The organism is Pseudomonas sp. BLCC-B112 (assembly GCF_028550695.1).
Lineage (GTDB): Bacteria > Pseudomonadota > Gammaproteobacteria > Pseudomonadales > Pseudomonadaceae > Aquipseudomonas > Aquipseudomonas danubii.
In genome coordinates this window covers 1-56,981 of the sequence record NZ_JAQQGK010000009.1, presented here as the reverse complement: position 1 = coordinate 56,981, position 56,981 = coordinate 1, and the positions used below count along the sequence as shown (strand labels likewise).

The following is a 56,981-nucleotide window of genomic DNA, read 5'->3' as shown; positions in this document are numbered from 1 at the left end:
TTATTCCCACACCTCTGGGGCCATCTCTATCGCACTTTCTGGAATCACCAATCATCACCACACTCCCTTTTTCAGCGTCGCTGTGACCGATCTTCACGCCCATGTTCCGGCACACGGCCAAGTAGATTCCAGGGTCAGGTTTCATGACCCCAAGCTCGTAACTGAAAGCGTGGCACTGCACATGCGGGAAGGCCTTTCTGATGACAGGGCCGAAGGGCTGGGCAAGGTTCGAACAGATGCCAATGACCATCCCCGCTTCCTGCAACAGGGCAATCGCCTCCAAAGTATCAGGGTATGGCTCGATAGAGGCCAACTCCTTCCCCAACGCATCGTTCAACTCGGCTCGCCTGGAGGGAGAAAGCTCAATCCTCAGTTGATCAGCTACCTGGTCAAAAGAGAGGTTTCCCGTCATCACTAAATGAGTGCTTTCGGGCGTGAACACCAAACCCTGGCGACGGCCTTCTCTTAGCAAAGCACTGTAAGGGTTGGTTCGTTGACCAATGCGAACAACGGTACCGAATGCGTCGAATACGACTGCTGAAGTCATGGTGCCCTTCTCCCCTGTCCGACCTGATTCAAACGCCAAGACTGTCCGGAGCAAACAGTCGTAAGGCGGTACTGAGCCCGACGTAGCCCTCGGCAAAATTGGACTGTAAATCGGTTTTTTGACCTGTAAACTGAGGCGGTTTACAGGTCAAAAAATAGGTTTACATCTTTCTGAGATGCCTGTTTTCAGGGTCGCTTCAGCAAACAAGCAGCGGCGATCATGAGCCTAAAACATGCACCCCATAACTGGAGAACAGAACGTTTTCCCCTATACGCTCGTCAAGATGCTGTACACGTCGTTGAGCGGTGACGACATCACGCCTGCCGGTTCGTCTGACTACATACCCCTGCGTCTCAGTGTCCACACAACCACACAGCCAAAACCGGCTTTGTTAGCGAGAGCCTGGTAACGCGGTAGGCGCTAGGACACAAGAACGAACTCTTGGCTTGATTGCTACGCTGCGGCAAATGCACCGCAGAGACCATAAGCTTGATCCTGTCAGTCCTGAGCAATGGGTACGGTGTGCGTGCCTCAACCACGTACTGGTGCGCCTGCCGACACAGCAGGCGAATGAAATTGCAGAGCTGCTACCGCACAGGTCTCTGTCGGCCTAGTTGCACCAGACGGTTTGCCCGCACGCTTACTATTTGGTAAACCAAAGAAAAGCCACCGTTTTTTCGACGCTGTACTTCAAAATAGGAGCACCAATGCACAAGGTTTTGCTTGCCGTCAGAGTCATCCAGAAGAACGAGTTGGTTGGTTATTATAGCCATGAGCTTACCCTTCCGTTCATCCCGTTCCCTGGTCTCCATTTGGAGCAAGGAACCAGCTGCACGCTGTGGGAAACGATGACCGGCTCGGAGCTCGCACCTGCTATTGAGCGGGTTATTTACGATCTGGACGAGGAACAATTTGTCTGTCTGTTCAATGTAGGTATCCCGCTGAAGGCCTCCTTTTGGACTGACGATGTAGTTCTGAAGCCCGGATCTGTCAGCGCTATCGGCGAGTACTTCCGACACCTGCCCATCCAGAGATAATCCAAAACCCAGCTTGGCAACGAGATAAAATAAGGAATGATCTATGAGCGACGAAATTACCAGTGACGAGCTTGGCCTGCTACTTGACAACATCCGCCTGGAAATCCGTGCTGACCACCAGGCAGGTAGCGAAGTAACCTCTATGAAACTCAAACCTAACGAGGTGAGTGTCGTAGATCTTATTGAAGAAAATCTAGCTGTGGAAGGTCGCACATTCCGCTTCGATGCTGACTCCTCGAAGCTGACCATCGATTCGAGCAACTGCCCGCCTCCGGAGCATTGATCCCTACGACTGCCCGTATACACCCGGCCCCCATTCTATAGGTATTAGAATGGGAGCTCATGTATCTCGCCCTAACAACATGATCGGATTCCGCAGCGCCTGAGCCCATCCTCACCCTCAAATGCCTCGGCCACACGAAGCTGGACGACAATTTAATCAGCCACTACCTCGACCACTAACTGGGCTTGGAAAGCTAACCCACCAAGTCTCACACACCTATCACACTGATAGCTTTATGCCACAATGCCGACAGCCCCGCGAGAGTTGATAGGTGGTATTGCCATCCAGCTTGTGATGACCTCCCGAAGGCTATGAAGCGCCATGGGTCAAGTGAGCGAGGTACGACTTGGCTATCCAGTGATGATGGCCAGATGGATAAACAGTAAAGCCTCCCGCTCAGCAAGCTGGGAGTCAGCACATTCGTCGACGCCAGTGAGCGACCACCAAGGATTTCGGAAGAACATGAGTTCGTATGAGCTGATCAAGGATCTGGAGAGAAAGCTGGGGCTCTACAACGACACGCACCCTTGGCGTGTTGCTACTCCAAACCCCCTTCACGAGCGGATCGCTCAGTACGTTCTCTCTGCGCAAATCTACCCAAGCCCCCTGAATCGAGAAAACGTAACAGCTCTGCTGGAGGGGCGAGATTCTTGGCCAACAGTGGAAGGTGCAGAATTCTGTCTGGCCTATCCAGTTGACGTCTCGGAGCTTGAGCAGGCCCGTGTTATCGCATTCCCGGATGACTACCTGGCAGTGCAAGCGAGGGAGCCCTCAACTCCCGGCATGCCGACCAAGCTCCGACATCAGCTGGATGCACATTCCCTCCTGTACGCTCTGAGGCACCTCAAGGATGACTGGGAACCGCCTCAGCTAAGACTTGGGCAAGAAGACGTTGTCCCGATCGACCTAGCCTTCCTGTCCGATACCTTGGAATCTCGCGGCGGAGGCTATCGGCTTAAGGTGAAGCGTGAGGACGTAAAAGGCGTAGGCACCTATCTCTGGAAACGACTGATAGACGACTCTAATGATCCAGACGCAGCTTTTGCCGAGTACATCACCAGGATGCGATTGGCCACTGGCACTATTGCTATATTCCAAATCGATTTCGACCTGGGCATCAACGTCAAACAATTCCTTGAATGCGCCTTAAACTATATCACTGCAGATAGTACTATCTATGATAGCTGGGAAGATTGCGCAGCCAATATCGCTATCAGCCATAGCGGTGTCAGAGGCATCATCAGGAAACCATCTCCTCAAATAATACGGAAAAGGCCGGGACAACCTGATGAGGTAAGCCAAGACACGGAGTCCTATTGTGAAGCACTTGACTTCTCTCAGCTTCACAGCATGATTTACAATTTGTCGAGCACCCGTCCTTCCACGCTTATGGAAGGCGCGAAATGGTGGAATGACGCAACGCATTATCGATTTCAAGGGATTGGAGGGATCAGTGAACACTTAGTTCACCTGATACTCCAGCACGAGCGCAACGGCTATTCCCCTAGAGACAACTTCCCACTCACTCGAAAGCTAATCGACCTAGCCCACTGCTCTCCAAAGTTGACCGGAGCCCTATTCAGCGAAATATATCACCCTCCCTATCTTTGCTTCTTGCTCTCCAACCCGGAGACGAATCTATTTGGTTTGATTAGCGTCTATAAAAATATCTCTCGAAATATACGCCCCATATCAGATCATGCTTCGTATGAGAGTGTCTGGACTGATCTGGTATGGGCACAAGCTCTTGAAGTATTCCACAACAGTTACGAGCAATATTTTCGTACACCCGACCTACCTGAGGTCGTAGATCGACTTTGCGAAATGGTCGCCTGGTTTGCCACCCACGAAATCTGCTACAACTCCCGTGACAAGCTAATTGCAGACACCCGACTGCCGAGTCTCCAAAATGCGATAAACACCGTCAGGTATCTGAGTGATTCGGGCCAAGTTAGATATCTTGTAGAAGACCATTGCCAAATACTCATAAGTCGGACGGAACAACACCTCAAGAAAGTTCGTGTTGGCGATCAATATATGCCTCTCGGCGGGTGGCTGATTTTATTCTGGCATCTTGACTGGATTTTGTCTTCACCGAAGTTAAACCCTGCTCCAAGCAGCCATGCGCCAAATGCATGCAGAGTCTTGATCGAAAGCTATTTGGGGCTCCTGCATGACCGTCTGAATGGCGACACGAACGCGGTTGATGACCCACTCGCCTTTGATGAACTCGAATGGTTGAAGGTCTATACAAACGCACTACCCAAGCAGCGCGAAATCTGGATCAGTGCCCTTGATGATCAACCCGTGATGGTGCCATCAGAAACCATCAAAGAAAAACGAGACACCGTATTTGCTGCTCGCATGCACATCCGCTTGCTATTGAAACTTTTCACGCAAATTGATGAAGCAGTAGAGCACGCAACTGAAAAGCGCATTTTTGCACGCAAAATCATGGGGATTATCGAGCGCTTTGGCTTCCTCCCAGAGTACCAATCTGGGATTTTTGATTACTTGCATGATGACTCAGACTACAGCCCCGTCAGATTATGGCCAGCGGTCTGCAACGCAGCTAACGAATTCACTCCGAAAGAATATCAAGAGCTGATTGACATTCTGCAGCGGAGAGAGGCGCCTTTAAGAGCACTATTTATCATGCTCGAACGTACCGTTGCCTATGAGAACAAGAAACTCGTGCTGGGGCTGGTAGCCGAGCGCAACCTAGAGGAAGCAGCAACAAACTGGACTCCAGAAGCCTTCGATATTATTCTGAAAGCCGCCAACAATGGTCAGATGAAGATCGCCAGGGAATACCTAGACTATGTTAGGAAATACTCTCACAAAACCTTCAAAAACAAAACTGTCGAAATATCGTCAAAACTTGACTTGAAAGAGATATTTGACAACAAAAAAACTACAGATCAAGAAAAAATAAACAAACTAAGTCTCTACGAACCACAATCAGACGAGCAGCAAGTAATCAATGAAGTCCAAAGCTTCAAACGATACCTTATCGCGTCTCTTACTATATTTGTGGATCACGCAAAAGCACTTGATTTGTTCAGCAGTGTACTTGACGTTGAACCGACGCTGCAAAATGCGACAGGCCTAATCAAAGCTGCGCTATCCTGGCCCACCGACACCGCTCGACCCAAACCGCTGGAGTTTTACTTAGATCGCTGGCTGGACACCTATGACGAAACGTTCAAGACGGATCTCCAAGCCAAGCTCACCGAAGTTGATCTAAATTATATTCTGCAGCTCTGCCTGGCCACAGAGCATTTCGACGACTTCAAGCGTTTCTGGGGAATAGCATCGAGTCAACAGCAAAAAGCCTATGAGCTGGCCCCGCTGAGAGCAGAGTTCCTCAAGCGCACGATAGGCCCCACGGAGGCCCTGTCTTACCTCCATCAAGTACGAATTACTCATCGATCGTTACCAAAGGACGCGGAAGACACAATCGTCGACCTTGAGAAGAGCCTGAAAAGCACTGGCACCATTGAACTCCCTAGGCCGCTGCCAGCTTTGAGCATTGAGATCGACTCCTCTATTGACAAGCTCCGTCTTGCATGGCTCACCATTAAACAAATGAGTGCGCACGATCAAAGTCAAATTTTTATGAATGCCAAGACCGGCATTGATGAATACCTATTCGAGATCATGGAGCATATTGGCCTGGAGTTACTTAAACGAAACGGAAATCTCCAGCGCAAAAAATCAGCACCCGCATCTACGAGCACGATCATGCTGGATGAGGAAGACATGATTAATGACTGGCTTGTATCACTCGTATGCCAACGAATGAGCTTCCTGAACTGGACGATGCTTGATCAGTCGCGCACTGGACGCTCAGGTAGCGGCAAGGGTGTTGGCGAGATTGACGGCTGGGTACGGGATAGCAGGGGCAAACCGATTTTCCTACTCGAAAGCTTTAGACTTGGAAATTCCATTGACACTACAAAAATCGATGAGCACTTGAACAAGATAGGCAGATACAACTCGATGGGAATGAGCCCTATATTCGTAGTAGTCTATGCTGCCACACACGCTTTCCCACACCTATGCGAATCCTACGTCAAACACATCGAGAAAAGTAACTATAGCGACTTTGACGACGACTACAAAAGCGGCTTAGATCTTATAACCACTCAGGGAAATAGCTTTAACGCTAGATATTACAAAGAAACACGTAGAATCAATAGATCCGACGTAACTATTTATCATCACTTATTAAATCTCAAACCTCCTACTGATAGAACCGAGGGATGATTTGAAAGACTCAGAAGCAGGGCCACATCACAACCGTGTTTTGCGAGAAATTTAGCTCGGAGACCATGTCACGGCGCAGAAGCCGGAGAACGAGCTTGCCGCACTGGACGCCAAAAACTCACAAAACGACACCTGTTACTTTCTGCTAGCCTCCAGTGTCCTCATGGCAGTTACCAGCGCAGCAACTACTAGACTTTGGCTCGGCCACAACTGGATAATGGTTCAACACCCTGTTAGGAGCGAAAAAATGTCCCGCCTAGCAGAATTCCGTGCTTTGGAGCAGCAATTGGCTGCCCAGTTGGCCGAGCTTGAATCTCTCAAAAATGATGATGGCCTGAAGCGCGAAATTGAATTCGAAAAGAAGCTTCGTGACCTACTGGCTGAGTACGGCTACAGCCTGCGCAACATCATCGCGATCCTCGACCCGCATTCTGCAACTCGCCGTAGTACCCCAGGTGCCGTTGCCGAGAAAGGCATTCGCAAACCACGTCAGCTAAAGGTCTACAAAAACCCGCATTCCGGTGAAGTCGTTGAGACCAAGGGCGGCAACCACAAAACACTAAAAGACTGGAAAGCCCAGTACGGCGCACATGAAGTCGAGAGCTGGCTGGCTCAGTAAGACCTTGGAGTGCGAACGAAGGGCTCCTCGCGGGGCCCTTTTTTATGCAACGTTGACAGCAGGAAGCTGGAAGTCGAAATGACACACAAAGTTTTGGATTGGCGCAACCGACGCGCCTGGTTACAACACGTCCGGTCATACGCAAAGCCTTTGCTGACGCCGAGCCTGGTAGAACTATTGGAGCAGCGCAAGCCTCAATGCTGGTCGGACGTCATGGACTGGCTCCCGAATCACGATGACCTAGTACCAGAGTTCTGCGATCGGATGTCCTCGTTCTATACCCATTTCAAAGCCTTTCACGGCTGCCGCCCTGAGTCGCTTTCGAGCTACTACGAGCATGGGCTTAGGGGGCAGAACGCCGACTCGATCATCAAGAAATTTCGACAGCTTTTTGCGGATCTACCACCGACCAGTCTCGACCAGGCCATCGAGAAGATGAAGCACCGTGAGTCAAGTGAACGGGGCAAGATTTGGCTGTCTGTGGATGACCGCGAGATGGTTAGGGAATTCGGTCACTACATCATTAACGGCAGCGAGTACCTCTTGGCACTAGCAGCGAAGCTGGGCGGGGGACGTTACGACGAGGATTACAGGCTCCGGCTGCGGACAATTGGCATTCCGACCGTACTGGAAGTGGACATCCCGATCGAGCTCATTACACCTGCACAGAAGCTAGATGTAGCGAAAATTATCCTGTCGGAATGGGGGCAGCTTCGGACAAAACGCCCTTTGGGCATATCGTCGTCGCCGAGCTACGTGGTTCGCTCAGACATTCCTGCAGAGTGCATCAAAGCGCACTACCATCCGGCAAAAATTCGGGACTTCCATCACGACATCCCTACCTACATCAACAAGGCTGTGCGATGTGATCACTGCCCGCCAGCCCCCGAGCATGCCTAGACCGGATCCCGAACCCAAAGCGATATTTGCGATGGAAGCGCCAGGTTCGGAGTACTCTGAATAACCTGGGCCTTAAAAAACTTGCTGTAGGTGCGGCACTGAGGGTGCATTAGAAATCCGCTTGATGGGCCAGAAATGGTGTCCACTTAAATTAGGTGGACACCATGGCCTTCAGCAGTACTGTGAGGAAGATGTTTTTACCGGGCGGTTACGCTTCTGGCCCTTAAGGAGACTCCCTAAGCATTCGGCGAGATCAGGCAGCCGCAGTGAGTCCGGCAATAAGCTCCTCTGGAGTAACGATCTTTACGTTGTATTTTTGGTTGTAAAGCGTTCGATTTGAGGGGTGCAAGATCGAGCTAGTACCCGCCCCTACACCTGCGTCGTTTGTGCAGAAGTACTCGAAACCGTAACCGTAAGTAGCAGCCAGTGCATCACCATCCATCCATTCGGCAACTCCTTTTGCGAGTTTCTTTTCAGCAATCGGATCGTCTTGGAGCGCGGGTACTAAGCCGTTCTGTGGATCATCAAGCATCGCCATCAGTGCCTCCTTCCCGCAACCAAGGGATTCGATGTACTTCACGCACTCGAAGCTCCTGTCAAGACGGTCTTGAAGCTCCAGGATCTCTGATGCCTTGTGTTGGTTTGCCAATGGATGCCTTGGGGCTCCAATACGAGGGAGGTGAACGAAGCGAAAGCCAAGCGCGGCTGCCTTCTCAACTGTCGCATCAAGATACTCCGGGATATCTGAAGGAGGAGTACCCCGAGATTGGCTTTCTACCTCCTCGTCGACGGTCATCGTAATAGATGGCCGGTAACCCTGAAGGTAGGCTTTCCGCGCCCTCTTTGGAATTGCCTCCAAGTTCACGATCCCCTCGAAGAAAAAAGGCGTGATCGCTTGGGTGGTGATCTGAGTGTAGAGGGCCTGGACAGCCGGGGACGCGACTGCTCGCTTGGCTTCGTCCGCGATCTGTTCCCAGACATTGGAGTCAAAGACAACGGGTTTGCTCATGACGCTTCATTCCTTGGGGCGGGAGGGCGAGAGCTTTCTATGCGGGCATCACATCAACTATCAACATTGCGTCAGCTGTGTTTTTTGAAGCAGCAGGCAGATGCCTCGCCGGTTGTGCATCGCCCTCCTGGGCACATATCCGCGAACACGGCGCAGCCTCAGCGCTCGCCGCCCATACAGAAAATCTGACCAAGGTTGTCTTCAACAATTCGGGTAGCGAAGCGGTGCACCTGGCATGCCGCATTACCCGCGCCTACACCGGCAAAGGCAAGAACGCCAAGGTGGCGGTTGGCTTCGATGGCTGGCTCGACGACGTCGCGTTCGGCGACGTTTCGGCGCACGAAGCAGCCTTCAAAGACGGTGAGCGTCCAACCACCCCACGTAGACCATTGCGAAGAGCTTTAAATGGCCCGGCGCATCATACCGCAAGATTAAACCCGCTTCAGAAATGGCCATAGTGGCCGAAAAATCGCTATCCACTGTAACTCCGTACAATCGGGGGCCTGGGAAATGATATTAAACCGGAGAGAAAACATGGACTTTATTGAAAACCCAGATCACTACACAAAAGATTTTATAGCTCACCAACGACATCTTCGAGAACTTGGAGAGCTCCAAAGAAAAATCTCCGAGACACTTTATGGAGTCAATCTCGATGACAAAGGCGATTTCAAGCTAAGTACGAAAGTTTGCTGCTACAAAGTGGCAAACGTGGTAACAGACTTAAATAACGGCATTCTACAAAGCTTGAAAATTAAAAGCTATAGCGCTGCCGAAGCTTTATCAAGGACATCCTTAGAAAACTCAATAAACTTAATGCTGTTTAGTGATGACAAAACATCGGCGCGGCCCAAGAGCTTTTTGCTGGGATAGCTCAACAAGACATTAGATAACGCACAAAAATGGCATAAATACGGAGTGAACAATGATCACCCAGACTCAGCTAAACGAGGGCTAGAACTGGAGAAATCATTCTTAGTTATAAAATCCATGTTCGGCGACCTAGAACAAGGCACCAAGGGCTGGCCCGACGCTTACAGCCGTTTTGAACAAGCCGGCCACGCCCTTTTTTATCATGTGCTATTTTCAAGTGCCTCCGACTCTACGCACGGCTTTGGCAGCGACGTATTCAATCAGTTTCTAGGCGAACTCGTACCTTGCCAAGATGAAGAAAAACTAGCCTACTTCAAAAGAACAAAAGCTGAAAAAATCTCTTTCGCTTATTACTTGGCCACTAACGCAGTACTTTTTTATTGCGCAGCCGCATCGCGTATAGCTGCACGCGCAGAGGATCTCGCTGCCTTTGATAAATTTGTGATTATCGCAAGTGCATTGGAAAGCATGCTTTCAGAGCACGAGCATCTTGCTATCACTTGCCTAGACAGTCTTGCGCAAGCTAGAAAGCGTCTAGAAGAGATCAAGAGCAGCGAGGGCGCATAAGCCATGTTGGGCTAGCCCGTTGTCAGCGCGAAGGAACGGCACCTAACTGATCGGTGTAAGTGGTCTGCAGACTGCGAACCATATCAATAAGGAGGTACGATGAGATCCGCTCACCAGCCCCCGAGCCTGCCTAGACCGGGGCCCCAATCCGCTTACAGATCATGGCCCCAATACCCTGACAGCACATTAAGGGCCTACTTACCTGAGTAGGCCTGATCGTGAAGGAACACGATAGCTGAGGCCGTCAGGTTCATCGCATACCTAGAGATATGCTCAGGCACAACCTTCGCGTTTTCTCCTGCGCCATGGGCTGAGCTCAGCTTGTTGCGAAGCGTGCCCACAAGCATCAGCGGTGTCTCCCAAAAGCCCTCCATCTGTGTCTGAGCCATGATGGTTCTCAAAAGCTTTGCAGTGCTATCGCCCTCGCTGTAGCCGAAGCGCTTCTGGCCGCAGATCACTTTCATGACGCTCTCATATCTACGACGCTCACTCCACGATCAGCGTCTCTACACCGGTGCCAGGGTGGCGAGACCACTTAATGTCACAAGCGACATCATTCCCAACCTGGCGAAATAGCGAAGTCACCTCATCGATACTGATGAAGTACAGGCATTTATCCTTGTCGAGATCTGAGCTAAAAAATGCACCGTGGAGTCCGCCACCCTCCGACATACAGGGCGCGAATAGCGCTTTAGTCTGCGGAGTTACACCGCTGCGCTCCTGCTGGAGTTGGTTAACCCAGCGACGCAGCGCAGACTCGACCACCCCGAGCGAGCGGCAGGCCTCGATATGGCTATAGCCTTGATCAAGCACGAGAGCTGCGGCCTCGCGTTTGAACTCAGCGGAAAAGGAACGACGTTGCTTGGTCATCAGACACCTCTATATCTGGCGAGCATTCTCGCCTAAATGGGTGTCCGGTTTCATTAGACCACTACATCCGTACCTTGACGGAACTGGTGGAGGATGCCAATTTAAAATCAAAGCGAGAAGTCAAGGAGTGACGTGTGAAGATCACTATCAACGTGTTCTTGCTCAAGGAGGGGCGAACCATACAGGACGCGCTTTCTGAAGACTTCAACCTGCAACCTATCGCTTTTTCGTTGAATGACGTCGACTGCCTGTTCTTTCATCAGAAAAACCCCTCCCATCCGAAATGGACTCAACTTTTCAACGATATCCAAGAAATAACCTGCCTCGACCTCACCGGTAGATCGCTCAAGGCACTGCTCGTGATGGCAGTTAGAAACAGGGTGTTCTGCTTCACATTTGGTCACGCTCGGCATTTGATTGCCCCCCTAGCAATAGAGCGCTATTTCGGCCTTCGCACAGCATTGAGTTTGACCGCCCCCCTGCTGATTAAGTCAGTAGAAAAATCCAACATCGATCACACACCACTTCGCTCAAAGGCTCAGTCGTCAAGGCATTTGTCGATATCGGAGTTTGACTTCAAATTCGACTCGGAAATCCTGAAGTCTCTGACCGGGATAGTCGAAAACGATCAGGACGAGAGTGAGTACGTCAGCGGCTCTGACTCGTTAGCGCTGCATTCCGATGTGAAACTCGCAGACTTCCCAGAGATTGCGCTACGGCTGTTGGCGGCCTACGAGGACAATCGCTGCAAGGAAAAATATCCTTGGATGGACTACATCGTGCCGGTGCGCGACTCCGCGCTTGTAGGACAATTGGATGGGCTTCTCGTACAGGCGATTAATGCCGAGCAGTTCGATCGTGTCCGTGCGGCTCCGCCCGAGCTGCTTGGCAATGACATCAGCGGCTTTGGCTACCTGAAACACAGCGCTCGATCACGTAATGGCCCCGCTATCGCATTTGACCTAGACCTTCGGCAGGCCCTGTTAGCGAAGCATGTACTGGGTGGCGTTACCCACCAGTCACTTGTTAGCGAGCGCATCTATCTCTACGGCGCCGACGAACAGCGAATCCAAGCCTGGCCGTTGTACACCTGCCTAGAAGCAGAAATCGAACATGATGGGAAAATCTACCTGCTGAGCGAAGGTGATTGGTATCAAATCGACCGAGATTACACCGAGCAGGTGAACCGTTTTTTTGAAGCAGCCGCTCGATGCAATCTGCCGTTCCCTCGCTACGGTACAGATCTCGAAGGCCCGTACCTGAGGCGTATTGCTGACAATGTAACTTTCTATTTGCTCGACCAAAAGCTGGTGAGGCTAAATAATGCGTCCAGCCCATTCGAGTTTTGTGACTTATTAACCCCAGATCACCACATCATTCACGTCAAAAAGTACTCCTCATCGAGCGTACTTAGTCATCTTTTCTCACAGGCATATATATCTGCTGAAGCGTTGATAAATGCACCCGATGTGACGGTACAGGTGAACGCTTACCTAGCGGATCTGGGCGACTTCCAGTTCGTCTTCAATCCGGCAACGCAGCCCCGTAACAAGATCGTGTTTGCCATCATGCAACCCCACCATGTACTACACATGCCGTTCTTCTCCAAGGTCAACTTCAGACAATTCGCACAACGGCTAGGAGCAATGGGCTACCAAGTCGAGATATGCAGAATTGAGAGTTGAGCTTTCACGACGACCAACTCGCCCCGGAAAGTGTGATGAGCCCGTGTGGTGAGGCAACGTTTCGGCAAGGCCACTATTGAATCGGCAACGAGGTGACCATGAGATTGAAGCTTGAAACCAGAGTCTCAATCGACTGACGAACACCCTCAAAGATCAAACCGAAAGACGCGAGCAGAGGAAGGGAGGTCAATGATGCTGAGGTAGAAGATGCCAAGAAGTGTAATCCTCACAAACTACGCCTTACTTCATACGCGCAAGCCCATACGGATGGTGGGGGCTGAGCTCCAGCCAGACTTGCCTACCTCACTGTCCACAAGCAATAAGGTGGCACTAATGCAGGAGCGCATAGAACCCCCACGATAGATTTTGCTAAAACATTAATGCGCCTGAAATTCCTCCATAAAAACCACAACACCAAGTTGACTATTCTTTAATAGGCCGCGTACCTAAAAGCGGAAATTAATTGAGTCTTACTTAGTGCAAAACAGCTCCACCCAAGCACTACCGACAATATATCAGCTCCCATTGACAAAGAAGATTATTAACTTGAAATGATACCATGACGCGACAGTTCCTCAACCAACGTTTTTCGACTTAGCATTGAAGGAACTTTAAAAATATTGCGGTAGCCGTACCAAATGCCCATAGGGATGAGCAGCAACCCCAGGCCAAACGTGGCAGTTGCGACGATGATTGCCATTGGGATCGAAGCGAGCGATAGCACAATCCCTTTAAGCACGGCAGATCGCGCGATCGTCCGAAGATCATCAAGATCGTACTCTACCCTGCCACCCTGCACCTCACATGCAATGATAACAATCGATTTCTTTGCGAGATGCTTGACGAACCAGGTACGCGGCACATTAGTCTTCAGAGCGCCTTTCCTATCGAGATACTTCGGCACAACAACGTCACTATAGTAAACAGTTTTGCCTTCTTGATCGACTAAGCGGACGCGCTTATAGAGTTGATCAAGATCACCTCCTTCGCTAGATTTATAGTTCTTTACAGTAACGATAATTTTCTTTAGTTCGGACATGCCTTTTCCTTAAGCATATGCTGAATTGGTATATATCTAAAAAGCCTCTAAACTTGATTTTTCCAGAGATTTTCTGGGCTTTGGCTCTTCCTCTTTCACTGATGCTCGCCCTCTAACCAGGCCATCAATGTCAGTAACGTCAAAACACCCGCACCAAGATAGAAAGCGGCATGGATTTCCTACGACCATTGCCCATCAGCACATACAGCTTGTTCTCCGTTTGAAAAAACATGCTGTCACTGAAATCCATCAGCGGTGTCGTCCTAAACCAATGAGAATTCGAGCTCGTTGAGCTGTCGAATGACACACCGAAGACAAGAAGCATTACCGGCAATTTCCCCTGCTCGCCTAGCTCCTTGAGGACAAGTTCAGGTGCATCGAAGTCGACCCATACCCATTCATTGGCCATGCAAAAACTGCTGTCAGGGAACCACTGCTTATAAGCTCAATGGCCGCCTGTAGCTCCATTTTTGCTCCCGCCATAACGGTGCTTGGCCCGATCATTTGTGACACGTAAAAATCTTGCACGAACGCTAGATCTCCATGCGATTGCGGAATGCAGTAACCGACTCAGAGGCTTTGATTACCGGCAAACCGGATGTCCTCATCATGGGTGTGCTCTCCGACCTCGGTAGCGTGGGCAGGGGCGCCGGTTAGCCCGCACCCTCCGCGAGACTTCGGTGACCACACCGTTAATCCTGAAAACAATCACACGCCCTGCTCACTCGCGATCACAAAGTGGTCTACCCCGCTGACACTGCGCATCAGCTTGAACCGCCCTATCGCCTTCACCAACACCAGCGCAGGAGTGGCAACAGTCGCCCAATTCTCGCTTACGCCCGACAAGTCGCAGAACACGGTTGCAGCGTATCGCTGCCCTACACGGGCAGCACCGAGCAAGTAGGCGTCAACAGTTACGCCCCATTCCATGCCCCGCGCTTCAACGATCTCTAAAGGCAGATCCTGTCCAGTGAATACGTGATCTCCGGAATGCTGGAAGTCTCGCTTGCGTGCAGAAGTAGCCATTCAAATCTCAATCTCAAAAAATGGATCAAAGCCCGTGAATTCGTTGGGGTAGCCACGCGGGTTAGAGATCATGCGGCAGCCCCCCAAATCAACGTCTATCGCATGATGGGTGTGACCAAAAATCCAGAAGTCTGCCTGTTCGATGAGGTGTGGCCAGGCATTCGAATAGGCCGCGTTTAGGTGACCCTCATGCTTAGCCTCAACCAAGAGCGGTGAAGGCGCGTGGTGGGTCACGACAATCGTTTTACCTTCAAACTTTTGGGCGAGCTGTTCCGTAAGCCATGCTCTAGCCGCATGATTACGGGTAACAAGATCATCGGGCCTCAAGCGCCTGTAGTTTTCAGTTCGGATGTATTTGAAGTCGCTCATCCACTCCCGGGCCATACTGCTGGCCGCGACTTGGTCGCCAGTGGTCGTGAAGTCCGTCCATGCGGTCGTACCAAGGACTCTGATGCCGTTGAGGGTCAGTTTCTCGTTTTCCAAAACATGAACGTGACTTAAGGCGGCGTCCTTCATCTTCTGAAGGGTGCGATCGATATGACCGTCGTAAAATTCGTGGTTGCCATTGATGTAGGCGACGGGGCAGCTAAATGTATCGTTTGCCCATTTGATACCACGGGCTTTTTTGTCGATGTCACCAGCCAAAATCACGAGGTCGGTGCCTAAACAGTCTGGAGCGTCCCAGGCTTCGAACTCGTTGTGCAGGTCAGAGTAAATTCGAACTCTCAAACACTGGCCTCCTTTGGCGGGCAAACATTTGACCAAGCGATAGATTGCGATGCGATTTAGCGATTAATTGAACGTCAGCAGCCAGTTCAAGCCTTTCGAGGACTGAGGATGGGGCTAGGAACACTTACTCATCCTTCCCCCATACTTACCAGCAGCCTTAACTAATGCGCACTGCTCACAGCAGATCGACCAGTTTTATACACCATATGAAGTGTAACTGTACACGACAACGTGGCTACATCCTCGCTTTTTAGAGGACATAGTCTTGTTGAAGCCAGCGCTGGCGGCAGTCGTTCGAGCAGTTCGAGGGAATCTGGGCTTCACTCAGGAAAACCTGGCCCATGCAGCATCTCGCACATACTTGAGCAAAATCGAGAATGCCGAGAGCAGCCCCACTCTTGATAAATTCGTAGAGCTCGCCGAGGCCCTCGGTATGAGCCCTTTGGCGTTCATGGCACTGATTCTCTCGACGCGCGACAAGACTCCCTCCTCCGCTTTGCTCGCAAAAGCCGCAGAGGAACTGGAGGCGCTACAAGAACGCGTCAGCGACGATGATATCGCCGCGCATCTTGCTGGATTTGATCTAGTGAAACGGCCTGCTGCGCGACCAGTAAACCTGGTCAAGCTGAAAAAAGTGCTGGAGTGTAAGGAGATTGGCTTGAGCAAAGCAGAGACCGCGAGGCGACTCGGGATAAGTCGATCAACCGTGGGTTTTCTTTGGGAGCGGTCGGTGCCAGCTGAAAGCTGAGTCAGAGAGAAGCTTGCAGTATCAAGCGATCCGCCAGACGCGACCTCAGCAAGCCGTTAGAGAGCACACTTAAAGCCCCTGAGTGTCTGATCCAATTGAAGGGTTAACGAGGGTGCGGGCATGCGTCACCTCACCAACCAGTACCAGATTCTGGTGGTTCTCGCGAATGGCCACAATCGAAAGCTGCCAGACGCGCACTCGCGGCGTAGGATAACGCGCACTCACTTCTGTAGAGATTGGAGCTAGCGCCTAAATGAGTGATTCAATGAAAACGACTGTCGTCTGCCAGGATTCAGCTGACGGTAGCGGTGACGTCATCATCGATCTCCCACCGGAAATCCTTGCGGCAATGGGCGTTGGTCTTGGTGATTTGTTGAGCATCGAGTTGGTCAATGAATCGATAGTGCTAAAGCCAATCCATGACATCGACTCGAAAGCCTGAGGCTGCTTTCGGCCAATAGCATCCATTCTCGAAGAGCGGCTTTCGGCAATCAGCCAACTGAAGATTTCTTACAAAAGCGGATAGTCTCACTGGGACTGGGCTGGCGCGCTGAAAGCGCGTCCCGGCGAACGTGTTTGAATGCCTTGCTATGTATTCCTTCGGCGGGTTAGCGGGAAGACAAATGGCTTTTCTTGAGTTAAGTTTATTTCGTCTAGCTTGTATTTAAACCTAATGTCACTACAACTGAATCGTCGAATTAGGTCTTTCACTTTAATATCACTTAGCTTTTGGTTCCAAGGGTGAATTATAGAGCCGCCCCTAACTTTATCGAAACCATACTTTTCCCCTAGAGCTACGGTGATAGTATTTTCAACCTCTGTAATCCAGAGGCAATCACCCATTGATCTAAAGGCCGCATGTAAATGAGTTGCTTTTCTCTTTCCTGTAAGGCCGCGCTCTATATATTTGGCAGCGCCATTTTTCTTTAATGTAGAGTAAGGGCTTTTCCTACCGTGGCTTCGCAGCCTTGATCTCAAGCCCTTAGCAGTGCCCACGTACCATGAGTTCAGTTCAAGTTTTAGAATATAGACATACCAATTTCTAACTTTTTCACTCATTTTTTCGGATTCAAATTGTGCATAATGATTAAGCTAATTCGCCTGAAACACTACTTGATTCACACTGAACTTGTCTATTGCAAGCGGGTTACGCCGCATGGCAGGAATAGGTCTGCTGAGGTCGAAGCGTCTCATGCAGGTGTCTACCGGAGCGAGGGGTAGCCAAAATCGTTCGCTCTTGGTCGATTGCTACCCTTCGCGACAGGCCGTTATGGATCGATAGCAGCCTTTAGCTGTGGGAAACAGTCCGCTGACGGTCAGCACTGATAGCGGTCGCGAATCACCCGATCATAATAAGCCCCCACGGATCCGGCATTCATCAACCCCTGATGCACCTCAGGAGGCACACCGCAAAAGTCATAGGTGCGACCTTGCTTGAAGGCGATCTTCATTCTGCGAGTGGCTGTGTCGTAGCCTACAGCGGTAATTGCTGAAGACCGAACAGGTACCATTAGCATGAGTTCCACTCCCCCTTATATGGCAATCCGCAATGATGCTTCACACCCAAGCATCATAGCGCAGCTCTTAGCCCCTTCTGGAATAGGCGATGCTAGGCAATCCCGTGTACCCTGCTCGATAGTCGGAGAGCGTAACGTAGCTGATTCAGGAAACGGTGAAGTATGGAAAAGATTGGGGTAGACGAGATCGATCTCGATGAACACCAGCCATCAATCGAGCACCTCCAAGGAGCAGCTCGACATGATTTGCCGCTGTGTCCAAATCGATTGATCGCTGCAGTTGAAGCTGTCCGCGGCACTGGCTTTGCCCTAGAGTTGCTGCGCGAGCATCTGCATCTTCGTGCGTCAGCTGGGCTCGTCTACTCTGCCTACGCGGAATGCTATTTTCTGCAGCTGGACGACATCGATCGCTTTCAGAACAAAAGAGTTGGAATGCTCGATGCAGTGTCGACGATGCCTTTTCGCTCTAGCGAAATTTTTAGGCAAGAGATTTCGACTTGGACAACATCGGATATCTCTCGGGTTGTAGAGGCGGAGGAAGTGAAGGCGCTGATTGAGCTTGGGCTTGTTTCCCCAGCAGCTTGAGTGTCCAAAAATGAGCTTGCAAGGTGTCTAGGGAATTCGGGGCGATTCAGACTGCTAGAGCCCTAGGCTGTAGTGGTTAAGTAGTGCTCTAGGTTGACCAGGTGGCAATCACTTCTGACTGAATGCTGACACACCTCTGGCTCAACACTGCCTCAAAACTTTGGCGAGAAATTGGGTCTACTGCCAGGCAGGTAGGCACCGGTCTCTATCTTATTAGCGATCGACGCTTCGACCCAGGAAAGGTATGGGAAGCCTTCTTATTCAAAAGCCCTCCTCGCAGCCTCGCGAATAATCACTCGGAATTCATCCTGCTTGAGCGAAGGTTCTCGCGCCTGCCTGACGCTAACCTACCATAGAACTCGGAAGGGGCAGTTACATGACTGTGCTAATACTGTTGTGCATTACCCTGCTCCGCTTGCACGATGAAGTATGAGTTGATTTTCAAGGCCCCACTGCCGTTGGCCCTCATAGAAAAATAAAAAGGATGAGATGACCATGAATTTTTATCAAAGCACGCCGTTCTCGGGTTATCGCGAGAACCTGATACTTACCGCACTTGTGGATATCGATCACTTGAAGCGTCTCAGCCTGGCATCGAGGAGTCTGTCCAGAGCCCTCTCCCCCTTTGAGGAGCCAGAGGGCTTTTTAAGCCTCGTCAACCAACTCGCTTACAGCGCCATCGCCCGCGTGGGGCCCGAGTTCATTGCAAAATCCATCCAGGAAGAACTAGAAGATATGCCGATTAGCACTGAGGAACTGGACGCACTCCTCAAGAGACCAATCGGCTCAGTTTTACAGATGCTCTACAGCCAGTAAGCGTAACCGTTCAGAACGCTGATACGTATTAAAGAAGAGTCCTGAGTTGAAATCCAAGGTTTTCTTATACAAAACCTTGGAGGCGTCAGCACCTGTACCGATCTCCACCACCAAGAGGTCAACTAGATCACTTCCACGATCTTCGTTGCCAAGTCGATGATTATTGAAATAGATCTCAATCCTACTTGGCTTGGATCCCAACTTACGCTTCACATAGCCATAATCATTAGTTTCAAATCCGATTGATTTTTCATCGATACCAGCAGCAATCTCGTTACTGACCTTGCAACCCAGAATACTCTGCCCCTCAGTCATGTAAGCAAAGCCAAAAGGCAAGTTATACAGCGTAATCGACCTGTATCTATGACCTTCATTGGACTTAAAATCCGAAAGAAAACCAGCTACCAGATTGTCAGAAAACCCAATACCTGTTGAGTTTTCGAGAACTTTCACCACCAAATGAAGATGATGGAAAAGTGCATTCAAGATCTCATCGTTACGAGCTTTGCTCGCTCGAATAGTTTTGCTATCAAATCGCTCGGGGTTGTGTAGAGGGCAATCTTCATACGCGGCTTGGTCATGTTCTGCCAATCCAGGTACAGAGCTACCTTTGTGCTTTGCGTACAAAACTTGGGAGTCAGTGGTGGGGACGTTCCTGTTGACCAGGGTTACAGGGTTTTGGCAGGCAGGGCACAGCGCATATGAGTGTACTTTCTCACCGTCATTGAAGATGTAAGGCGCAGACCTACGCGTCTTATCGTTGTAGCTCTTCTGAGTGAGGGTGATCGCTGAGTGGGGGTTGGCTTTGGTGCTGAATACGTTCAACGTTCTTCCTTAACGTGTCCTGAGCTAGTTCAGCGGTCGGCGACTGGCTTGGCCGGGTGGCTTGGTTAGCTGGTTGGCTTGGTCGATCGGCTGGCCAGTTGCAGGTTGGCTTCTAGCTACCGAGTTAGAGCAGTCAAGCCCTAGACGAATGATGTCGCTATCAGTTTGAAGTGGCAACCTGGTGGATGGGCTTGGGGCTCAGGCTTGGGAGATTTTAGGCCCTGGGGGGGGGCTGAGGACGGCTATGCGGCTTTGCATCGAACACAGCCCCTGTGATGGTTATCAGGTGGGATCATCCGGGGTCGAGGCACCCATGCCCTCAAAGAACATCTCATCACCGCTTAGAAGCTGGTCGGCATCCAATTTGCGCCTGAGATCCTCACCCTCAAGGTCAGGCCCAGGACACTAAAAAATCAGACGAACGGTATAGATGCTGAACGCGCCCTACCTGGACAGATAGTCTATCTCTCGCAGATGTACGACAGAGTGCACTCCAAAATGTAAATGTGAAAATGGCCGGTTTCACTGGGCTTGGAGGTGGAATTTCTCGAAGGATTTCGAGCGAGAACGAAGCGGAGGTTTACATCTGCTCAATCGGCAGTATTCAGAAAAATAGGGGTTTACTTTTCTAGAATCTGCAGTGCTATAATCAAGTCATGCAGCGAACACTGGAACAGATCCGAGCCCTTAAATGCAAGGTTTCAGGCGATCAGGTGTGAAGCTGAAGGGTGTGAAAAGGTAGATTTACTAGGTTTCCCTTTGCATCCTGTCAAAATTAAGCAGTGGGTGAAGCGATCGCACAACACTACCGCGCCCCGGGCCAGTGCCGGGCGAATCACCGAGGCCAGGTGCTGGGCGCGGGCCGCGAACACCAACAGCAGCTCGGTATCGGCGCTCATGACTTCCTCCCCCGGAGTCAGCAACACTTCGCGAATCCGTTCAGCCAGGGGCGTGCCACCAGGCTCGCGGGTCAACAACACTTCGATGCCTGCAGCGCGCAAACGCTCGGCGAGGTACTCGCGGTTGGTGCTTTTGCCGGCACCTTCCGGGCCTTCCAGGGTAATAAACAAGCCAGTCACAGGCAGTCCTTAATCAAAGTCATTGCGGGCGTTTCGGCGCGGGTTCGGGCTCCACCGGAGCCACAGCCGGCGCGGGTGACGCTGGCGGCGAGCTGTCCGGCGCCGCCTGAGGCGCAACTGCCGGCGCCGAACTCTCGGCTTCGGGAGCGGCCGGAGCAGTTACTGGCGCCGGGCTGGAACGATAGTCGGCGCGACGCTTGAGCTGGAACTCGCGCACGGCGCTGTTATGGGCATCCAGATCATCGGAGAACACATGGCTGCCGTCACCCCGGGCAACAAAATACAGGCTCTTGCCCGGCACCGGATTGAGAGCGGCATGAATCGCCTCGCGCCCGACCATGGCAATCGGCGTGGGTGGCAACCCGGCAATCACATAGGTGTTATAGGGCGTGGCTTCCTTGAGATGCGCCCGGGTCAGCTTGCCGGTGTAGCGCTCGCCCAGACCATAGATCACGGTAGGATCGGTCTGCAGCAGCATGCCGATCTGCATGCGCCGTACAAAGACCCCGGCGATCTGCCCACGCTCATGGGGCACGCCGGTTTCCTTTTCCACCAGCGACGCCATTATCAGCGCCTGATAGGGATCACTGTAAGGCGCATCATCAGCCCGCCTGCTCCACTCCTTGGCCAGTACATCGTCCAGGCGGTCGTAGGCTTTTTCCAGAAGTTCGGCATCGGTCATGCCGCGCACAAAACGATAGGTATCGGGGAAGAAACGCCCCTCGGGGAACACGCCGCCGTGTCCGAGCTTCTCCATCACCTGGCTGTCGCTGAGACCGGTCAGGGTCTGTTGCAATTTGTCGCTCTTGGCCAGGGCACTGCGCACCTGACGGAAGGTCCAGCCCTCCACCAGGGTCAGGCTGTACTGCACCACCTCGCCTCGCTGCCAGAGACCGATCAGGCCTTCGGCAGTCATGCCCGGTGTCATGCGGTACTCGCCGCTGTGCAAAGGCTGCCCCGGCAAGTTGAAGCGCCAGTAAAGGCGCAGCCAGAACGCGTCCTGGATCACGCCATCAGCCTGCAGACGATTGAAGGTTCCGGTGGGCGTAGAACCGGCGGGAACATCGAGCAGTTGCTCCTGACTCAGGTTCAGCGGTTGTTCCAGGGCCGAGTGCAGTTTCCAGGCACTCGCGCCCAGCAGCAGACCTGCCAGGACCAGTCCGGTTTCCAGCAGGAGCAGAAATTTACGTCTCACGAATCAAGCATCCAGTAGTGCGCGGGTAATGCCCTGCAGTTTACGGGTGAGCGGTCCTGCCGACCAGCGCATCCCGGCGCAGCCAAGCACTGGCCAAATGCCGTAGACACTGTTGCAGACGAAGACCTCGTCCGCCTGTTGCAGTTGATCAAGGCTGATATCCGCCACTTCAAAGGGGATGCCTTGTGACTCGGCCTGAAACAAAATTTCAGCGCGCATCACTCCAGCCACACCGCAGCGACTCAGATCAGCCGTCAGGAGACGCCCCTGACTGACCAGAAACAGATTGCTGAATACACCTTCGATCACCCGTCCGGCACCGTCGAGCATCAAGCCTTCGGCGTGCTCGAGATCGCGCCATTCAGCGCGAGCCAGAACCTGTTCAAGGCGATTGAGATGCTTGAGGCCAGCCAACAGCGGCTGCTCGGATAAACGCGTGACGCAAGGGAACAGCACAACCCCCTGATCGGCATGAGCCGCCGGATAAGCCGGCAAGGCCCCGCCCTGGAGAATCCGCCGCGCAGCACCTGCAGGATCGGCGGCATATCCTCGCAGACTGTCGCCCCGGGTCAGGATCAGCTTGAGCACGCCCTCCCCCAGGGCCGCCGCATAGGCCAGCACTTCGTCGCGAATCAGCGCCTGATCCGCGCTCAGCGCCAGACGTCGGCAGCCTTCGGCCAGACGCTGCAAGTGCCGCTCCAGCAGTTGCGGTTGCCCGGATCGGACAGCGATGGTCTCGAACAGACCATCGCCATAGGCCAGGCCGCGGTCCCTGAGCGACAGCGCGTCAGCCGGCCGACCGTCGACCCAGCTTTGCATCACTCGGAGAACCGGCGGAACACCAGGGAGCCGTTGGTGCCACCAAAGCCGAAGGAGTTGGACAGCACCACATCGATGTCCATGCTGCGCGCAGTGTGCGGCACGAAATCGAGGTCGCAACCCTCATCCGGTTCATCCAGGTTGATGGTGGGCGGCGCGGCCTGACTGTTGATTGCCAGTACGCTGAAGATCGCCTCGATCGCCCCGGCGGCACCCAGCAGGTGACCGGTCATGGACTTGGTGGAACTGACCGCGAGCTTGTAGGCATGGTCGCCGAACACGCTCTTGATCGCTTCGGCTTCCGCCAGGTCACCGGCCGGAGTCGAAGTACCGTGGGCGTTGATGTACTGCACTTGATCGACATTGAGCTTGGCGTCACGCAAGGCGTTGGCGATGCAGCGAGCGGCACCGGCGCCATCGGCGGGTGGCGACGTCATGTGATAGGCATCACCGCTCATGCCGAAGCCGATCAGCTCAGCGTAGATGGTGGCGCCACGAGCCTTGGCGTGCTCCAGTTCCTCAAGAACCAGGGCGCCCGCACCGTCGGCCAGCACGAAGCCATCACGCCCCTTGTCCCACGGACGGCTGGCACGGGTCGGCTCGTCATTGCGAGTCGACAGCGCACGGGACGCACCGAAGCCCCCCATACCCAGGCCACAGGCGGCCATTTCGGCGCCACCGGCAATCATCACGTCGGCTTCGCCATAGGCAATGTTGCGCGCGGCCATGCCGATGCAGTGGGTACCAGTGGTACAGGCAGTAGAAATGGCATAGTTCGGCCCCTGGGCACCCAGATGGATGGACAGGAAGCCGGAAATCATATTGATGATCGAACCGGGCACGAAGAACGGAGAAATCCGCCGTGGGCCGGAATCGTGCAGGATACGGCTGGTTTCTTCGATATTGGTCAAACCGCCAATACCCGACCCCATGGCCACGCCGATGCGCTCACGGTTGGCATCGGTGACTTCCAGGCCGGCGTTACGCACCGCCTGAAACCCGGCCGCCAGACCGTATTGAATGAACAGGTCGAGTTTGCGGGCCTCTTTGGCCGACAGGTATTCCTCGACATTGAAGCCCTTTACCGAGCCGCCAAAACGGGTGGAATAGGCAGAAAGGTCGGTGTGTTCGATCAGACCAATGCCACTTTGGCCAGCCAGAATGCCCTGCCAGCTACTCGGTACATCCGTACCCAGTGGCGACAACATACCCATACCGGTGACTACGACGCGTCTACGCGACACAGCACTCTCCTTTTTCTAATGACGACACTTTGTATCAGGCCTAAAGAAAAAACCGCACGCCGTAACGGCAGTGCGGTTTTTCCATGACAGCAAAAGACGACTACAAACGATTAAGCCTGGTGGCTAGTAACGTAGTCGATAGCTGCTTGAACGGTAGTGATCTTTTCAGCTTCTTCGTCAGGGATTTCGGTCTCGAATTCCTCTTCCAGAGCCATCACCAGCTCAACGGTGTCAAGGGAGTCGGCACCCAGGTCTTCAACGAAGGAAGCGGTGTTCACAACTTCTTCTTCTTTAACGCCCAGTTGCTCAGCAACGATTTTCTTGACGCGCTCTTCGATGGTGCTCATACCTTGTTTTCACTCCTAATGGACAAATTCAGGCAGCTGGCCAGTGGGTAAGTGTATAGAAAGGCTTTTCAGCTTTTCAACTGAAAGCTTCATCCCTCAAACCCTTTGGCCATCTGCCTATAAATTGATTGCAGCTTTATAACGGATTTTAGACAGCTCGTATGACATTTTTTTGAAGCAATCCGTCACATTTGACTCACATATACATCCCGCCGTTGACCGGGATTGTAGCCCCAGTAACGTATGCCGCACCGTCGGATGCCAGAAAAGCGACCACTTGCGCGATCTCTTGAGCCTGACCCAGACGACCCAGCGGAATTTGCGTCAGCAGGGCTTCACGTTGTGCTTCCGGCAGCTCGCGGGTCATATCGGTATCGATAAAACCTGGAGCAACCGAGTTCACAGTGATCGACCGCGAACCCACTTCACGCGCCAGGGCACGGCTGAAACCTTCCAGACCGGCTTTGGCGGCGGCGTAGTTTACTTGGCCTGCGTTGCCCATGGCACCCACAACCGAGCCAATACTGATAATTCGACCCCAACGAGCCTTGGTCATGCCACGCAAAACACCCTTGGACAGGCGATACAGACTATTCAAGTTGGTATCGACCACGTCGTACCACTCGTCATCTTTCATGCGCATCATCAGGTTGTCGCGAGTGATACCGGCATTGTTCACCAGGATCGCCGGCGCACCGAACTGTTCGGTGATGCTGGCCAGAACCGCAGCCACGGACTCGTCGCTGGTGACATTGAGCTCAAGGCCGGTGCCTTGAATGCCATTTTCCTTGAGGGTAGCGGCGATGCGCTCGGCCCCCGAAGCGGAAGTGGCAGTCCCCACCACGGTGGCGCCCATACGCCCCAGCTCAAGCGCGATGGCCTGGCCGATCCCACGGCTAGCGCCGGTCACCAGTGCAACTTTACCTTGCAGACTCATGCAAGCTTCTCCTAGTTCAGGCCAACGCTGCACGAGCGGCAGCGAAAGCATCTGGGGTATTCAGGTTAGAGGTCGACACGCCTTCGGCGCAGCGCTTGTTGAGACCGGCCAGGACCTTGCCTGGACCGCATTCCACCAGCTGGGTGGCGCCCTGGTTCGCCAGGGTCTGCACCGACTCGACCCAGCGCACAGGCTTGTACAGCTGTTCCAGCAAGTCGCGCTTGAGAGTATCGAGGTCGGCCGCCACGGCGGCGCTGACATTCTGTACCAGCGGAATCTGCGGTGCCTGCCAGTTGATCGCAGCAATCGATTCAGCGAAACGCTCAGCCGCAGGGCGCATAAGCTCGCAATGGGACGGCACGCTGACCGGCAATGGCATGGCACGCTTGGCTCCGCGCGCCTTGCAACCCTCGATAGCACGGTCCACCGCCGCCTTGGCACCAGCGATCACCACCTGGCCCGGGGAGTTGTAGTTCACCGCACTGACCACTTCACCTTGCGCCGCTTCTGCACAGGCCGCCACGACATCGGCGTCGTCCAGACCAAGAATTGCCGCCATGCCGCCTTGACCTGCCGGCACGGCTTCCTGCATCAGCTGACCACGACGCTCGACCAGCTTGACCGCTTCGGCCAGAGTCAGACTGCCAGCGGCCACCAGGGCGCTGTATTCACCCAGACTGTGACCCGCGACGAAGGCCGGACGCGCACCACCCTCAGCCAACCAGACACGCCACAGGGCGATGGAGGCGGTGAGGATGGCCGGTTGAGTCTTGTCGGTTTGATTGAGCAGCTCTTCGGGACCTTGCTGGGTCAGCGCCCAGAGGTCGTAGCCCAGAGCATCGGAGGCTTCCTTGAAGGTATCGAGGATCAGTGGGTACTGCGCGCCCAACTCGGCCAACATGCCGAGGGACTGCGAGCCCTGTCCTGGAAAGACGAATGCGAGGGATGCAGACATGTAACAAGCCCCTAATGATCTTGTCGTCGGAGAATTGACGTCACACCGCGGTGGACGCAAGAAACTGACAGTTGGATGGCCAATTGAACTGAGCGGTCACATTTAAGCACTCCACAGGATAAACGCCTAAAGCAAGAGATCTTCAAGGCGCCCATGCAGGCGTCGCGGCAGGTCTTCCTGGATTTCGATCAATGCACGCTGAATCGCACTCTGGAACCCCTGAACGCCCGCAGAACCGTGGCTTTTCACCACTATTCCCTGCAACCCGAGAAAGCTCGCACCATTGTGCCGAGCCGGCGCCAGGTCCGCCTGTAATCGCCGCATCAGCGGCAAGGCCAGCACACCTACGGCCCGGGATAGCAGATTGCGCCTGAACAATGCCTCGATACGAGCAGCAATCATGGTGGCCAGCCCCTCGCTGGACTTGAGCAGGATGTTGCCGACAAAACCGTCGCACACCACCACATCCGCCTCGCCGCGATACAACCCGTCACCTTCAACGAAGCCTATGTAGTTCAGCCCTCGCGCCTGCTGAAGCAGACTCGCCGCCAGCTTGACCTGCTGATTACCCTTGATGTCTTCGGTACCGATATTCAGCAAGGCCACTCTTGGCCGCACGATGCCCAGGCTTTGTGCCGCAACCGACCCCATGATTGCGAACTGCAACAGGTGCTCGGCACTGCAATCGACGTTGGCCCCCAGGTCCAGCAACTGGCAATAGCCGCGCTGAGTGGGAATGGCAGCCACCATCGCCGGACGATCGATGCCGGGCAGGGTCTTGAGTACGTAACGCGACAGAGCCATCAGCGCCCCGGTATTACCTGCACTGACACAAGCCTGGACCTTTTCATCCCGCAACAACTCGAGCGCCACCCGCATCGACGAATCAGGCTTGCCACGCAATGCCTGGGCAGGCTTCTCGTCCATGGCAATCACTTCGCTTGCCGGAGTAATCGTCAGGCGCGCGCGATCCACGGCCGAATGACCAGAGAGCAGCTCTTCAAGTAGGGAGGGTTGACCGACCAGGGTCAGATGCAGCGAGGGGGTAGCAGACAGGCAAGCAATACTGGCCTGAACAATGCTGCGGGGACCGAAGTCCCCGCCCATTGCGTCAATCGCGATGACTTGAGCGGACAAGGATTACTCGTCAGCGCCCTTGTCGATCACTTTACGACCACGGTATACGCCTTCTGGCGATACGTGGTGACGCAGGTGAACTTCACCGGTGGTCTTTTCTACGGACAGGGTGCTAGCCTCGAGAGCATCGTGGGAGCGACGCATGTCACGGGCAGAGCGGGATTTTTTGTTCTGCTGAACAGCCATAATTGATTAACTCCTAAACGTTTGGGTCACGCTTTAACTGCGCCAATACACTGAACGGGTTGGACCGCGTTACCTCGTCCTCGCTCGGTTCGGGCTCATCGAGCCCCGCCGGCTGCTGGCATTCTTCCGGATGATGAGCAGGCACGATGGGCAAGGCAAGCAAAAGCTCTTCCTCAACCAACGCCTGCAGATCCAAAGGATCTTCGCCCAGTTCCAGCACGTCATAACCTTTCGGCAACGACTGGGTATTCGCACCCTCCTTCACCACGGCATAACTGCACTCGCTGTGGATCGGCAGGGTGACCAGCTCAAGACAACGCTGGCAAACCATTTTGACTTCGACGTCGATGGAGCTGTGGATAACTACAGCTTTACGCTCGTCACGCTCGAAAACGAATTTAGCCTGCACCGTACCGACATTGTCGGAAAGCGGGTCGCAGAGTCTCTCCAAATCGGCCAGCAGCAGTTCACCTTGAAGGGTGGTGCCACGGTCAGCCAATTTGCGCGGGTCAACGTGAGGTGGAATCGGGTCATTCAACATAGGCGCAGCATTATAGGGATGCCCCCGGCCATGTCAAAGGAAATTCAGCCCTGTCCGTCACTTGCGAGCCCCGCTAGAATTCCCGCCCCACCCCAGGAGATGCGCATGCTGCCTTTATTACTAGCTTCGAGCTCGGTGTACCGCCGAGAATTGCTCTCTCGCCTGCAACTCCCCTTCACTTGCAGCTCTCCTGACATTGATGAAAGCCACCGCCCCGGCGAGCACGCCATAGAGCTGGTGAAGCGCCTGGCGGAGGAAAAAGCCCGCGCCCTGGCAACCACCCACCCGGCACACCTGATCATCGGCTCGGATCAGGTGGCGGTACTGGGAGAGCGCATCATCGGCAAGCCTCACACCTTCGACAAGGCCCGCCAGCAGTTGCTGGACGCCAGCGGCGCGAGCGTGACCTTCCTCACCGGCCTAGCCCTACTCAACAGCAAGAGCGGCCAATGCCAGGTGGACTGCATCCCCTTTACGGTCAACATGCGCCACCTCGACAGCGCCCGCATCGAACGCTACCTGCACGCAGAGCAGCCCTTCGACTGCGCTGGCAGCTTCAAGGCCGAAGGCCTGGGTGTCAGCCTGTTCCAGAGCACCGCCGGCAGCGATGCCACCAGCCTCATAGGCCTGCCACTGATCCGACTGGTGGACATGCTACTGACCGAAGGCGTGGAAGTACCCTGAGCAGACACTAAAAAGCCGGCACTGCGGCCGGCTTTTTACTCACCCTCGAAGTCAACGCAAGGTTGGCCCCTGAAAACCCATCCACATGGCGATCTGCTCAGCCACACTGGCGCCCAGCTTCTTCGAGAAACGATCGAAAGGCGATTCCTGAACAGTAAAATCCACCACTTCCTTCTCACCGATCACATCCCGCGCCACCGAACTGGTGTTGCCCAGGCCGTCGATCAAGCCCAACTGCAATGCCTGCTCACCAGACCAGATCAATCCGGAGAACAGCTCAGGATGCTCCTTGTCCTTGAGACGCTCGCCACGCCCCTGCTTGACGCTGGCGATGAACTGACGATGAGTTGTATCCAGCACACCTTGCCAGAACTGGGTCTCTTCAGGCTTTTGCGGCTGAAACGGATCAAGGAACGACTTGTGCTCGCCAGAGGTGTAGGTACGGCGCTCGACCCCCAGCTTCTCCATGGCACCGACAAAACCGTAACCGGCAGCCGTAACCCCAATGGAGCCCACCAGACTCGCCTTGTCGGCATAGATCTGATCAGCAGCACTGGCAATGTAATAAGCGCCAGAAGCACCGAGATCAGAAATCACCGCATAAACCTTGGTGTCCTTGTGCAGAGCCCGTAAACGGCGAATCTCGTCATAAACATAGCCAGACTGCACCGGACTGCCGCCAGGACTGTTGATACGCAAAACAATGCCCTTGACCTTGGGATCATCAAAGGCCGTGCGCAAGCTACCGACGATATTGTCTGCACTTGCAGACTCCTTGTCGGCAATCACCCCCGTGACATCGATCACTGCGGTGTAGCTACCACCGCGAGCGGCGCTCTTCTCCATGGTCATCAACGGAGTAAACAACGCCAGCGCGACAAACAGGTACACAAAGGTCAGCAGCTTGAAGAAAATCCCCCAACGCCGCGAACGACGCTGCTCCTGAACACTGGCCAGGAGGGTCTTTTCCAACAACTGCCAGCTTTTATCGTCACCACCTTCAGCGCTGGCCTTGCTTGGCGCCTTCCATTCATCAGACATGCTTGCTACCCCAACGAAAACTTAATCGACACCCTGACTGAGCCAGGCGTGCAACTCAGGAAAACGATCAATGGACAGGCGCGGCTCAAACACCTGCAAGGCCTCAATGGACTGAGCACCGTAGCTAACCGCCACCGAATCCATGCCAGCATTACGCGCCATCAACAGATCGAAGGACGAATCCCCGACCATCAATGCCTGCCGAGGCCCAACACCGCAATGAGCAAGAATCTCCTCCAGCATCAAGGGATGGGGCTTGCTGGCAGTCTCATCGGCGGCCCGGGTGATATCGAAATACTCTTCCCAGCCATGAGACTTCAGCACCCGATCCAAGCCCCGACGCGCCTTGCCCGTAGCGACCGCCAACCGATAACCCTCAGCCCGAAAGGCCTCAAGAGACGACACCACTCCAGCAAACAACGGTGAAGGCTCAGCCTCAAGCGCGATGTAGTGTTCCGCGTAATGCTGACGAAAGGCGACCAACTGGCCGTCGTCGATTTCCGGATACAAGGTACGAATCGCCTCCGGCAACCCAAGCCCGATGATGCCCTTGACGGCAAAATCATCACGCCGAGGAAAACCGGATCGATCGGCAGATACGTGCATCGACTCAACAATCCGACCAATGGAGTCAGCCAGAGTGCCGTCCCAATCGAAGATCAGCAGTTGGTAATCAGGGTGCACTCAAGCGCTCCACGGTTTTGGCCCACATGTCGTCCACTGGGGCCTGCAACTTCAGCTCACCACCATCCGGCAGCGGCACCGTCAACATATAGGCATGGAGAAACAGGCGCTTACCGCCCAACTCGCGAATCTCACGAGTGAAATCATCGTCGCCGTACTTGCTGTCGCCGGCGATGCAGTGCCCGGCGTGCAGGGTGTGCACGCGAATCTGATGCGTACGCCCGGTGACCGGCTTGGCCTCAACCATGGTGGCGAACTCACCGAAGCGGCGCAGCACCTTGAACACCGTCAAGGCCTCCTTGCCCTCCTCGTTCACTTCAACCATGCGCTCGCCTGAGCGCAGATTGCTCTTGAGCAACGGCGCCCGCACCTGCTTCAGCGCAGTAGCCCAGTGACCACGAACCAGCGCCATATAGCGCTTATCCACACCATCACCGCGCAAAGCGGCATGCAGGTGGCGCAACATGCTGCGCTTCTTCGCGATCATCAACAGGCCAGAAGTATCGCGATCAAGGCGATGCACCAGCTCCAGTTCCTTGGCATCCGGACGCAACTGACGAAAGGCTTCGATTACCCCGAAATTCAGGCCGCTTCCGCCATGCACAGCAATGCCTGCAGGCTTGTTGATCACAATCAGGGCCTTGTCTTCGAAGACGATCGACGCCTCAAGACGCTGCAGCAAACCTTGCGCCAGCGGCACCGGCTCGTCGCGCTCAGGCACGCGCACCGGCGGCACGCGCACCACATCACCCGCCTGCAGCTTGTATTCGGGCTTAATCCGCCCCTTGTTCACCCGCACTTCGCCTTTGCGCAAGATGCGATAAATCAAGGTCTTGGGCACGCCTTTGAGCCGAGCGAGAAGGAAGTTATCAATTCGTTGGCCGGCATATTCCGGCGAGACCTCAAGCATTTGAACGCCTGGGGTCGAGGGGGCAGTAGTCGTCATGGCGCGAATGATAACAATTTTTTATGGATTTGAAGCACTTAATGATTGCTGCTATAGTCGCGAACGCCGCCAAAAGCGGCTGGACAGCGGAACAGCGGCAACTAGCCGGCCCTGACCAACGCAATTCATAAGGACGCAAGGCCGTCCTACGCAGCTCTCGCTACATACCGGAAGAGTTTGACGTTGTAACAAGCGCAGGTGACATGAGGCCTGAAACCCGTAGAAAGCAGAGTTATCACTCGCCTTTTACGCAGCGATTAACGGCCAGTTCACAAAGTGCAGTCGGCGACAGACAACCCCGAGCGAAGGTTACGGAAACAACGCCTTTAGCCATGATGCGTGACCTCCCCTTTCGGAGTTCACGGTAAATGCCAACCCGCTGCGGATTCTGCGCGCGGCAGCACCCGAATTATCAGGGATACGTGTAGGGTGGAGATGCACAACCGTCGGACTGTGTAGCATTAGGCTTTATTCAAGACGCTTCATCTCGTCCACAGTCGCCGGTTGATTCCTCCTCCTGACAGACTTTTGCTTAAGCGGTGCCTTAGTCACCACAGCAAGCAGGACGCGTGAGTCGCGACTTCGTTCTTAGTTATTCGGACGGACCTCGCTAGACACTCGAGTGGTCAACCACTCCTGACGCACCTGACACCGACCGTGAGAAGTCGTGTGTGCCGAACGCCGTTTCCGGCAGCCCGGAAACCGACGGTACTACATGAAAAGAATGCTGATTAACGCAACTCAACCCGAAGAGTTGCGTGTTGCCCTGGTAGACGGCCAGCGCCTCTACGATCTGGACATCGAGTCCGGCGCACGCGAGCAGAAAAAGGCCAACATCTATAAAGGCCGCATCACTCGTATCGAACCAAGCCTTGAGGCTGCCTTTGTCGATTTCGGCTCTGAGCGCCACGGCTTCCTGCCCCTCAAAGAAATCTCCCGCGAATACTTCAAGAAAGCCCCTGAAGGCCGCGTCAACATCAAGGACGTCCTGAGCGAAGGCCAGGAAGTCATCGTCCAGGTCGAAAAAGAAGAGCGTGGCAACAAGGGCGCCGCCCTGACCACCTTCATCAGCCTGGCGGGCCGTTACCTGGTACTGATGCCGAACAACCCACGTGCCGGCGGCATCTCCCGTCGCATCGAAGGCGAAGAACGCAACGAACTGCGTGAAGCGTTGAACGGCCTGGTAGCTCCTGCCGACATGGGCCTGATCGTGCGCACTGCCGGCCTGGGCCGCAGCAGCGAAGAAATGCAGTGGGACCTCGACTACCTGCTGCAACTCTGGACCGCCATCAAAGAAGCATCGCTGGATCGCTCCGCGCCATTCCTGATCTACCAGGAAAGCAACGTGATCATCCGCGCGATCCGCGACTACCTGCGCCAGGACATCGGCGAAGTGCTGATCGACAGCGTTGAAGCCCAGGACGAAGCCCTGACCTTCATCCGCCAGGTGATGCCGCAGTACGCCAGCAAGATCAAGCTGTACGAAGACAGCGTGCCGCTGTTCAACCGTTTCCAGATCGAAAGCCAGATCGAGACCGCCTTCCAGCGCGTGGTTGAACTGCCTTCCGGCGGCTCCATCGTCATCGACCCAACCGAAGCCCTGGTGTCCATCGACATCAACTCGGCCCGCGCCACCAAAGGCAGCGACATCGAAGAAACCGCCCTGCAGACCAACCTGGAAGCAGCGGAAGAAATCGCTCGCCAGTTGCGCCTGCGTGACATCGGCGGTCTGATCGTCATCGACTTCATCGACATGACCCCGGCCAAGAACCAGCGCGCAGTGGAAGAGAAAGTCCGCGAATGCCTGGAAGCCGACCGCGCCCGTGTGCAGATCGGTCGCATCTCGCGCTTCGGCCTGCTGGAAATGTCCCGTCAGCGCCTGCGCCCATCCCTGGGTGAAAGCAGCGGCATCGTCTGCCCACGCTGCAACGGCACCGGCATCATCCGTGACGTCGAGTCGCTGTCCCTGGCGATCCTGCGCCTGATCGAAGAAGAAGCCCTGAAAGACCGCACCGCCGAAGTTCGCGCCCAAGTGCCGATTCCGGTCGCGGCTTTCCTGCTCAACGAAAAACGCAACTCGATCACCAAGATCGAACTGCGTACCCGTGCCCGCATCGTCATCCTGCCGAACGATCACCTCGAAACGCCGCACTTCGAAGTTCAGCGCCTGCGCGATGACAGCCCGGAAGCCAACACCAACCAGTCCAGCTACGAAATCGCCGCTGCCGCTGCCGAAGCCGAAGAAGTTCAGCCAACCGCCGCCACCCGTACCCTGGTTCGCCAGGAAGCCGCGGTGAAGACCGCTCCGGCTCGCGCCAACGCTCCAGTGCCAACCGAAGCACCTGCACCGGTTGCCGCTCCAGCTCCGGTTGTTGCCGAGCCGAGCCTGTTCAAAGGCCTGGTGAAGTCCCTGGTCAGCCTGTTCGCCACCAAGAAAGAGCCAGCGGCTCCAGTTGTGGTCGAGAAGCCAGTGACCGAACGTCCTACGCGCAGCAACGAAGAACAACGTCGCAATGGCCGCCAACAGAGCCGCAACCGTAATGGTCGCCGCGATGAAGAACGCAAGCCGCGCGAAGAACGTGCTCCGCGTGAAGAACGCGCACCACGGGAAGAGCGTCAGCCACGGGAAGTTCGTGAAGCCCGTGAAGAAGTACAAGGCGTAGCCCGCGAAGAACGCGCTCCACGCGCACCTCGTGAAGAACGTCAACCACGCGCCCCCCGCGAGGACCGCAAGCCACGTGGCGAACGTGAAGAGCGTGTTCGCGAGCTGCGTGAACCGCTGGATGCCGCTCCGGCTGCAGCCGCCGCTACCGCCGCTGTGACTGAAGAGCGTCCAGCTCGCCAGCCACGTGAAGAGCGCCAGCCGCGTCAACCGCGTGAAGAGCGCCAACCACGCGCCGAGCAGGCTCAAGCCGCTGCCGCCAGCGAAGAAGAAGTGCTGCCGAACGAAGAGCAACTGCAGGAAGAAGGCCAGGACAACGCCGAAGGCGAACGTCCACGTCGTCGCTCCCGCGGCCAGCGTCGTCGCAGCAATCGTCGTGAACGTCAGCGCGATGCCAACGGCAATGTGATCGAAGGCTCGGAAGATAACGGCGAAGAGCCGAGCAGCGCCGACCTGGCTGCCGGCCTCGCGGTTACCGCTGCCGTTGCCAGCACCGCCATCAGCGCCAACGCTGAAGCCGAAGCGCATCAGCAAGCCGAACGTGCTACGGCCGCGGTTGAAGAAAAGGCTCCGCAAGCGCCTGTTGTTGAAGCCAACACTGCAGTGGAAACTCCAGCAGCTCCAGCGGTTGAAGTTGCTCCAGTAGCCGAAGCGGCTCCGGTTGTTGCAGAACCCGCCCAGGTTGAAGTTGCTGCCGAACCGGCCGTGGTTGTGGAAGCACAGCCAGTGGCTGCCCAGCAGCCTGTGGCAGAACCTGTAGCCCCAGCGCCAGTGACTGAAGAAAAGGCCATCGAGCCGGCTCAGGAAACTCCAGTGCCTGCAACTGAGCCTGTAGCTGTCGAGCAGCCAGTGGTTGCTCAGCAGCCAGCCCAGGCTGAAGAGCCTGCTCCGGTTGTCGCCCCTGTGGTTGCCGAAGCACCCGCTCCAGTGATCGAGGCCGCTCCTGCCAGCGCCCTGACCAGCAACGGTCGCGCACCAAACGATCCGCGCGAAGTGCGTCGTCGCAAGCGTGAAGCCGAGCGTCTGCAGAAGGAGGCCGAACTGGCTGCCGCAGCTGCCCCGGTTGAAGCCGTGGTCGCTGCCGAACCCGCTCCGGTAGAAGCGCCAGTGGTCGTCGAGGCCGCTCCAGCGCCTGTCGAAGCAGCCGAAGCAGCACCTGCGCCTGTCGCCGAACCTGCGGTCGAGCAAGCTGCCCCAGCCGTGGAAGAGGCTCCGCACAACGTCGAACACACCGTTGAGCACGTAGCCCACACCGAGGAGAAACAGCACGAGCCTAAACCTCTCGTCTGATTCCATCGGCAATGAAAAAGCCCCGCCCGGTTAACCGAGCGGGGCTTTTTCATGCCTGCCATTCAGCGTTCCCGATAGACCAGCGCCTCGGGTCGATCCACATCCCATACCACTCCCGGGTCGGTCACTGCCACCTCGACCACCTTGCCCGAGGTAAACAGGCACTTGGCACCGCGATCACCGGACAAGCCTTGCAATGCAGCGCCATAAGCCCGACCAAACCCCACCGGATGCCCCAGATCGTCACCCAGCCGAGGCACGCTGATGCCCTCCTCGGTCAACGCCTCGATTACCCGCGTTATGGTGCCAGGCAAGATAAAGGGCATATCCCCCAGCAAAATCACCCAACCACCGGCATCGGCACTAGCAGCCACTGCCGCCGCCAGACTCTGGCCCATGCCAAGGGAATCCAGCAACAGCACCTGGCAGCCATAAGCCTGCGCCAGTTCCGCCACCTGCGGCCGACCCGGCGTCGTGACCAGCACTCGCCGATGCATTTCCACCGGCAGGTTGACCAGCACCTGTTCCAGCACCGGTCGCAATACACCATCGCGACCTCTGCAAGGTGCCAGCAACTTATCCTGATCGCTCCCTGCCACCTCTTGATAACGACTGCCCTGCCCCGCCGCCAGGATGACGGCGCAAGGCGGGGCAATCATGTGGTCGCCTCGGCCACTCGGGCCAACGGCTTCTTCTGCAAGGGCTCAATGCCATTCTTGATCGCCACAATCTCCGCCATCAGCGACAGGGCAATCTCCGCCGGCGTATGACTGCCGATGTGCAACCCCACCGGGCCATGCAAACGCTCGATGGCCGGCGCTGACAATCCCAAGAGCGCCAGATTGTCCCGACGTTTCTGGCTGTTGACCCGAGACCCCAGGGCTCCGACATAAAACGCCGGGGAATCGAGCGCCGTCAGCAGGGCCATGTCATCCAGACGCGGATCGTGAGTCAGCGCCACCACCGCCGTGCGCTCATCGGGCTTGATACTCAGCACCGCATCGTCGGGCATGCCGGCGACAAAGCGCCCATCCTGATCCTCCCACCCTTGCACGAACTCCTGGCGCGGATCACAGACCAGCACCTCGAAGTCCAGCAGACGGGCCATTTGCGCCACATAACGGGAAAGCTGCCCGGCGCCGATCAGCAACAGACGCCAGCGCGGCCCATAGATCGCCCGCAGAGTGAGCCCATCGAACGCCAGCTCATCCGTCTTGCTCGCTGCCTTGAGCAGCACCTGGCCGCTGCTCAGGTTCAATTCCCGAGCCACGATCTGGTGCGCTTCGCAGCGCTCCAGCAACTCGGCGACCCAGGAAGGATCGCCAACCCGCTCCTCGGTCAGGCGCAAGGTGCCGCCACAAGGCAGGCCAAAACGTGCCGCCTCCTCCAGGGTCACACCATAGGTCAGCAACTGCACCGGCGGCCCGGACAGGGACAAGCGCCCATCCGCCAGGCGCGTGATCAAGTCGTCCTCGATACAACCACCGGATACCGAGCCAATCACCACCCCATCGTCGCGCAAGGCCAACATGGCACCCGGCAACCGGGGCGCACTGCCCCAGGTCTGCACCACGCTATAGAGCACCACCGTGCGCCCGGCGCGGCGCCACTCCAGAACACTGCGCAGGACATTCAGGTCGACGCTGTCCATCAGGCACCCGCCTGCTGCCAACCCTGCAGCTGGTAGCGCACGGGCAGATTGCGGATGCGCTTGCCGGTGGCGGCGAAGATGGCGTTGCACAGGGCCGGCGCAATCGGTGGTACACCCGGTTCACCAACGCCCCCAAGCGGCACCTCGCCCGGCGGAGTCAGCAAATGCACCTGCACCTCTTTCGGCGCCAGGGACATGCGGGCCACCTCATACATATGGAAATTGTCCTGCTGCACCTTGCCATCCTTGAAGCTGATCTCCCCCAGCACCGCATTGCCCAGGCCCATGACACAAGCCCCCTCGAACTGCGAGCGAATACGCTCGGGGTTGATCTGCGGACCGCAATCCACGGCGATATCAGCCTTGTGCACAATCAGCGTGCCATCCTCCTTCACCTCCACTTCGATCACCGCTGCCACGTAGGTCACGAAGCTGTAGTGCACCGCCAACCCCAGGCCACGCCCCTTGGGCAGCGAGCGCCCCCACCCGGCGGCCTTGGCCGCGGTTTCCAGCACCGCGCGCATGCGCCCGGTATCGATCGGGTAACGCTCAGGGGACTCGCCGTAATTCCATTCTTCGCTCAGGGTTCGCGGATCGATCTGACGGTCCGGCCCCAACAGCTTGAGCTGGTACTTCAGTGGGTCCTGGCCCGCCTTGTGGGCCAGTTCGTCGACAAAACTCTGAATGGCAAAACCGTGGGGAATGTTCGAGACCGAGCGATACCAACCCACCCGGGTATGGGCCGCAGCTTCGGGGTTTTCCAGGCGCACATTGGGGACCGCATAAGCCATGTTGGTGAAGCCCATGCCCAGCTCGAAGGCGCCTTCATGGTTCATTCCCGGAGCGAACAACGCGGTAATGCTCGGCGCCACGGTGCGATGCAGCCAGGCGGCGGGCATGCCGTCCTCGCTTAACCCGGCCTTGAGGTACTCCGCCGACACCGTATGGAAGTAGGAGTGGTGGATATCATCCTCCCGGGTCCACTGCACCCGCACCGCCTTGCCGGGAAATGCCTTGGCCAGGATGGCCGCCTCAAGAATGAAGTCCGGCTTGGATTTGCGTCCGAAGCCGCCGCCCAGCAGGGTGACGTTGACCGTGACCTGGTCAAAGCCGATGCCCAGGCGCTCGGCAATCCGCTCGCGGGTCACCTGAGGCGCCTGACTCGGCGCCCAGGCTTCGCAACGGCCATCCATGAAGCGCGCCACGGCCACCATCGGCTCCATGGGTGCCTGGGCCAGGTGCGGCAGGTAATAGGTGGCTTCCAGGCTGCTCTGCGCACCACTCAGGGCTTCATCCAGGTTGCCGGTGCTGCGCACCACCTTGCCCGGCTTTTGCGCCGCCGCCTCCAACTCCTTGCGATATTCGATGGAGTTGTACCCGGCATTGACTCCATCGTCCCACTCGATCTTCAGGGCATCGCGGCCCTTGATCGCCGCCCAGGTGTTGCTCGCCACCACCGCCACACCGCCCAGGGGCTGGAACTCGGAAGGCAACGGACGGCCATCGATGGGCATGACCTTGATCACCCCAGGCACCTTCAGCGCTGCACTGTCATCCACGGACTTGACCTTGCCGCCATAGACTCGGGGCCGCGCCACCGCCGCAAACAACATGCCTTCAAAGTGCACATCGGCGCCGTACACCGCACGACCATTGACGATGTCCTCGCCGTCGATGGCCCGGGTCGCCTCTTTACCGATATAGCGAAACTCCGACGCCTGCTTCAGCCGCAGGCTGTCCCGGGCCGGCACCGCCAGAGCCCCCGCCGCTGCGGCCAGAACGCCATAGCCCAGTTCGCGCCCGCTGGGTTGGTGAACCACTTTGTGCAACTGCGCCCGGCACTCGCTCAGCGGTACTTGCCATTGCTCGGCGGCGGCCTGTTCCAGCATGGTTCGCGCAGCGGCGCCGCAACGACGCATGGGCTCGTACCAATGGCGCATGCTGCGCGAACCGTCGGTGTCCTGGTTGCCAAAGCGCGCCTCGTCCCCGGGCGCCTGCTTGACCTTGACCTGAGCCCAATCGGCCTCCAGCTCATCAGCCACCACCATGCTCAGGCTGGTCCGCACCCCCTGGCCCATCTCCGAACGGTTGCAGATCACCGTCACGCTGCCGTCACTGGCGATGCTCACATAGACCTTGGGATCGTCGACCCAGCCATGGGGCATGCCGTCGGCACCGAACTTCTGGTCTTCGGCAAACGCCTGCTGCCAGCCCCAACTGGCCGCCAGCACCAGGGCTCCGGTTGCACCCACGCCCTTGAGAAAACTCCGGCGGCTGAGGTTGCTCAGGGCAAAATCACTGGGTAGGTGGTTCATGCCTTGGCCTCCTGCAGATGGTTGGCTGCCTGGCGAATCGCGGTCTTGATCCGGTTATAGGTACCGCAGCGACAGATATTGCCGAGCATCGCCTCCTCGATCTGCTCGTCGCTGGGATTGGGATGGGTCTTGAGCAATGCAGTGGCGGACATGATCTGTCCGCCCTGGCAATAACCGCACTGGGCCACCGCTGTATCCAGCCAGGCCTGCTGCACCACCTGCCCGACCGGATCGTTGTGCAGGTTATCGATGGTGCTGATGTTCTTGCCCAGCACCGAGCCGGCCGGGGTGATGCAACTGCGCGCCGGATCACCGTCGATATGAACGGTGCAGGCGCCGCACAGGCCCATGCCGCAGCCGAATTTGGTGCCGCTGTAACCCGCCACATCGCGGATGGCCCACAACAGTGGCATGTCCTCGGTGACGTCCAGTGGATGATCTTGACCGTTAAGCTTCAGGGTAATCATGGGCACGCCCGCATTCTATGAGGTGATGGGGTCGAGCCATCTGCCACGCAGCAGCGCGGCTGCGGTGCGCGCAGATCGGCTCAGGCTAATCGGGCTCTCTTGTGAAGACGGGGCTTCACCGGGCCTTTGGCGACGACAAATACTCACATTGTTAGCAAGCTAAGTTAAGTCGTCATGCATAAAAAAGCCTTGCAGGGTGTAAACCGTGCAAGGCTTTTGACTCAAGCGCTGAGCTTAGTTCAAGAGCTGCCTCAATACAGATTCGGCTCCATCTCCAGCTCGACACCGAAGCGCTCGGCGATATCGCGCTGGATTCGTCGGGCCAACTCCAACAGCTGCAAGCCTGTGGCCGTACCGTAGTTCACCAGCACCAAGGACTGCAGGCGATGCACGCCAGCATCGGCATCGCGAAAGCCTTTCCAGCCCGCCTGCTCGATCAGCCAGCCGGCCGCCAGCTTGACCTGCCCGTCGGCCTGGGGATAACCCACCAGCCCCGGATGCGACTGCTTGATCTGCGCCGCCAGCACCGCCGATACCACCGGGTTCTTGAAAAAGCTGCCGGCATTGCCAAGCACCGCCGGGTCCGGAAGTTTCTCGCTGCGGATACTGCAAATCGCCCGGCTGACATCCCTGGCGGTCGGCTGTTCGATGCCCTGCTCACTCAAGCGCTGACGCACCGGACCGTATTCAAGATGCAAATGATCGACACGGTTCAAGGCAAAACGCACCCGCAGAATCAGCCAGCGGCCGGCCTGATGCTTGAACAGACTGTCGCGGTAGGCGAACTGGCACTGATCCAGATCGAAGTCCCGCAGTTCGCCGGTCTGCCGATCAAGGGCGGTGAGACCGACGAACACGTCCTTGATCTCGACACCATAGGCACCGATGTTCTGCATCGGCGCGGCGCCGACGGTGCCGGGGATCAGGCTGAGGTTCTCCAGCCCGGACAAGCCCTGGTCCAGGGTCCATTGCACGAAGGGATGCCAGGTTTCGCCAGCCTCGGCTTCCACCACCACCCGCTGCCCATCATCGCTAAGCAAGCGAATCCCACGGGTGGCCATGCGCAACACCAGTGCCTGGATATCCGTCGTCAGCAGCAGGTTGCTGCCGCCGCCGATCACCAGCAGTGGCAACTGCTGATCGGCGCAATAGGCCAGGGCCTCGCGTACGTCGTCATCGCTGTGGGCCTGGGCGAACCGCTGCGCCTTGACCTCAACCCCGAAACTGTTGAACGGCTTGAGGGACACATCGGATTGAATGTCCAGGCTCATAACCGCCCCTTCAGTTCGATCACCAACCGATCACAGGCATCCTCGATCAGGTCCAGCACCTGCTCGAAGCCCTGCTCACCGTCGTAATACGGGTCCGGCACTTCATCCAGCGGCGCCTCGTAGCGGCGCAGGAACAGATCCAGCTCGGCCTTGCCCAAAGCCGGCTGCAAGGCCTTGAGGTTGCGCAGGTTGCTCTGATCCATGGCGAAAATCAGGTCATATACGGCGAAATCGGCACTGCCAACCTGCTGCGCCCGTTGCGCAGAAAGGTCGTAGCCACGCCGCAAGGCCGCCTGCTGGCTGCGCTTGTCCGGCGCCTTGCCAACGTGCCAGTCGCTGGTGCCGGCGGACGCGACCTGAACCTGATGACCCAGGCCAGCTTCTTGCAACTTATGGCGCAACACGCCTTCGGCGGTGGGCGAGCGGCAGATGTTGCCCAGGCAGACGAACAGAACCCGCATCACGCCTCCAGCAGGCGCCGAACGCGCTCAAGGTCTTCGGCGGTATCGACGCCAGTGGGAGGTGCTTCCAGGGCATCGGCAACGTGGATGCGCACGCCGTGCCACAGGGCACGCAACTGCTCCAGGGACTCGGTGTTTTCCAGCCAGCACGGCCCCCAACTGACGAAGTCATGGAGAAAACCTGCACGGTAGGCGTAGATACCGATGTGTCGGCGATAAGGCACGCCTTCCGGCAACTGATCATGACTCTTGGCAAAGGCATCCCGGGCCCACGGCAAGGTGGCGCGACTGAAGGTCAGGGCCAGGCCGTTGAGATCAGTGACCACCTTGACCACGTTCGGATTGAACAGAGTCTGTGCGTCCTCGATCGGCTCGGCCAGGGTAGCCATGCGCGCTTCGGTATGGGCCGCCAGGTTGGCCGCCACCTGATCGATCACCGAAGGCGGAATCAGCGGCTCATCACCCTGGACGTTGACCACAATGGCATCCGCCGCCAGGCCGAGCTTGGCCGCGACTTCCGCCAAACGATCGGTACCCGAATTGTGGTCTTCCCGGGTCAGCAGCGCTTGCGCGCCAAAGCCCTGGCAGGCCTCGACGATACGCTGATCATCGGTGGCCACCACCACTCGCTCGGCGCTGCTCTTGCAGGCCTGCTCCCAGACCCACTGGATCATCGGCTTGCCGGCGATCAGTTGCAGGGGTTTGCCTGGCAGGCGGGTGGAGGCGAAACGCGCCGGGATGACCACGGTGAAAGCGCTGCTCATTTGTCCAGACGCTCTTCGGTGGTCAGGGTACGGGCCTCGCTTTCCAGCATCACCGGGATGCCGTCGCGAATCGGGTAGGCCAGGCCGGCGCCCTTGCTGATCAGCTCGGTCTTGTCGGCGCTGAGTTTGAGAGGGCCTTTGCAGATCGGGCAGGCCAGGATGTCGAGCAGTTTGGTGTCCATGAGGTTTCCCTGGATAAAAGCGATTAAGGCAACAGACGATCAGGCAGCAGGCGCATCAGCTGGGTATCGAACCAGGCGACGAAGGCCGCGGACGGCACGGCGTCCACCGCCAGGTACCACCAGTCGGCTGCCGCGAAGTCACGGCACTTGACCGCATCTTTTTCGGTCATGACCAGCGGCAATGACGGGGTGAAGGCCAAGGCCTGCGCACTGTATTGGGCGTGATCGGCAAATGCATGGGGGACAGGCCGCCAGTGTAGCGTTTCAAGGGTATTGAAGAAACGCTGGGGGTTGCCGATACCAGCCACCGCGTGCACCGCCTGCCCTGGCGCGAAGTGTTCCACCGGGCGACGCTCGCCGCTCTGCAGATTGACCAGCGCCGAAGGCTTGAGATGGAAGGCAAAACCGTCGGCGCGATCATCAAAGGCGCCGTTGTAGAGCAGGGCATCGACACTGTGCAGACGCTCCACCGGCTCACGCAGCGGGCCGGCCGGCAAACAGCGACGATTGCCCAGGCCGCGGGCCGCGTCGATCAGCACCAGCTCCAGATCACGGGCCAGACAGTAATGCTGCAGGCCGTCGTCGGAAAGAATCAGATCCAGCGGTTCGGCAGCCAGCAAGGCCTGCACCGCGCGGCTGCGATCCGGGTCGATCATCAGCGGCACGCCACAGCGCTGAACGATCAGCAGCGGTTCATCACCAGCCACTGTGGCGCTGTCGTCGGCCGTCACTCGCCAGGGCAGTTGCGGCGGCTTGGCGCCATAGCCACGGCTGACCACCCCGACCCGCAGGCCAAGGCGCTGGCAGTGCTCCACCAACCACAGGATCAACGGCGTCTTGCCAGTGCCTCCGACGGTGATGTTGCCCACCACGATCAAGGGCACCGGTGGTTGATAGATCGCCCCCTCGCCTGCCAGGAAACGCTGGCGCTTGCCCACCACCACACGGCGGTACAGCCATTCCAGGGGCTGCAGCAGTTTCAGCGCAGGATGGCCGTTGTACCACGCGGCGAGCAGACGATCAGAAAGTGCCATCAGGGTGCCGGCGCCGCCTCGACGGTGGTCATGCGCAAATGGCTGAAGCCGAGCTTGCCGGCCGCGTCCATGGCAGTGATCACCGCTTGATGTTGAGTCTTGCCGTCGGCACTGATGGACAGCGGCAGGTTGGTGTCTCCCGCCGACTCCTTCTGCAAGGCGTCCATCAGGGTCGCCAAGTCATTCTTCGGCAGCACCTGATTGTTGACCGAGAACACGCCATCAGCGCTGATGGCGATATCCAGCTGCTTGACCTGCTGGTCTTCGGCGGGCGAGCCGCTGACCGCTTCCGGCAGATCGACCCGCAGTTGGGTCTCCCGGGTAAAGGTGGTGGTGACAACGAAAAACAGCAGCAGGATGAACACCACGTCAATCAACGAAGCAAGGTTGATGTCCACGGTTTCCCGGGGTTTGCGACGGAATTTCACGCTTTGCCCTCAGCCAGGTCGACATCGCGGTCGCCCTGGATCACTTCCACCAGCTTGATCGCTTCCTGTTCCATGCCCACCACCAGCTCATCGACCCGGCGTTGCAGGAAACGGTGGAAGAACACCGAAGGAATACCCACCATCAAACCGGCGGCAGTGGTGATCAGTGCCTTGGAAATACCACCGGCAAGCACTGCAGCGTTGCTGGTCATGCCCGATCCCATGAACGAACTGAAGATATCGATCATGCCCAGCACCGTACCCAGCAGGCCTAGCAGGGGCGCCATGGCGGCGATGGTGCCGAGGGCGTTGAGGTAGCGCTCCAGTTCGTGAATGACCCGGGCGGCGGCTTCCTCGATGCATTCCTTCATGATCTCGCGACCATGCTTGGAGTTGGCCAGGCCCGCTGCCAGGATCTCTCCCAGGGGCGAATCGGCACGCAGTTCCTTGAGTTTCTCCTTATTGAGTTGCTTGTCCTTGATCCAGCGCCAGACCTGGCCCAGCAAATGGGGCGGGGTGACTCGGCTGGCCCGCAGGGTCCACAAACGCTCGGCGATGATGCCGACAGCCGCGATGGAACTCAGAATGATCGGCAACATCATCCAGCCGCCGGATTTGACCAATTCCCACACAGTGACAGTCCCCTCGAAAAAGTGCGCCACTCTAACATAGGGGCTGGACGCACCGAAGACCGTGATGTCGCATGCTCAGGGGCTTTAATAACCCACGGTTATTTAAGGCATTGCTGGCCAGTCGCGCCAGAAGCGCCGCTGTTGGCGCAGGCTTTCAGGCTGGCCGAAAGTCCCCAGCCGCAGCTTCAGTGCGCCTTGCTCGGCACTGTCAAGAATCACCATGCCCAATTGCCGGTAGCGCGCCACCACCTGGGGATGAGGATGGCCAAAGGCATTGCCCCGCCCCCGGGAAATCAGCACCGCCTTCGGCGCCAGCCGCCGGAGCAAGGCCATGGACGATGAGGTACGGCTGCCATGATGGGGCGCCTGCAACCAGTGAATGCGAACCGCCAGCGGACTGTCGAGCAAAGCCCGCTCAGCATGGACATCGATATCACCGCTGAGCAGCAGGCGTTCGCCGCCGGCCTCGACCAGCAGCACACAGGAAGCCTGATTGCCGTCTGCCGCCCCCGCCCACTGCCACAGCGTGAAGCGGGCGCCATTCCAGCCCCAGCTCAGCCCGCTATCACAGGGGGCCGGCTGCAGGGCAGCCGGCAAGGCCTCGGGCTCGCCGCTGCGCACCTGGCTCACCGGTATCCCGCGCTGGACTGCCATGGCGCCTCCGGCATGATCGTTATCGGCGTGGCTGAGCAGCATCAAGTCCAGCCGTCGAATGCCAAGCTTACGCAGCGTCGGCAGCACCACTCGCTCCCCCAGGTCGAAATCCGCGACCCGGGCACCGGCGTCGTACAACATCGCGTGATCACGGGTACGCAGAATGAACGACAGCCCCTGCCCCACATCCAGCTGCCAGATCTCCACCTCGCCCTCGGGTACAGGGTCCTGGGGAGGCCAGACTGCCAACAGCAACAACGGCCAACCCAGCACCCGCAGTGGCACGCCCTTGGGCAACAGCAACAACAGCGCGCCCAGGCTGCTCAGGCCCCAAACCCAAAGGGGGATCAACGGCGCCACCCAGGCTGGCCATAATCCGGCCATCGCCCCCAGTAAGCGGAACAGCCCATCCAGCAGGCCACCCGCCAGCCATAACAGCCCTTCACCCACATAAGGCACAGGCAACAACAGACAGCCCAGCAAGGCCGGGGGCAGGACCAGCAGACTGATCCAGGGCACCGCCAGCAGATTGGCCAGCGGACCACTGAGACTGATGGGCAAGCCAAGGGCCAGCAAGGGTGGCAACAGGCCAATCCCCATCAACCACTGGGCGCGGGTCCAACTCTGCCACCAACGCCAGGAACCCAGGCGCCCGGCAAAGGTGAAGATGAGCACCGCCACCGCGGCATAGGACAGCCAGAACCCTGGCTGCAAGCTGGCCAGGGGCTCGAACAACAGCACTGCATTCAACGCCAGCAACAAGGGCCACCAAGCCCGCAGGTGACGAAAGCGCCAGCGCCAGAGCAGCACCAGCGCAACCATCACGCAGGCCCTCTGCACCGGCACATCGAACCCTGCCAGCAGGCCGTAGCCCAGCGCCCCGACAAAGGCCAGGGCGCAGGCCCAGGGCAGCCAGGGCCAACGCGCGGGCCAAAGCCCGTAACGAGCCAGCGCTGCCACTGCAAGGTAGATCACTGCGGCCAGCAGACTGATGTGCTGTCCGGATATCACCATCAGGTGCACCGTGCCAGTGTCCTGCAACAGTTGCCAATCTTCCCGCGTCAGCCCCGAACCGTCGCCCATCACCAATGCCGCCAGGCCTGCGGCGCGGCCGTGGGCCTCGACCGCGAGTAAACGCTGGCGCAGACCGTCACGCCAGGCTTGGCGTGCCGGCGCCAGCAGTTGCCCATCCTTGACTGTGCCGGTGGCCCCAATGCGCCGGGCCAGCAGCCAGGCTTCGTAATCGAAACCGTGAAGATTGAACAGACCGGCAGGACGCCGCAGCTTGACCGCCAGGCGCCAGCGTTCGCCGCTATTGACAGGTGGCCCACCGTGCCAGGCCAGGCGAATTCGCTGCGGCAGGCGCTCTCGTCGGGACTGGGCATCCTTGAGCTCAAAGCGCACCACGCCCGCCCCCGGTTCCGGCAAGCCGACCACCCGCCCTTCCAGCCAGCGGGTTTGCCCATCCAGGGACTGAGGCAGGCGATCATCCAGCGCCCATTGCCCGGATGCACAGGCCCAGGCCAAACCGAACAAAAAAAATGCCACCGGATGTGTACGAAAAGGCAGCAACATCAGCCCCCCTATCGCCATCAGCAGCAACAACCAGCCGGGCGGCAGCACCGGCATGAAACCCAGCGCCAGCAGTCCTGCGGCCAGGGCCAGCATCCCTGTAACCATCCATCAGCCCATCCTTGGCAGTTCCTAGTCTTGGCTTAGCCGAGGATCGCAGGCGCGGCTTTATCATTTGTCACAATGTCTGAATTTGCGCTGGCTAGAATCCAGTCATAATCCTCGTCTGACCTGACCGAGAAGCCTTATGCCCCGGCACTTATTCAAACGTTACATGCCAGATCCGGTCAGCATCCGGGAACACAAGTCCTTACGCTTTCTTGGCACCCTGTTGCATGACGCCAACCTCTGGCACCTCAATCGGCACTCGGTAGCCCGAGCCATGGCTGTAGGCCTGTTCGCCGCCTTTATCCCGATCCCGATGCAGATGCTGCTGGCCGCGGTACTGGCCATCTGGCTGCGGAGCAACATGCCCATCAGCGTCAGCCTGGTCTGGCTGACCAACCCCATTACCATGCCGCCGGTATTCTTCTGCACCTATCAACTGGGCGCCTGGCTGATGAATGTGCCGACGCGCACCTTGCCCGACGAACTGACCTGGGAATGGATCAGCAGCCAGCTCAGTACCCTGTGGCAACCCTTCCTTCTCGGCTCGGTGGTGGCCGGATTGGTGCTGGGAGCCCTGGCCTATTGCCTGACCATGCTCTACTGGCGCTGGTGGGTCGGCCGCCAATGGCACAGACGCAAGCAACAGCGGCGATGACAAACGAAAACGGCCTCCCAAAGGAGGCCGTTTTCAGTACACCATCACGGCGTTTACTGACGCATGCCGCGACCGCTGACCAGCAGTCGGGCACAACCGATATAAAGCACCACGGTGGCCACCAGCATGAAGGTGATGGCCACACTGATCTTGATGTCCGAAACCCCGAGAATGCCGAAACGGAAGGCGTTGACCATGTGCAGCACCGGGTTGGCCAGGGACACGGTCTGCCAGAACGGCGGCAGCAGATTGATCGAGTAGAACACTCCGCCCAGGTAGGTCAGGGGCGTCAGCACGAAGGTCGGGATAATCGAGATATCGTCGAAGTTGCGCGCAAACACCGCGTTGATAAAGCCCAGCAGCGAGAAGATGGTTGCCGTCAGCACCACCACCAGCACGGTCACACCCAAGTGATGCACCTGCAGCTTGGTGAAGAACAACGACAACAGGGTCACGATGATTCCCACCATCAAGCCCCGCAGGACCCCACCCAGGGTGTAGCCGATGAGAATGGTGTGGGGCGATACCGGCGACACCATCAATTCCTCGATGGAGCGCTGGAACTTGCTGCCGAAGAAGCTCGACACCACGTTGCCGTAAGAGTTGGTGATCACCGACATCATGATCAGCCCCGGCACGATGTACTCCATGTAGGTGAAACCACCCATGTCGCCGATCTGCCGACCGATCAGATTACCGAAGATGACGAAGTACAGAACCATGGTAATGGCAGGCGGCAGCAGGGTCTGTGGCCAGATCCGGGTAAAGCGTCGGACCTCGCGATAGACAATGGTGTTGAGCGCCACCAGATTGGGTTTCAACTCGGAACTCATACCGCCACCTTCGACAGATTCTTCTCCACCAAGGACACGAACAACTCCTCAAGTCGGTTGGTTTTGTTACGCAGGCTCAAGACCTCGATGTTCTGCAGGGCCAGTTGACCGAACAGCGCCGTAATCCCCACAGCCTTGTCCACCTGGACTTCCAGGGTGTGGCTGTCCACCAGCCGGGTCGGGTAGCCCGCCAGCTGCGGCGCCACACTGAGATCGTGCTTGAGATCGAGAAGGAAGGTTTCCACATGCAACTGGCCCAGCAACTGCCGCATGCTGGTGTTCTCGACGATGGTGCCGTGGTCGATGATGCCGATGTTGCGGCACAGCTGCTCAGCCTCTTCCAGGTAATGGGTGGTGAGGATGATGGTGATGCCTTTCTGATTGAGCTCGGTGAGGAAGCTCCACATCGAACGGCGCAGCTCGATATCGACCCCGGCAGTGGGTTCGTCGAGGATCAGCAGGCGCGGCTCATGCACCAGCGCACGAGCGATCATCAGGCGGCGCTTCATGCCACCGGACAGGGAACGCGAAGGCACATCGCGCTTGTCCCAGAGGCCGAGCTGGGTCAGGTACTGCTCGGCCCGCTCCTTGGCGATCTTCGCCGGAATGCCGTAATAGCCGGCCTGAGTGACGACGATGTCGAAGGTCTTCTCGAACTGGTTGAAGTTGAACTCCTGCGGCACCACGCCGATGCAGCGCTTGAGCGCCGCAGGCTCACGATCCAGGTCGTGACCGAAGACATTCACGGTGCCGCTGGTCTTGTTCACCAGGGTCGAAAGAATGCCGATGGTGGTGGATTTACCGGCCCCGTTAGGACCAAGCAGGGCGAAAAAGTCACCTTCGGCGACATCCAGATCGATACCACTCAGGGCCTGGAAACCGTTGCCGTAGGTTTTGGTTAGCTGCCGGATGGACAGAGCGGAACTCATATCGGATTCATGCACCAAGAAGAGGGAATTGTATAAGTGAGGGCAGCCTGGCTGGATTGCAACGACGCCAGGCGCTCGCCATGTTGCGGGTCGAGGCCGCGCAAGTACAGTCACGCGTATCGATAGTGGGTATTAAGTCAACGCGGTCATCACCGCCTGACGATAGGCCGGACGCTGCTTCAAGCGCTGGTACCAGGCCTCAAGATGGGGCATCGAAGGCCGCTCGATGGGCATCTCGAACCAGGCATAGATGAAGCTGCCCAGCGGGATATCGCCCACGCCGATTTCTTCTCCCGACAGATAGGGCTGCCCAGCCAACGCCTGATCGACCCGGGTCAGCAACTCGGTGCAAGTGGCCTTGGCGGCATTGATCTGTTGCCAGTCCTGCTGCGCCTCGGGGGTACGCAACACGCCCCAGAACAACTGCCGGAACGGTTCGGCGAAGGTCGAGGTGGTCCAGTCCATCCACTTCTCGGCACTGGCCCGGGCCTGCACATCGGCCGGATACCAGTGGCTATTGGCGGCATGCCGGGCCGCCAGGTAACGCACGATGCTGTTGGACTCCCAGAGCACGAAGCCATCGTCTTCAATCATTGGGATGCGCCCATTGGGGTTCAGCGCCCGATACTCCGGGGTGTCCACTAGGCCAAAGGCACCGCCGGCATCCAGGGACTCATAGGCCAGCGCCAATTCTTCAGCGCACCACAACGCCTTCCTGACATTCGACGAGTTCTTGCGACCCCAGATCTTCAGCATGACCATCCCTCAGTAATGAATGCCGGGGCAGTCTACGCCTGATCAGCCGCGACTCAAATCGTCGTGCATGTCCCCCAGCGACACAGGGTTCTGCTCATTGAACAGATGGGGGTAGCACTTTTCCAGGTGGCTAAAAAACAGGCTCTGCGGCACATCGGCGAAGCGCCCATGGTCCACCAGGTACTCCATGGATTGGTCGCCCTGGCGGTTGAAGGGGTGGAAAACACTGTCCTGCACACCGTCAAAATCCAGCGGCGCCACGTCGAACAACTCGCACAGACTCTGATTGAACGCCGGCGTCGCCTTGACCCAGCGTCCGTGCAGGTACAACTCGGTGTAGCCGTGCATGGCGAACACATCGCTGCGCAGCAACTCCAGCAGACGGGGCGTCGACAGATGATTGCGCACATCCGCCAGACCGATACGCGCCGGAATCCCGCAATGCCTTGCGCAGCCGGCGAGCAAAGTGGCCTTGGGCACGCAATAGCTTTCGCCGCTAGCCAGGGCATGGCTGCCTCGCAAGGTCTCGGGATCGCGACTGAAGGAATAGAAGTTGTAGCGCACGGCCTCACGCACGGCGTAGTACAGGCTCACCGCCTGCTGTCGCGGATCACCACTGGCACCGCGATGAGATTCGGCGAACTCCACCACTGCAGGGTGGTCACTATCGATGAAGCGGCTGGGACGCAGGTACTCGTGCATGGGCAAAACCTCCGAGCGAAGCCTGGAGTCTATCGAGGCGTGCGCCCCAGCGATAACGACGTTTCGGCCAAAGGTCAGGGTCGGCTCGATCCAATCGGACCGGGTTTGCCAGCCTTGGCTCGACGGCAAAGTCGACCGCTGTACTCGCACCGCACCGATCACCCGCTTTGTCGGAGGCCGACTAAGCTCTGATGGTGATTTGGCCCCTGGTTTCATGGAGGATTGAATATGCTGTTGTTGTGGATACTGGTTCTGCTGGTTGGAGTGGCCTACCTGGCGCACCGCCGCACTGCCCCTCTGCCCGCCCTGGGCGCAGTGGCCGTTTTCCTGCTGGCCATGGGCGCCTTCAGCCGAGCACCCGGCTGGTTGTTGCTGGTTTTCTGGGTAGTGCTGGCGGCCGTCGCCGCGCCTTTGCTGCTGCCGGACCTGCGACGCAAGTACTTCAGCGCACCGCTGTTCGCCTGGTTCCAGAAAGTCCTGCCGCCGATGTCGCAGACCGAGCGCGACGCCATCGACGCCGGCACCGTGTGGTGGGACGGTGAGCTGTTCAGCGGCCGTCCGGACTGGAACACCTTGCTGGCCTACCCCAAGGCCCAGTTGACCGATGAAGAACAAGCCTTTATCGACGGTCCCACCGAGGAACTCTGCGCCATGGTCAGTGACTGGCAGATTGGCCAGCACATGGACCTGCCGCCCGCGGCCTGGACCCATATCAAGGAACATGGCTTCTTTGCCCTGATCATTCCCAAGGAGTACGGCGGCAAGGGTTTTTCCGCCTACGCCCACTCTCAGGTAGCGATGAAGCTGGCGACCCGCAGCGGCGACCTGGCCTCCACGGTCATGGTCCCCAACTCCCTGGGCCCGGCGGAACTGCTGCTGCATTACGGCACCGAAGAACAACGCAACCACTACCTGCCACGCCTGGCTCGTGGTGACGACATCCCCTGCTTCGCCCTCACCGGCCCATTGGCAGGCTCCGACGCAGGAGCCATGCCCGACACCGGCATCATCTGCAAGGGCCAATGGCAAGGCGAGGAAACCCTCGGCCTGCGCCTGAACTGGGAAAAGCGCTACATCACCCTGGGCCCGGTGGCCACCCTGCTGGGGCTCGCCTTCAAGGCCCACGACCCGGATCACCTGCTGGGGGACGAGGAAGACCTGGGCATCAGCCTGGCGCTGATCCCTACCGATACCCCGGGGGTCGAGATCGGCCGCCGCCACCTGCCCCTGGGCGCGGCCTTCATGAACGGCCCCAATTCCGGCAAGGACGTGTTCATTCCCCTGGACTACCTGATCGGCGGCCGGGAAATGCTCGGCAAAGGCTGGATGATGTTGATGAACTGCCTGTCGGTGGGACGCTCGATCTCCCTACCGGCGGTGGGCACCGGCGCCGCCAAGTTCACCAGCCTGGTGACGGGCCAGTACGCCCAGGTACGGGAGCAGTTCAATGTGCCCCTCAGCGCCTTCGAGGGGATTCAGGAGGCCCTGGCCCGCCTCGGCGGCAATGCCTGGCTGATGGACAGCGCGCGCATGCTGACCGCCAACGCCGTGGACCTGGGAGAGAAACCCTCGGTGCTGTCGGCCATTCTCAAGTACCACCTCACTGAGCGCGGACGCGAGTGCATCAGCCACGCCATGGACGTGCACGGTGGCAAGGGCATCATCATGGGGCCCAACAACTACCTGGGCCGCAGTTGGCAGGGCGCGCCGATCTTCATCACCGTGGAAGGCGCCAATATCCTCTCGCGCAACCTGATGATCTTTGGCCAGGGGGCCATCCGCTGCCATCCGTTCGTGCTCAAGGAAATGGCCCTGGCCGGACGCGAGGACCATGACCAGGCCCTGCAGGAATTCGATGCCCTGCTGCTGCAGCACATTGGTTTTGCCGTGAGCAACGCCGCCAGCACCCTGGTGCTGAACCTGGGCCTGGGCCACTTCGAACAAACCCCGGGAGACAAGCTCAGCCAAGGCTACTTCCGCGCCCTGAACCGCCAGGCTGCGGCCTTCGCCCTGCTGGCCGACGTGTCCATGATGCTGCTGGGGGGCGAGCTCAAGCGCCGCGAGCGCCTGTCGGCGCGCCTGGGCGACGTGCTCAGCCACCTGTACCTGGCCTCGGCGGCGCTCAAGCGCTACCACGATCTGGATTCACCGGAGTACCTGCGGCCCCTGCTGGCCTGGGCCCTGGAAGAAAGCCTCGGCCACTCCGAACGCGCCCTGGACGAGTTGCTCGGCAACTTCCCCAGCCGAGTGTTCGGCTGCCTGCTACGGGTATTGGTGTTCCCCTTCGGCCGTCGCCATACCGGGCCGTCGGACCGCCTGGATGCCGAAGTGGCGGCGATCATTGGCCGCGCCCAGGGCGACCCGGCCCTGGAAGCGGTGCTCGCCGGCTGCTATCGCCCGCAATCCACGGACGATCCGGTAGGCGCCCTGCAGCACGCCTGCGACCTGCTGAGCGCGACCCATCCGCTGCAGAAAAAACTCCACGAAGCGCTGAAAAGCGGCCAGGTCAAACCGGCAGCGGGCGAGTCGCCCATCGATGCGGCCCTGGACGCCGGCGTGCTGCAAGCGGCCGAAGCCCAGAGCCTGCGGGACGCCGAAGCGGCGCGACGCAAAGTCATCGATGTGGATGATTTCGCCAAGGAGGAACTGACCTTGAGCGAGGGCAAGACCCGCTAAACGGGCCCCTTGGGACAGGTCGATTATGAAACCGGGCGCGAGGGCTATATACTCCCGCGCCCGTTTTGCTCTTGAGGACCCTGTCATGTCCAACGTCGTCGCCGATCATCTCGTCCTCCTGGACCACCTGCGCAGCATCCTGGTGGCGGTGGGAGAAGCCGAACAGGTTCCCGAAGAAAGCCATGCGCTATTCCTGGAGCGCTTCGATGAACTGCGCGCCTCGCTGCCGATCGACCCGATCGAAAGCCAGTACCTGGGCCAGGACCTGCTGTGCCAGATCATGCAGCGCTATCCGCAGATCGCTCATCTGGTGCCTCGCGACCTGCTGTGGTTCTTCGCCGGTGACTGCCTGCACTACATGCCCGATGAAGAAATCGACCTTTACCAGGCCCTGGAAGAACGCCGCTTCGAAGCCGAGCAGAACGACGAGCCCTTCGACTGGAACCAGGAAAAACAGCTGCTGGCGCTCTCCGCCCAGGACAGCAAGCACTGATTGCCGCGCCTCGCGCAGCCAAGGCCCGCCCGGCTTTTCCGGCGGGCCTTTTTTATGCCCGCCTTATCGCGTCGTCCTCGTAGGAGCCGGCTTGCCGGCGAAGAGGCCCTTGGGTTTTTGCATCGCCCTCAAAGGCATCTTCGCTGGCAAGCCGACAGTTTCTACAAGATGCGTTCGGCTTTGCCGGGGCGGTTCAAGGTCGGCTCCCGAGCCAGGCACTCCACCAGATAGTCGATGAAGACCCGCAGCTTGGGCGGCAGGTAGCGGGTTGGCGAATGCAGGAGCCAGGCACCGCCATGATAGGACGCAAGAAAGGTCCATTCCGGCAACACCTGGACAATCAGCCCCTGTTCCAGAGCATGCCGCGCGGTGAAATACGGCAGGCTGCCAATGCCCAGATGCTGCAGCACCGCATCCAGGCGCACCCCTGTGTGGTTGGCGGCATAACGCCCGCGCACACCGACAGTCACCGCCTTGCCGCCTTGACTGAACTTCCACCGCGCATCGCTGGGGGTTTCGCCAAGATAGATGCAACTGTGCTGGCGCAGGTCCTGAGGATGCTGCGGCGTGCCCTGCTGCGCCAGGTACTGCGGGGTGGCACACAGCAGGTGATCAATGCGCAACAACTGACGACCAATCAAACCTGGCGGCGGGCGATCGGTGATGCGAATCGCCAGGTCGACATTGTCTTCAATCAGGTCGATATCCCTGTCTTCATGCAGCAGTTCGACATCCACCTTCGGGTAGCGCCGAAGAAACTCCGGCATATGAGGATGCACCACGAAGCGCCCCACTGCCTTGGGCACACTGACCCGCACCACGCCCTCGGCCTCGTGGGTGAACTGACCGCTGATCTCCATGACCGAACGGGCCGCACTGACCATCTCGCTGCAGCGCTTGAAAACCTCTTCGCCGCCGTCGCTCAAGCGCAACTTGCGGGTGGTGCGTTGCAGCAGGCGCGTGGCCAGGGCCTTCTCCAGCCGCGAGATGCTGCGGCTTACCGCCGACGGCGAGGAACCCAACTGACGCGCTGCTTCGGAAAAGCTGCCGGTTTCTACGACCCTGACGAAGATGGCCATTTCTGCCAGTAAAGGCAGGGGGAGATTTATGCTCATGACGCAATAGTCCATTGAGTTTTGAACGGATTATCACGCAATTACCCAAGCCTCATAATAAAAAAACACTTGGTTCCAGGGTTTGAGAAATGACGCTTCGCCTGTACTTCGAACACGACCTGCTGACTGCCCCGGTAGAACTGCTGACCTGCGTGCCCCGGGACGATCTGTTCGCCGCGACCTTGCACGCCACGCCCTTTCATCCCCAGGGTGGCGGCCAACCCAGCGACACGGGCTGGATTGGCGAGGCCCGCGTACTGCGAGTCACCCAGGAAGGCGAGCAGATCGTGCATTACCTGACCCAGCCGCTGACGCCGGGAAGCCATGAAGCTCGCGTCGATGAAGAGCAGCGCCTGTTCAACAGCCGCATGCACTCCGCCGGACACTTGATTGGCCACTTCGTACAGAGCCTGGGCTGGATACCGATCAAGGCTCATCACTGGCCGAACGAGGGACGGGTGTCGTTCAAGCCCGGCGAACAGCCTCAGGCAATCGACTGCGCCCGGGTGCAGAACGCCCTCGCACAATGGATCAGCGAGGATTTTCCCCGGCATATTTCCCTGGCCGCCGGATCGCGCCAGATCAGCTTCGGCCAGTTGCCCGCCTACGGTTGCGGCGGCACTCACGTCCAGCACTTGCAACAGCTGGGACGGGTGATCATCGACTCGGTCGCGGAGAAAAAAGGCACCCTTTCAGTCAGCTACAGCCTCGGCTGAGCCACCCACGCTTTTACCCACCTTCCTGCCTTGCGGAGTCCGCATGCTGTCCAATTATCTTGGGGAATTTCTTGCCCTGGCCGTCGTTCACTTTCTTGCCGTGGTCGCCCCAGGCCCGGACTTTGCCGTCACCATTCGCCAGAGCGTGCGCTTTGGCCGAATGACCGGTGTCTGTACCGCCCTGGGGATCGGTGCCGGCATTTCGGTGCATGTGCTCTACACCCTGCTGGGGGTCGGTGCACTGATGCACGCGACGCCCTGGCTGCTGAGCGCCGCCAAGCTGCTGGGCGCGGCCTACATTCTGTACTTGGGCGTCAGCCTGTTGCGCAGCAAGGCCAAGACCAGCATCCCAGGCGACACGGCGCCGGATGAGCCGCAGCAGACGTTACTGCGGGCCTTTATCACCGGTTTCCTGACCAACGCCACCAACCCCAAGGCGACCCTGTTTTTCCTGGCGATCTTCACCACCCTGGTCAGCGCCACCACGCCGTTGAGCATTCAGGCGCTGTATGGCGCCTGGATGTGCCTGGTGAACGCGCTGTGGTTCGTCATCGTCGCGCTGTTCTTTTCCAGCACCCGGGTCCGCCTGCTGTTCATGCGCCTGGGCCACTGGTTCGAGCGCTGCATGGGGCTGATCCTGCTGCTGTTCGCCGGACGCCTGCTGCTGTCGCTGTAAGCGACCCACGACAAAGGCCCGCACAGTCGTCTGACTGGCGGGCCTTTTTTTGTCCATGGCAGGACGAAGCGTTGAATCGCAGACAAACAAAAACGCCGCTCAGTGAGCGGCGTTTTTGTGAAATTGGAGCGGGAAACGAGACTCGAACTCGCGACCCCGACCTTGGCAAGGTCGTGCTCTACCAACTGAGCTATTCCCGC

57 protein-coding genes, 1 tRNA gene and 4 pseudogenes (1 of these 62 running past the window's edge) are annotated in these 56,981 nt (G+C 57.6%); 21 read left to right on the top strand and 41 right to left on the bottom strand.

The annotated features are described in order from the left end of the window. On the bottom strand, positions 1–547 hold the 5' portion of the coding sequence (locus tag PQT43_RS22830) for an HAD family hydrolase (protein WP_272754654.1). The gene continues 92 nt to the left of window position 1, outside the view; only the first 547 of its 639 coding nucleotides appear in the window; the start codon lies at positions 545–547; its stop codon lies off the left edge, out of view. A 453-nt stretch (positions 548–1,000) separates the two neighbouring features. Here PQT43_RS22830 and PQT43_RS31515 point away from each other — a divergent pair. The 6 genes and pseudogenes from PQT43_RS31515 to PQT43_RS22805 form a co-directional block, all read left to right on the top strand. Continuing rightward, a pseudogene (locus tag PQT43_RS31515) lies at positions 1,001–1,161 on the top strand (IS66 family transposase); the annotation flags it as partial. 93 nt (positions 1,162–1,254) lie between these two features. Then, the gene (locus tag PQT43_RS22825) at positions 1,255–1,584 is read left to right on the top strand and encodes a hypothetical protein (RefSeq protein WP_272754653.1); all 330 of its coding nucleotides are present in this window, start codon (positions 1,255–1,257) and stop codon (positions 1,582–1,584) included. Positions 1,585–1,627: 43 nt separating this feature from the next. Further along, entirely contained in the window at positions 1,628–1,867 is a 240-nt protein-coding gene (locus tag PQT43_RS22820) for a hypothetical protein (protein ID WP_272754651.1), read from the top strand. A gap of 462 nt (positions 1,868–2,329) precedes the next feature. Further along, complete coding sequence (locus PQT43_RS22815; RefSeq protein WP_272754649.1) at positions 2,330–6,136, top strand: hypothetical protein; 3,807 nt, start codon at positions 2,330–2,332, stop codon at positions 6,134–6,136. Positions 6,137–6,383: 247 nt separating this feature from the next. After that, a complete protein-coding gene (locus PQT43_RS22810) occupies positions 6,384–6,755 on the top strand; it encodes a histone-like nucleoid-structuring protein, MvaT/MvaU family (RefSeq protein ID WP_272754648.1) in 372 nt (123 codons plus the stop codon). A gap of 78 nt (positions 6,756–6,833) precedes the next feature. After that, on the top strand, positions 6,834–7,655 hold the full coding sequence (locus PQT43_RS22805) for a hypothetical protein (protein ID WP_272754647.1): 822 nt from the start codon (positions 6,834–6,836) through the stop codon (positions 7,653–7,655). Between the two features lie 253 nt (positions 7,656–7,908). Here the strand turns inward: PQT43_RS22805 and PQT43_RS22800 are convergent, their stop codons facing one another. Then, entirely contained in the window at positions 7,909–8,664 is a 756-nt protein-coding gene (locus tag PQT43_RS22800) for a hypothetical protein (protein ID WP_272754645.1), read from the bottom strand. Between the two features lie 77 nt (positions 8,665–8,741). Here PQT43_RS22800 and PQT43_RS22795 point away from each other — a divergent pair, with 77 nt between their 5' ends. From PQT43_RS22795 to PQT43_RS22785, 3 genes are all read left to right on the top strand, one after another. Next, positions 8,742–9,122, top strand: a complete 381-nt coding sequence (locus PQT43_RS22795) for a hypothetical protein (protein WP_272754643.1) — start codon at positions 8,742–8,744, stop codon at positions 9,120–9,122. 76 nt (positions 9,123–9,198) lie between these two features. Then, complete coding sequence (locus tag PQT43_RS22790) at positions 9,199–9,537, top strand: hypothetical protein (protein WP_272754640.1); 339 nt, start codon at positions 9,199–9,201, stop codon at positions 9,535–9,537. A 45-nt stretch (positions 9,538–9,582) separates the two neighbouring features. Beyond that, the gene (locus PQT43_RS22785; RefSeq protein ID WP_272754639.1) at positions 9,583–10,104 is read left to right on the top strand and encodes a hypothetical protein; all 522 of its coding nucleotides are present in this window, start codon (positions 9,583–9,585) and stop codon (positions 10,102–10,104) included. Positions 10,105–10,298: 194 nt separating this feature from the next. Here PQT43_RS22785 and PQT43_RS22780 read toward each other — a convergent pair. Together PQT43_RS22780 and PQT43_RS22775 are read right to left on the bottom strand one after the other, a co-directional pair. Further along, positions 10,299–10,571, bottom strand: a pseudogene (locus tag PQT43_RS22780) (abortive infection family protein); the annotation flags it as partial. Positions 10,572–10,788: 217 nt separating this feature from the next. Continuing rightward, positions 10,789–10,974 (bottom strand): annotated as a pseudogene (locus tag PQT43_RS22775) (transposase); the annotation flags it as partial. A gap of 134 nt (positions 10,975–11,108) precedes the next feature. Between PQT43_RS22775 and PQT43_RS22770 the strand changes: the two are divergent. Beyond that, complete coding sequence (locus tag PQT43_RS22770) at positions 11,109–12,659, top strand: TIGR04141 family sporadically distributed protein (RefSeq protein WP_272754636.1); 1,551 nt, start codon at positions 11,109–11,111, stop codon at positions 12,657–12,659. A 541-nt stretch (positions 12,660–13,200) separates the two neighbouring features. Here the strand turns inward: PQT43_RS22770 and PQT43_RS22765 are convergent. From PQT43_RS22765 to PQT43_RS22750, 4 genes are all read right to left on the bottom strand, one after another. Further along, positions 13,201–13,698 carry a hypothetical protein gene (locus tag PQT43_RS22765; protein ID WP_272754633.1) on the bottom strand — a complete coding sequence of 166 codons (498 nt, stop codon included), beginning with the start codon at positions 13,696–13,698 and terminating at the stop codon, positions 13,201–13,203. Positions 13,699–13,837: 139 nt separating this feature from the next. After that, on the bottom strand, positions 13,838–14,107 hold the full coding sequence (locus PQT43_RS22760) for a DUF6957 family protein (protein WP_272754632.1): 270 nt from the start codon (positions 14,105–14,107) through the stop codon (positions 13,838–13,840). Positions 14,108–14,406: 299 nt separating this feature from the next. After that, on the bottom strand, positions 14,407–14,724 hold the full coding sequence (locus PQT43_RS22755; RefSeq protein ID WP_272754630.1) for a hypothetical protein: 318 nt from the start codon (positions 14,722–14,724) through the stop codon (positions 14,407–14,409). Further along, positions 14,725–15,453, bottom strand: a complete 729-nt coding sequence (locus PQT43_RS22750) for a metallophosphoesterase (RefSeq protein ID WP_272754628.1) — start codon at positions 15,451–15,453, stop codon at positions 14,725–14,727. A 265-nt stretch (positions 15,454–15,718) separates the two neighbouring features. Between PQT43_RS22750 and PQT43_RS22745 the strand changes: the two genes are divergently transcribed. Continuing rightward, the gene (locus PQT43_RS22745; RefSeq protein WP_272754625.1) at positions 15,719–16,201 is read left to right on the top strand and encodes a helix-turn-helix domain-containing protein; all 483 of its coding nucleotides are present in this window, start codon (positions 15,719–15,721) and stop codon (positions 16,199–16,201) included. Positions 16,202–16,466: 265 nt separating this feature from the next. After that, the gene (locus PQT43_RS22740) at positions 16,467–16,643 is read left to right on the top strand and encodes an AbrB/MazE/SpoVT family DNA-binding domain-containing protein (protein ID WP_404673497.1); all 177 of its coding nucleotides are present in this window, start codon (positions 16,467–16,469) and stop codon (positions 16,641–16,643) included. An 874-nt stretch (positions 16,644–17,517) separates the two neighbouring features. Here PQT43_RS22740 and PQT43_RS22735 read toward each other — a convergent pair. Next, a complete protein-coding gene (locus tag PQT43_RS22735) occupies positions 17,518–17,712 on the bottom strand; it encodes a KTSC domain-containing protein (protein WP_272754782.1) in 195 nt (64 codons plus the stop codon). Between the two features lie 168 nt (positions 17,713–17,880). On the opposite strand from PQT43_RS22735, the gene PQT43_RS22730 reads away from it, so the two are divergent. Together PQT43_RS22730 and PQT43_RS22725 are read left to right on the top strand one after the other, a co-directional pair. Continuing rightward, the gene (locus PQT43_RS22730; protein ID WP_272754622.1) at positions 17,881–18,303 is read left to right on the top strand and encodes a hypothetical protein; all 423 of its coding nucleotides are present in this window, start codon (positions 17,881–17,883) and stop codon (positions 18,301–18,303) included. 495 nt (positions 18,304–18,798) lie between these two features. Next, entirely contained in the window at positions 18,799–19,119 is a 321-nt protein-coding gene (locus PQT43_RS22725; RefSeq protein WP_272754621.1) for a hypothetical protein, read from the top strand. On the opposite strand, the gene PQT43_RS22720 is transcribed toward PQT43_RS22725, so the two are convergent. The 11 genes and pseudogenes from PQT43_RS22720 to PQT43_RS22670 form a co-directional block, all read right to left on the bottom strand. Next, the gene (locus tag PQT43_RS22720) at positions 19,096–19,944 is read right to left on the bottom strand and encodes a hypothetical protein (protein WP_272754620.1); all 849 of its coding nucleotides are present in this window, start codon (positions 19,942–19,944) and stop codon (positions 19,096–19,098) included. The genes PQT43_RS22725 and PQT43_RS22720 overlap by 24 nt on opposite strands. A gap of 785 nt (positions 19,945–20,729) precedes the next feature. Beyond that, positions 20,730–21,023, bottom strand: a pseudogene (gene tmk / locus PQT43_RS22715) (dTMP kinase); the annotation flags it as partial. Positions 21,024–21,042: 19 nt separating this feature from the next. Beyond that, entirely contained in the window at positions 21,043–22,218 is a 1,176-nt protein-coding gene (gene mltG / locus PQT43_RS22710) for an endolytic transglycosylase MltG (RefSeq protein WP_102878934.1), read from the bottom strand. 3 nt (positions 22,219–22,221) lie between these two features. Beyond that, entirely contained in the window at positions 22,222–23,037 is an 816-nt protein-coding gene (gene pabC / locus PQT43_RS22705) for an aminodeoxychorismate lyase (RefSeq protein WP_267269619.1), read from the bottom strand. Further along, positions 23,037–24,281, bottom strand: coding sequence for a beta-ketoacyl-ACP synthase II (fabF, locus tag PQT43_RS22700; RefSeq protein WP_102863910.1), 1,245 nt, complete (start codon positions 24,279–24,281; stop codon positions 23,037–23,039). Before fabF ends, pabC begins: the two co-directional genes overlap by 1 nt. A 110-nt stretch (positions 24,282–24,391) precedes the next feature. Beyond that, the gene (gene acpP / locus PQT43_RS22695; protein WP_003175607.1) at positions 24,392–24,628 is read right to left on the bottom strand and encodes an acyl carrier protein; all 237 of its coding nucleotides are present in this window, start codon (positions 24,626–24,628) and stop codon (positions 24,392–24,394) included. 196 nt (positions 24,629–24,824) lie between these two features. Beyond that, positions 24,825–25,565, bottom strand: coding sequence for a 3-oxoacyl-ACP reductase FabG (gene fabG, locus PQT43_RS22690; RefSeq protein WP_011060118.1), 741 nt, complete (start codon positions 25,563–25,565; stop codon positions 24,825–24,827). 16 nt (positions 25,566–25,581) lie between these two features. Further along, complete coding sequence (gene fabD / locus PQT43_RS22685; protein ID WP_102863911.1) at positions 25,582–26,520, bottom strand: ACP S-malonyltransferase; 939 nt, start codon at positions 26,518–26,520, stop codon at positions 25,582–25,584. A gap of 126 nt (positions 26,521–26,646) precedes the next feature. Continuing rightward, on the bottom strand, positions 26,647–27,657 hold the full coding sequence (plsX, locus tag PQT43_RS22680; protein WP_102863912.1) for a phosphate acyltransferase PlsX: 1,011 nt from the start codon (positions 27,655–27,657) through the stop codon (positions 26,647–26,649). Positions 27,658–27,660: 3 nt separating this feature from the next. Continuing rightward, complete coding sequence (rpmF, locus tag PQT43_RS22675) at positions 27,661–27,843, bottom strand: 50S ribosomal protein L32 (protein WP_003179396.1); 183 nt, start codon at positions 27,841–27,843, stop codon at positions 27,661–27,663. 13 nt (positions 27,844–27,856) lie between these two features. Beyond that, positions 27,857–28,384, bottom strand: coding sequence for a YceD family protein (locus PQT43_RS22670; protein WP_011060115.1), 528 nt, complete (start codon positions 28,382–28,384; stop codon positions 27,857–27,859). A gap of 105 nt (positions 28,385–28,489) precedes the next feature. Between PQT43_RS22670 and PQT43_RS22665 the strand changes: the two genes are divergently transcribed. Continuing rightward, the gene (locus PQT43_RS22665) at positions 28,490–29,068 is read left to right on the top strand and encodes a Maf family protein (protein WP_170003423.1); all 579 of its coding nucleotides are present in this window, start codon (positions 28,490–28,492) and stop codon (positions 29,066–29,068) included. A gap of 51 nt (positions 29,069–29,119) precedes the next feature. Here PQT43_RS22665 and sppA read toward each other — a convergent pair whose 3' ends face one another. The 3 genes from sppA to rluC are packed head-to-tail and all read right to left on the bottom strand — an operon-like array spanning position 29,120 to position 31,739. Next, positions 29,120–30,109, bottom strand: coding sequence for a signal peptide peptidase SppA (gene sppA / locus PQT43_RS22660; protein WP_272754609.1), 990 nt, complete (start codon positions 30,107–30,109; stop codon positions 29,120–29,122). 21 nt (positions 30,110–30,130) lie between these two features. Continuing rightward, positions 30,131–30,793: an HAD-IA family hydrolase gene (locus PQT43_RS22655; RefSeq protein ID WP_102863915.1), complete on the bottom strand. Its 663-nt coding sequence runs from the start codon at positions 30,791–30,793 to the stop codon at positions 30,131–30,133. Continuing rightward, positions 30,783–31,739, bottom strand: a complete 957-nt coding sequence (rluC, locus tag PQT43_RS22650; RefSeq protein WP_102863916.1) for a 23S rRNA pseudouridine(955/2504/2580) synthase RluC — start codon at positions 31,737–31,739, stop codon at positions 30,783–30,785. Before rluC ends, PQT43_RS22655 begins: the two co-directional genes overlap by 11 nt. A 715-nt stretch (positions 31,740–32,454) precedes the next feature. Here rluC and rne point away from each other — a divergent pair. Next, the gene (rne, locus tag PQT43_RS22645; RefSeq protein WP_272754608.1) at positions 32,455–35,691 is read left to right on the top strand and encodes a ribonuclease E; all 3,237 of its coding nucleotides are present in this window, start codon (positions 32,455–32,457) and stop codon (positions 35,689–35,691) included. Between the two features lie 62 nt (positions 35,692–35,753). Here the strand turns inward: rne and PQT43_RS22640 are convergent, their stop codons facing one another. The 12 genes from PQT43_RS22640 to PQT43_RS22585 all read right to left on the bottom strand — a co-directional run bounded on the left by PQT43_RS22640 (position 35,754) and on the right by PQT43_RS22585 (position 47,230). Continuing rightward, on the bottom strand, positions 35,754–36,350 hold the full coding sequence (locus PQT43_RS22640) for a nucleotidyltransferase family protein (protein ID WP_272754605.1): 597 nt from the start codon (positions 36,348–36,350) through the stop codon (positions 35,754–35,756). Further along, entirely contained in the window at positions 36,347–37,342 is a 996-nt protein-coding gene (locus PQT43_RS22635; protein WP_102863919.1) for an XdhC family protein, read from the bottom strand. The genes PQT43_RS22640 and PQT43_RS22635 overlap by 4 nt, the downstream gene beginning before the upstream one ends. Further along, on the bottom strand, positions 37,342–39,657 hold the full coding sequence (locus PQT43_RS22630) for a xanthine dehydrogenase family protein molybdopterin-binding subunit (protein ID WP_272754604.1): 2,316 nt from the start codon (positions 39,655–39,657) through the stop codon (positions 37,342–37,344). Before PQT43_RS22630 ends, PQT43_RS22635 begins: the two co-directional genes overlap by 1 nt. Next, entirely contained in the window at positions 39,654–40,124 is a 471-nt protein-coding gene (locus PQT43_RS22625) for a (2Fe-2S)-binding protein (RefSeq protein ID WP_102878924.1), read from the bottom strand. Before PQT43_RS22625 ends, PQT43_RS22630 begins: the two co-directional genes overlap by 4 nt. Before the next feature lie 251 nt (positions 40,125–40,375). Further along, complete coding sequence (gene murB / locus PQT43_RS22620) at positions 40,376–41,395, bottom strand: UDP-N-acetylmuramate dehydrogenase (protein ID WP_102878923.1); 1,020 nt, start codon at positions 41,393–41,395, stop codon at positions 40,376–40,378. Beyond that, positions 41,392–41,856: a low molecular weight protein-tyrosine-phosphatase gene (locus PQT43_RS22615; RefSeq protein WP_102863923.1), complete on the bottom strand. Its 465-nt coding sequence runs from the start codon at positions 41,854–41,856 to the stop codon at positions 41,392–41,394. Before PQT43_RS22615 ends, murB begins: the two co-directional genes overlap by 4 nt. Further along, the gene (gene kdsB, locus PQT43_RS22610; protein WP_253084468.1) at positions 41,856–42,620 is read right to left on the bottom strand and encodes a 3-deoxy-manno-octulosonate cytidylyltransferase; all 765 of its coding nucleotides are present in this window, start codon (positions 42,618–42,620) and stop codon (positions 41,856–41,858) included. The genes PQT43_RS22615 and kdsB overlap by 1 nt, the downstream gene beginning before the upstream one ends. After that, on the bottom strand, positions 42,617–42,802 hold the full coding sequence (locus PQT43_RS22605) for a Trm112 family protein (protein WP_011060103.1): 186 nt from the start codon (positions 42,800–42,802) through the stop codon (positions 42,617–42,619). The genes kdsB and PQT43_RS22605 overlap by 4 nt, the downstream gene beginning before the upstream one ends. 23 nt (positions 42,803–42,825) lie before the next feature. Continuing rightward, positions 42,826–43,836, bottom strand: a complete 1,011-nt coding sequence (gene lpxK, locus PQT43_RS22600; RefSeq protein ID WP_272754602.1) for a tetraacyldisaccharide 4'-kinase — start codon at positions 43,834–43,836, stop codon at positions 42,826–42,828. After that, on the bottom strand, positions 43,836–44,264 hold the full coding sequence (locus tag PQT43_RS22595) for an ExbD/TolR family protein (RefSeq protein ID WP_102863926.1): 429 nt from the start codon (positions 44,262–44,264) through the stop codon (positions 43,836–43,838). The genes lpxK and PQT43_RS22595 overlap by 1 nt, the downstream gene beginning before the upstream one ends. After that, positions 44,261–44,896, bottom strand: coding sequence for a MotA/TolQ/ExbB proton channel family protein (locus PQT43_RS22590; protein WP_162884118.1), 636 nt, complete (start codon positions 44,894–44,896; stop codon positions 44,261–44,263). Before PQT43_RS22590 ends, PQT43_RS22595 begins: the two co-directional genes overlap by 4 nt. Before the next feature lie 102 nt (positions 44,897–44,998). Further along, a complete protein-coding gene (locus PQT43_RS22585) occupies positions 44,999–47,230 on the bottom strand; it encodes a DNA internalization-related competence protein ComEC/Rec2 (protein ID WP_272754601.1) in 2,232 nt (743 codons plus the stop codon). A 139-nt stretch (positions 47,231–47,369) separates the two neighbouring features. On the opposite strand from PQT43_RS22585, the gene PQT43_RS22580 reads away from it, so the two are divergent. Further along, the gene (locus tag PQT43_RS22580) at positions 47,370–47,885 is read left to right on the top strand and encodes a DUF2062 domain-containing protein (protein ID WP_102863929.1); all 516 of its coding nucleotides are present in this window, start codon (positions 47,370–47,372) and stop codon (positions 47,883–47,885) included. Positions 47,886–47,938: 53 nt separating this feature from the next. Here the strand turns inward: PQT43_RS22580 and PQT43_RS22575 are convergent, their stop codons facing one another. The 4 genes from PQT43_RS22575 to PQT43_RS22560 all read right to left on the bottom strand — a co-directional run bounded on the left by PQT43_RS22575 (position 47,939) and on the right by PQT43_RS22560 (position 51,105). Further along, positions 47,939–48,718, bottom strand: coding sequence for an ABC transporter permease (locus PQT43_RS22575; protein WP_102863930.1), 780 nt, complete (start codon positions 48,716–48,718; stop codon positions 47,939–47,941). Beyond that, entirely contained in the window at positions 48,715–49,647 is a 933-nt protein-coding gene (locus PQT43_RS22570) for an ABC transporter ATP-binding protein (RefSeq protein WP_102863931.1), read from the bottom strand. Before PQT43_RS22570 ends, PQT43_RS22575 begins: the two co-directional genes overlap by 4 nt. Before the next feature lie 132 nt (positions 49,648–49,779). Beyond that, positions 49,780–50,403: a glutathione S-transferase family protein gene (locus PQT43_RS22565; RefSeq protein WP_267269613.1), complete on the bottom strand. Its 624-nt coding sequence runs from the start codon at positions 50,401–50,403 to the stop codon at positions 49,780–49,782. A 42-nt stretch (positions 50,404–50,445) separates the two neighbouring features. After that, positions 50,446–51,105, bottom strand: a complete 660-nt coding sequence (locus PQT43_RS22560) for a transglutaminase-like domain-containing protein (protein WP_170003437.1) — start codon at positions 51,103–51,105, stop codon at positions 50,446–50,448. 228 nt (positions 51,106–51,333) lie between these two features. Between PQT43_RS22560 and PQT43_RS22555 the strand changes: the two genes are divergently transcribed. Together PQT43_RS22555 and PQT43_RS22550 are read left to right on the top strand one after the other, a co-directional pair. Continuing rightward, on the top strand, positions 51,334–53,781 hold the full coding sequence (locus PQT43_RS22555) for an acyl-CoA dehydrogenase (protein WP_102878916.1): 2,448 nt from the start codon (positions 51,334–51,336) through the stop codon (positions 53,779–53,781). A gap of 85 nt (positions 53,782–53,866) precedes the next feature. Then, positions 53,867–54,274, top strand: coding sequence for a PA2817 family protein (locus tag PQT43_RS22550; protein ID WP_016968255.1), 408 nt, complete (start codon positions 53,867–53,869; stop codon positions 54,272–54,274). A 161-nt stretch (positions 54,275–54,435) separates the two neighbouring features. On the opposite strand, the gene PQT43_RS22545 is transcribed toward PQT43_RS22550, so the two are convergent. Further along, positions 54,436–55,389, bottom strand: a complete 954-nt coding sequence (locus tag PQT43_RS22545; RefSeq protein ID WP_267269611.1) for a LysR family transcriptional regulator — start codon at positions 55,387–55,389, stop codon at positions 54,436–54,438. An 89-nt stretch (positions 55,390–55,478) separates the two neighbouring features. On the opposite strand from PQT43_RS22545, the gene PQT43_RS22540 reads away from it, so the two are divergent. Together PQT43_RS22540 and PQT43_RS22535 are read left to right on the top strand one after the other, a co-directional pair. Next, positions 55,479–56,105 (top strand): alanyl-tRNA editing protein, encoded by a 627-nt coding sequence (locus tag PQT43_RS22540; RefSeq protein ID WP_213664953.1) that lies wholly within the window; start codon positions 55,479–55,481, stop codon positions 56,103–56,105. Positions 56,106–56,148: 43 nt separating this feature from the next. Next, positions 56,149–56,781 carry a LysE family translocator gene (locus tag PQT43_RS22535; RefSeq protein WP_102863937.1) on the top strand — a complete coding sequence of 211 codons (633 nt, stop codon included), beginning with the start codon at positions 56,149–56,151 and terminating at the stop codon, positions 56,779–56,781. Positions 56,782–56,905: 124 nt separating this feature from the next. Here PQT43_RS22535 and PQT43_RS22530 read toward each other — a convergent pair. Then, positions 56,906–56,981, bottom strand: a tRNA-Gly gene (locus PQT43_RS22530).

Coding starts and splice junctions, on each gene's coding strand:
- PQT43_RS22615 (WP_102863923.1), bottom strand. CDS start 41,856: ATGCGGGTTCTGTTCGTCTGCCTGGGCAACATCTGCCGCTCGCCCACC.
- PQT43_RS22800 (WP_272754645.1), bottom strand. CDS start 8,664: ATGAGCAAACCCGTTGTCTTTGACTCCAATGTCTGGGAACAGATCGCG.
- PQT43_RS22760 (WP_272754632.1), bottom strand. CDS start 14,107: ATGGCCAATGAATGGGTATGGGTCGACTTCGATGCACCTGAACTTGTC.
- PQT43_RS22810 (WP_272754648.1), top strand. CDS start 6,384: ATGTCCCGCCTAGCAGAATTCCGTGCTTTGGAGCAGCAATTGGCTGCC.
- PQT43_RS22790 (WP_272754640.1), top strand. CDS start 9,199: ATGGACTTTATTGAAAACCCAGATCACTACACAAAAGATTTTATAGCT.
- PQT43_RS22575 (WP_102863930.1), bottom strand. CDS start 48,718: ATGAGTTCCGAGTTGAAACCCAATCTGGTGGCGCTCAACACCATTGTC.
- PQT43_RS22535 (WP_102863937.1), top strand. CDS start 56,149: ATGCTGTCCAATTATCTTGGGGAATTTCTTGCCCTGGCCGTCGTTCAC.
- PQT43_RS22825 (WP_272754653.1), top strand. CDS start 1,255: ATGCACAAGGTTTTGCTTGCCGTCAGAGTCATCCAGAAGAACGAGTTG.
- murB (WP_102878923.1), bottom strand. CDS start 41,395: ATGAGCCTGGACATTCAATCCGATGTGTCCCTCAAGCCGTTCAACAGT.
- PQT43_RS22550 (WP_016968255.1), top strand. CDS start 53,867: ATGTCCAACGTCGTCGCCGATCATCTCGTCCTCCTGGACCACCTGCGC.
- PQT43_RS22585 (WP_272754601.1), bottom strand. CDS start 47,230: ATGGTTACAGGGATGCTGGCCCTGGCCGCAGGACTGCTGGCGCTGGGT.
- PQT43_RS22670 (WP_011060115.1), bottom strand. CDS start 28,384: ATGTTGAATGACCCGATTCCACCTCACGTTGACCCGCGCAAATTGGCT.
- PQT43_RS22725 (WP_272754621.1), top strand. CDS start 18,799: ATGAATTTTTATCAAAGCACGCCGTTCTCGGGTTATCGCGAGAACCTG.
- PQT43_RS22740 (WP_404673497.1), top strand. CDS start 16,467: ATGAAAACGACTGTCGTCTGCCAGGATTCAGCTGACGGTAGCGGTGAC.
- PQT43_RS22820 (WP_272754651.1), top strand. CDS start 1,628: ATGAGCGACGAAATTACCAGTGACGAGCTTGGCCTGCTACTTGACAAC.
- PQT43_RS22815 (WP_272754649.1), top strand. CDS start 2,330: ATGAGTTCGTATGAGCTGATCAAGGATCTGGAGAGAAAGCTGGGGCTC.
- fabG (WP_011060118.1), bottom strand. CDS start 25,565: ATGAGTCTGCAAGGTAAAGTTGCACTGGTGACCGGCGCTAGCCGTGGG.
- PQT43_RS22640 (WP_272754605.1), bottom strand. CDS start 36,350: ATGATTGCCCCGCCTTGCGCCGTCATCCTGGCGGCGGGGCAGGGCAGT.
- sppA (WP_272754609.1), bottom strand. CDS start 30,109: ATGTCTGATGAATGGAAGGCGCCAAGCAAGGCCAGCGCTGAAGGTGGT.
- PQT43_RS22735 (WP_272754782.1), bottom strand. CDS start 17,712: ATGGTACCTGTTCGGTCTTCAGCAATTACCGCTGTAGGCTACGACACA.
- kdsB (WP_253084468.1), bottom strand. CDS start 42,620: ATGAGCAGCGCTTTCACCGTGGTCATCCCGGCGCGTTTCGCCTCCACC.
- PQT43_RS22580 (WP_102863929.1), top strand. CDS start 47,370: ATGCCCCGGCACTTATTCAAACGTTACATGCCAGATCCGGTCAGCATC.
- PQT43_RS22555 (WP_102878916.1), top strand. CDS start 51,334: ATGCTGTTGTTGTGGATACTGGTTCTGCTGGTTGGAGTGGCCTACCTG.
- PQT43_RS22630 (WP_272754604.1), bottom strand. CDS start 39,657: ATGAACCACCTACCCAGTGATTTTGCCCTGAGCAACCTCAGCCGCCGG.
- PQT43_RS22625 (WP_102878924.1), bottom strand. CDS start 40,124: ATGATTACCCTGAAGCTTAACGGTCAAGATCATCCACTGGACGTCACC.
- PQT43_RS22565 (WP_267269613.1), bottom strand. CDS start 50,403: ATGCTGAAGATCTGGGGTCGCAAGAACTCGTCGAATGTCAGGAAGGCG.
- PQT43_RS22805 (WP_272754647.1), top strand. CDS start 6,834: ATGACACACAAAGTTTTGGATTGGCGCAACCGACGCGCCTGGTTACAA.
- lpxK (WP_272754602.1), bottom strand. CDS start 43,836: ATGGCACTTTCTGATCGTCTGCTCGCCGCGTGGTACAACGGCCATCCT.
- PQT43_RS22560 (WP_170003437.1), bottom strand. CDS start 51,105: ATGCACGAGTACCTGCGTCCCAGCCGCTTCATCGATAGTGACCACCCT.
- PQT43_RS22755 (WP_272754630.1), bottom strand. CDS start 14,724: ATGGCTACTTCTGCACGCAAGCGAGACTTCCAGCATTCCGGAGATCAC.
- PQT43_RS22730 (WP_272754622.1), top strand. CDS start 17,881: ATGGAAAAGATTGGGGTAGACGAGATCGATCTCGATGAACACCAGCCA.
- rne (WP_272754608.1), top strand. CDS start 32,455: ATGAAAAGAATGCTGATTAACGCAACTCAACCCGAAGAGTTGCGTGTT.
- pabC (WP_267269619.1), bottom strand. CDS start 23,037: ATGCAAAGCTGGGTCGACGGTCGGCCGGCTGACGCGCTGTCGCTCAGG.
- rluC (WP_102863916.1), bottom strand. CDS start 31,739: ATGACGACTACTGCCCCCTCGACCCCAGGCGTTCAAATGCTTGAGGTC.
- PQT43_RS22570 (WP_102863931.1), bottom strand. CDS start 49,647: ATGAGTTCCGCTCTGTCCATCCGGCAGCTAACCAAAACCTACGGCAAC.
- PQT43_RS22605 (WP_011060103.1), bottom strand. CDS start 42,802: ATGGACACCAAACTGCTCGACATCCTGGCCTGCCCGATCTGCAAAGGC.
- PQT43_RS22545 (WP_267269611.1), bottom strand. CDS start 55,389: ATGAGCATAAATCTCCCCCTGCCTTTACTGGCAGAAATGGCCATCTTC.
- rpmF (WP_003179396.1), bottom strand. CDS start 27,843: ATGGCTGTTCAGCAGAACAAAAAATCCCGCTCTGCCCGTGACATGCGT.
- PQT43_RS22540 (WP_213664953.1), top strand. CDS start 55,479: ATGACGCTTCGCCTGTACTTCGAACACGACCTGCTGACTGCCCCGGTA.
- acpP (WP_003175607.1), bottom strand. CDS start 24,628: ATGAGCACCATCGAAGAGCGCGTCAAGAAAATCGTTGCTGAGCAACTG.
- PQT43_RS22665 (WP_170003423.1), top strand. CDS start 28,490: ATGCTGCCTTTATTACTAGCTTCGAGCTCGGTGTACCGCCGAGAATTG.
- PQT43_RS22635 (WP_102863919.1), bottom strand. CDS start 37,342: ATGGACAGCGTCGACCTGAATGTCCTGCGCAGTGTTCTGGAGTGGCGC.
- PQT43_RS22765 (WP_272754633.1), bottom strand. CDS start 13,698: ATGTCCGAACTAAAGAAAATTATCGTTACTGTAAAGAACTATAAATCT.
- fabD (WP_102863911.1), bottom strand. CDS start 26,520: ATGTCTGCATCCCTCGCATTCGTCTTTCCAGGACAGGGCTCGCAGTCC.